The organism is Nocardia sp. NPDC087230 (genome assembly GCF_044744725.1).
GTDB classification, from domain to species: Bacteria; Actinomycetota; Actinomycetes; order Mycobacteriales; family Mycobacteriaceae; genus Nocardia; species Nocardia canadensis.
Window position 1 is genome coordinate 114800 of sequence record NZ_JBIUYV010000005.1, and the last position, 55791, is coordinate 170590.

58 protein-coding genes (2 of these 58 only partly in view) are annotated in these 55791 nt (G+C 69.6%); 26 read left to right on the forward strand and 32 right to left on the reverse strand.

Features of this window, described 5'->3' with window-relative positions:
- Nucleotides 1-1699: the 5' portion of a glycoside hydrolase domain-containing protein gene (locus tag ACIO52_RS18740; protein WP_402645311.1), read on the reverse strand. It extends 11 nt beyond the left edge of the window; 1699 of the gene's 1710 nt are visible here — the first part of the coding sequence; its start codon is at nucleotides 1697-1699; the stop codon falls past the left edge of the window.
- Between the two features lie 365 nt (nucleotides 1700-2064).
- Between ACIO52_RS18740 and ACIO52_RS18745 the strand changes: the two genes are divergently transcribed.
- The 8 genes from ACIO52_RS18745 (at nucleotide 2065) to ACIO52_RS18780 (ending at nucleotide 12758) form a co-directional block, all read left to right on the forward strand.
- A complete protein-coding gene (locus tag ACIO52_RS18745; RefSeq protein ID WP_402645314.1) occupies nucleotides 2065-3516 on the forward strand; it encodes a S8 family serine peptidase in 1452 nt (483 codons plus the stop codon).
- An 8-nt stretch (nucleotides 3517-3524) separates the two neighbouring features.
- The gene (locus ACIO52_RS18750) at nucleotides 3525-4151 is read left to right on the forward strand and encodes a maltokinase N-terminal cap-like domain-containing protein (RefSeq protein ID WP_218720133.1); all 627 of its coding nucleotides are present in this window, start codon (nucleotides 3525-3527) and stop codon (nucleotides 4149-4151) included.
- A 50-nt stretch (nucleotides 4152-4201) separates the two neighbouring features.
- Entirely contained in the window at nucleotides 4202-5407 is a 1206-nt protein-coding gene (locus ACIO52_RS18755) for a GNAT family N-acetyltransferase (protein WP_218720134.1), read from the forward strand.
- 43 nt (nucleotides 5408-5450) lie between these two features.
- Nucleotides 5451-7838, forward strand: coding sequence for an ATP-binding cassette domain-containing protein (locus tag ACIO52_RS18760; RefSeq protein WP_402645318.1), 2388 nt, complete (start codon nucleotides 5451-5453; stop codon nucleotides 7836-7838).
- A 73-nt stretch (nucleotides 7839-7911) separates the two neighbouring features.
- Entirely contained in the window at nucleotides 7912-8520 is a 609-nt protein-coding gene (locus ACIO52_RS18765) for a DUF308 domain-containing protein (RefSeq protein WP_316574781.1), read from the forward strand.
- Nucleotides 8521-8743: 223 nt separating this feature from the next.
- A complete protein-coding gene (locus tag ACIO52_RS18770; protein ID WP_402645321.1) occupies nucleotides 8744-10180 on the forward strand; it encodes a three-helix bundle dimerization domain-containing protein in 1437 nt (478 codons plus the stop codon).
- 275 nt (nucleotides 10181-10455) lie between these two features.
- A complete protein-coding gene (locus ACIO52_RS18775) occupies nucleotides 10456-11823 on the forward strand; it encodes an MFS transporter (RefSeq protein WP_402645324.1) in 1368 nt (455 codons plus the stop codon).
- Nucleotides 11824-11930: 107 nt separating this feature from the next.
- Nucleotides 11931-12758, forward strand: coding sequence for an alpha/beta fold hydrolase (locus ACIO52_RS18780; RefSeq protein ID WP_218720137.1), 828 nt, complete (start codon nucleotides 11931-11933; stop codon nucleotides 12756-12758).
- Between the two features lie 30 nt (nucleotides 12759-12788).
- On the opposite strand, the gene ACIO52_RS18785 is transcribed toward ACIO52_RS18780, so the two are convergent.
- Nucleotides 12789-13754, reverse strand: a complete 966-nt coding sequence (locus tag ACIO52_RS18785; protein WP_218720138.1) for a YafY family protein — start codon at nucleotides 13752-13754, stop codon at nucleotides 12789-12791.
- A 62-nt stretch (nucleotides 13755-13816) separates the two neighbouring features.
- On the opposite strand from ACIO52_RS18785, the gene ACIO52_RS18790 reads away from it, so the two are divergent.
- Both ACIO52_RS18790 and ACIO52_RS18795 read left to right on the forward strand, forming a co-directional pair.
- Nucleotides 13817-14953 carry an epoxide hydrolase family protein gene (locus tag ACIO52_RS18790; RefSeq protein WP_218720139.1) on the forward strand — a complete coding sequence of 379 codons (1137 nt, stop codon included), beginning with the start codon at nucleotides 13817-13819 and terminating at the stop codon, nucleotides 14951-14953.
- A 23-nt stretch (nucleotides 14954-14976) separates the two neighbouring features.
- A complete protein-coding gene (locus ACIO52_RS18795) occupies nucleotides 14977-15177 on the forward strand; it encodes a hypothetical protein (protein WP_402645328.1) in 201 nt (66 codons plus the stop codon).
- Nucleotides 15178-15183: 6 nt separating this feature from the next.
- Here ACIO52_RS18795 and ACIO52_RS18800 read toward each other — a convergent pair whose 3' ends face one another.
- The gene (locus tag ACIO52_RS18800) at nucleotides 15184-16185 is read right to left on the reverse strand and encodes a saccharopine dehydrogenase (RefSeq protein ID WP_402645331.1); all 1002 of its coding nucleotides are present in this window, start codon (nucleotides 16183-16185) and stop codon (nucleotides 15184-15186) included.
- Nucleotides 16186-16248: 63 nt separating this feature from the next.
- Between ACIO52_RS18800 and ACIO52_RS18805 the strand changes: the two genes are divergently transcribed.
- Nucleotides 16249-16842, forward strand: a complete 594-nt coding sequence (locus ACIO52_RS18805; protein WP_402645334.1) for a TetR/AcrR family transcriptional regulator — start codon at nucleotides 16249-16251, stop codon at nucleotides 16840-16842.
- Between the two features lie 160 nt (nucleotides 16843-17002).
- On the forward strand, nucleotides 17003-17224 hold the full coding sequence (locus ACIO52_RS18810; RefSeq protein ID WP_402645337.1) for a hypothetical protein: 222 nt from the start codon (nucleotides 17003-17005) through the stop codon (nucleotides 17222-17224).
- 370 nt (nucleotides 17225-17594) lie between these two features.
- Here the strand turns inward: ACIO52_RS18810 and ACIO52_RS18815 are convergent, their stop codons facing one another.
- From ACIO52_RS18815 to ACIO52_RS18840, 6 genes are all read right to left on the reverse strand, one after another.
- Nucleotides 17595-18005: an arsenate reductase ArsC gene (locus ACIO52_RS18815; RefSeq protein WP_402645340.1), complete on the reverse strand. Its 411-nt coding sequence runs from the start codon at nucleotides 18003-18005 to the stop codon at nucleotides 17595-17597.
- A gap of 15 nt (nucleotides 18006-18020) precedes the next feature.
- The gene (locus ACIO52_RS18820; protein WP_402645343.1) at nucleotides 18021-18689 is read right to left on the reverse strand and encodes an arsenate reductase ArsC; all 669 of its coding nucleotides are present in this window, start codon (nucleotides 18687-18689) and stop codon (nucleotides 18021-18023) included.
- Complete coding sequence (locus tag ACIO52_RS18825; RefSeq protein ID WP_402645346.1) at nucleotides 18686-19120, reverse strand: low molecular weight phosphatase family protein; 435 nt, start codon at nucleotides 19118-19120, stop codon at nucleotides 18686-18688. Before ACIO52_RS18825 ends, ACIO52_RS18820 begins: the two co-directional genes overlap by 4 nt.
- Nucleotides 19117-20205, reverse strand: coding sequence for an ACR3 family arsenite efflux transporter (gene arsB / locus ACIO52_RS18830; protein WP_402645349.1), 1089 nt, complete (start codon nucleotides 20203-20205; stop codon nucleotides 19117-19119). The genes ACIO52_RS18825 and arsB overlap by 4 nt, the downstream gene beginning before the upstream one ends.
- Complete coding sequence (locus tag ACIO52_RS18835; protein WP_218720145.1) at nucleotides 20202-20576, reverse strand: metalloregulator ArsR/SmtB family transcription factor; 375 nt, start codon at nucleotides 20574-20576, stop codon at nucleotides 20202-20204. Before ACIO52_RS18835 ends, arsB begins: the two co-directional genes overlap by 4 nt.
- A gap of 78 nt (nucleotides 20577-20654) precedes the next feature.
- Nucleotides 20655-21173 carry an ArsI/CadI family heavy metal resistance metalloenzyme gene (locus ACIO52_RS18840; protein ID WP_402645352.1) on the reverse strand — a complete coding sequence of 173 codons (519 nt, stop codon included), beginning with the start codon at nucleotides 21171-21173 and terminating at the stop codon, nucleotides 20655-20657.
- Nucleotides 21174-21271: 98 nt separating this feature from the next.
- Between ACIO52_RS18840 and ACIO52_RS18845 the strand changes: the two genes are divergently transcribed.
- Nucleotides 21272-21631: an Rv2640c family ArsR-like transcriptional regulator gene (locus ACIO52_RS18845; RefSeq protein WP_218720147.1), complete on the forward strand. Its 360-nt coding sequence runs from the start codon at nucleotides 21272-21274 to the stop codon at nucleotides 21629-21631.
- A gap of 273 nt (nucleotides 21632-21904) precedes the next feature.
- Here ACIO52_RS18845 and ACIO52_RS18850 read toward each other — a convergent pair whose 3' ends face one another.
- From ACIO52_RS18850 to ACIO52_RS18930, 17 genes are all read right to left on the reverse strand, one after another.
- Complete coding sequence (locus tag ACIO52_RS18850) at nucleotides 21905-22543, reverse strand: class I SAM-dependent methyltransferase (RefSeq protein ID WP_308248595.1); 639 nt, start codon at nucleotides 22541-22543, stop codon at nucleotides 21905-21907.
- A 2-nt stretch (nucleotides 22544-22545) separates the two neighbouring features.
- Nucleotides 22546-24168 (reverse strand): NADH-quinone oxidoreductase subunit NuoN, encoded by a 1623-nt coding sequence (gene nuoN, locus ACIO52_RS18855; RefSeq protein WP_218720148.1) that lies wholly within the window; start codon nucleotides 24166-24168, stop codon nucleotides 22546-22548.
- Complete coding sequence (locus tag ACIO52_RS18860) at nucleotides 24165-25787, reverse strand: NADH-quinone oxidoreductase subunit M (protein WP_402645357.1); 1623 nt, start codon at nucleotides 25785-25787, stop codon at nucleotides 24165-24167. Before ACIO52_RS18860 ends, nuoN begins: the two co-directional genes overlap by 4 nt.
- Complete coding sequence (gene nuoL, locus ACIO52_RS18865; protein ID WP_218720150.1) at nucleotides 25784-27670, reverse strand: NADH-quinone oxidoreductase subunit L; 1887 nt, start codon at nucleotides 27668-27670, stop codon at nucleotides 25784-25786. Before nuoL ends, ACIO52_RS18860 begins: the two co-directional genes overlap by 4 nt.
- A gap of 1 nt (nucleotide 27671) precedes the next feature.
- A complete protein-coding gene (nuoK, locus tag ACIO52_RS18870; RefSeq protein WP_218720151.1) occupies nucleotides 27672-27971 on the reverse strand; it encodes an NADH-quinone oxidoreductase subunit NuoK in 300 nt (99 codons plus the stop codon).
- Nucleotides 27968-28786, reverse strand: a complete 819-nt coding sequence (locus ACIO52_RS18875; protein WP_218720152.1) for an NADH-quinone oxidoreductase subunit J — start codon at nucleotides 28784-28786, stop codon at nucleotides 27968-27970. Before ACIO52_RS18875 ends, nuoK begins: the two co-directional genes overlap by 4 nt.
- Nucleotides 28783-30567, reverse strand: coding sequence for an NADH-quinone oxidoreductase subunit NuoH (nuoH, locus tag ACIO52_RS18880; RefSeq protein WP_402645361.1), 1785 nt, complete (start codon nucleotides 30565-30567; stop codon nucleotides 28783-28785). Before nuoH ends, ACIO52_RS18875 begins: the two co-directional genes overlap by 4 nt.
- The gene (locus tag ACIO52_RS18885) at nucleotides 30560-33019 is read right to left on the reverse strand and encodes an NADH-quinone oxidoreductase subunit G (protein WP_402645364.1); all 2460 of its coding nucleotides are present in this window, start codon (nucleotides 33017-33019) and stop codon (nucleotides 30560-30562) included. Before ACIO52_RS18885 ends, nuoH begins: the two co-directional genes overlap by 8 nt.
- A complete protein-coding gene (gene nuoF / locus ACIO52_RS18890) occupies nucleotides 33016-34341 on the reverse strand; it encodes an NADH-quinone oxidoreductase subunit NuoF (RefSeq protein ID WP_218720155.1) in 1326 nt (441 codons plus the stop codon). Before nuoF ends, ACIO52_RS18885 begins: the two co-directional genes overlap by 4 nt.
- A gap of 1 nt (nucleotide 34342) precedes the next feature.
- The gene (gene nuoE, locus ACIO52_RS18895) at nucleotides 34343-35044 is read right to left on the reverse strand and encodes an NADH-quinone oxidoreductase subunit NuoE (RefSeq protein WP_342799884.1); all 702 of its coding nucleotides are present in this window, start codon (nucleotides 35042-35044) and stop codon (nucleotides 34343-34345) included.
- Nucleotides 35041-36354, reverse strand: a complete 1314-nt coding sequence (gene nuoD, locus ACIO52_RS18900) for an NADH dehydrogenase (quinone) subunit D (RefSeq protein WP_402645369.1) — start codon at nucleotides 36352-36354, stop codon at nucleotides 35041-35043. The genes nuoE and nuoD overlap by 4 nt, the downstream gene beginning before the upstream one ends.
- A complete protein-coding gene (locus ACIO52_RS18905) occupies nucleotides 36354-37109 on the reverse strand; it encodes an NADH-quinone oxidoreductase subunit C (protein ID WP_255588259.1) in 756 nt (251 codons plus the stop codon). The genes nuoD and ACIO52_RS18905 overlap by 1 nt, the downstream gene beginning before the upstream one ends.
- The gene (locus tag ACIO52_RS18910; RefSeq protein WP_218720158.1) at nucleotides 37106-37660 is read right to left on the reverse strand and encodes an NADH-quinone oxidoreductase subunit B family protein; all 555 of its coding nucleotides are present in this window, start codon (nucleotides 37658-37660) and stop codon (nucleotides 37106-37108) included. The genes ACIO52_RS18905 and ACIO52_RS18910 overlap by 4 nt, the downstream gene beginning before the upstream one ends.
- A 10-nt stretch (nucleotides 37661-37670) precedes the next feature.
- The gene (locus ACIO52_RS18915) at nucleotides 37671-38051 is read right to left on the reverse strand and encodes an NADH-quinone oxidoreductase subunit A (protein WP_189028737.1); all 381 of its coding nucleotides are present in this window, start codon (nucleotides 38049-38051) and stop codon (nucleotides 37671-37673) included.
- A gap of 370 nt (nucleotides 38052-38421) precedes the next feature.
- Nucleotides 38422-38823, reverse strand: a complete 402-nt coding sequence (locus ACIO52_RS18920; protein ID WP_218720160.1) for a hypothetical protein — start codon at nucleotides 38821-38823, stop codon at nucleotides 38422-38424.
- Nucleotides 38824-38911: 88 nt separating this feature from the next.
- The gene (locus tag ACIO52_RS18925; RefSeq protein WP_402645375.1) at nucleotides 38912-39997 is read right to left on the reverse strand and encodes a hypothetical protein; all 1086 of its coding nucleotides are present in this window, start codon (nucleotides 39995-39997) and stop codon (nucleotides 38912-38914) included.
- A gap of 178 nt (nucleotides 39998-40175) precedes the next feature.
- The gene (locus ACIO52_RS18930) at nucleotides 40176-40484 is read right to left on the reverse strand and encodes a hypothetical protein (protein ID WP_402645378.1); all 309 of its coding nucleotides are present in this window, start codon (nucleotides 40482-40484) and stop codon (nucleotides 40176-40178) included.
- Between the two features lie 34 nt (nucleotides 40485-40518).
- On the opposite strand from ACIO52_RS18930, the gene ACIO52_RS18935 reads away from it, so the two are divergent.
- Nucleotides 40519-40695, forward strand: coding sequence for a hypothetical protein (locus tag ACIO52_RS18935; RefSeq protein ID WP_402645381.1), 177 nt, complete (start codon nucleotides 40519-40521; stop codon nucleotides 40693-40695).
- 17 nt (nucleotides 40696-40712) lie between these two features.
- Here ACIO52_RS18935 and ACIO52_RS18940 read toward each other — a convergent pair whose 3' ends face one another.
- On the reverse strand, nucleotides 40713-41594 hold the full coding sequence (locus ACIO52_RS18940) for a LysR family transcriptional regulator (protein ID WP_255588260.1): 882 nt from the start codon (nucleotides 41592-41594) through the stop codon (nucleotides 40713-40715).
- Between the two features lie 124 nt (nucleotides 41595-41718).
- Here ACIO52_RS18940 and ACIO52_RS18945 point away from each other — a divergent pair, with 124 nt between their 5' ends.
- Genes ACIO52_RS18945 through ACIO52_RS18965 form a run of 5 tightly spaced genes read left to right on the forward strand, consistent with a single transcriptional unit; the run spans nucleotide 41719 to nucleotide 46562 of the window.
- Complete coding sequence (locus ACIO52_RS18945; protein WP_218720165.1) at nucleotides 41719-43161, forward strand: form I ribulose bisphosphate carboxylase large subunit; 1443 nt, start codon at nucleotides 41719-41721, stop codon at nucleotides 43159-43161.
- 8 nt (nucleotides 43162-43169) lie between these two features.
- Nucleotides 43170-43592, forward strand: coding sequence for a ribulose bisphosphate carboxylase small subunit (locus ACIO52_RS18950; RefSeq protein ID WP_218720166.1), 423 nt, complete (start codon nucleotides 43170-43172; stop codon nucleotides 43590-43592).
- A complete protein-coding gene (locus tag ACIO52_RS18955) occupies nucleotides 43582-44601 on the forward strand; it encodes an AAA family ATPase (RefSeq protein WP_218720167.1) in 1020 nt (339 codons plus the stop codon). The genes ACIO52_RS18950 and ACIO52_RS18955 overlap by 11 nt, the downstream gene beginning before the upstream one ends.
- Nucleotides 44586-45674: a class 1 fructose-bisphosphatase gene (locus ACIO52_RS18960; protein ID WP_402645386.1), complete on the forward strand. Its 1089-nt coding sequence runs from the start codon at nucleotides 44586-44588 to the stop codon at nucleotides 45672-45674. Before ACIO52_RS18955 ends, ACIO52_RS18960 begins: the two co-directional genes overlap by 16 nt.
- Before the next feature lie 9 nt (nucleotides 45675-45683).
- Entirely contained in the window at nucleotides 45684-46562 is an 879-nt protein-coding gene (locus ACIO52_RS18965) for a phosphoribulokinase (RefSeq protein ID WP_218720169.1), read from the forward strand.
- A 12-nt stretch (nucleotides 46563-46574) separates the two neighbouring features.
- On the opposite strand, the gene ACIO52_RS18970 is transcribed toward ACIO52_RS18965, so the two are convergent.
- Nucleotides 46575-47465 carry a hypothetical protein gene (locus ACIO52_RS18970; protein WP_402645389.1) on the reverse strand — a complete coding sequence of 297 codons (891 nt, stop codon included), beginning with the start codon at nucleotides 47463-47465 and terminating at the stop codon, nucleotides 46575-46577.
- A gap of 75 nt (nucleotides 47466-47540) precedes the next feature.
- Between ACIO52_RS18970 and ACIO52_RS18975 the strand changes: the two genes are divergently transcribed.
- Nucleotides 47541-48029: a TetR-like C-terminal domain-containing protein gene (locus tag ACIO52_RS18975; protein ID WP_402645392.1), complete on the forward strand. Its 489-nt coding sequence runs from the start codon at nucleotides 47541-47543 to the stop codon at nucleotides 48027-48029.
- 6 nt (nucleotides 48030-48035) lie between these two features.
- Here the strand turns inward: ACIO52_RS18975 and dinB are convergent, their stop codons facing one another.
- Nucleotides 48036-49271, reverse strand: a complete 1236-nt coding sequence (dinB, locus tag ACIO52_RS18980) for a DNA polymerase IV (RefSeq protein WP_402645395.1) — start codon at nucleotides 49269-49271, stop codon at nucleotides 48036-48038.
- A gap of 118 nt (nucleotides 49272-49389) precedes the next feature.
- Here dinB and ACIO52_RS18985 point away from each other — a divergent pair, with 118 nt between their 5' ends.
- Genes ACIO52_RS18985 through ACIO52_RS19010 form a run of 6 tightly spaced genes read left to right on the forward strand, consistent with a single transcriptional unit; the run spans nucleotide 49390 to nucleotide 53384 of the window.
- Nucleotides 49390-49767 (forward strand): BlaI/MecI/CopY family transcriptional regulator, encoded by a 378-nt coding sequence (locus ACIO52_RS18985; RefSeq protein WP_308248596.1) that lies wholly within the window; start codon nucleotides 49390-49392, stop codon nucleotides 49765-49767.
- Nucleotides 49767-50846 carry a winged helix DNA-binding domain-containing protein gene (locus ACIO52_RS18990; RefSeq protein ID WP_218720172.1) on the forward strand — a complete coding sequence of 360 codons (1080 nt, stop codon included), beginning with the start codon at nucleotides 49767-49769 and terminating at the stop codon, nucleotides 50844-50846. The genes ACIO52_RS18985 and ACIO52_RS18990 overlap by 1 nt, the downstream gene beginning before the upstream one ends.
- A gap of 59 nt (nucleotides 50847-50905) precedes the next feature.
- A complete protein-coding gene (locus ACIO52_RS18995) occupies nucleotides 50906-51985 on the forward strand; it encodes a dihydrodipicolinate reductase (protein ID WP_402645399.1) in 1080 nt (359 codons plus the stop codon).
- A complete protein-coding gene (locus tag ACIO52_RS19000; RefSeq protein ID WP_218720174.1) occupies nucleotides 51982-52461 on the forward strand; it encodes a carboxymuconolactone decarboxylase family protein in 480 nt (159 codons plus the stop codon). Before ACIO52_RS18995 ends, ACIO52_RS19000 begins: the two co-directional genes overlap by 4 nt.
- 24 nt (nucleotides 52462-52485) lie before the next feature.
- On the forward strand, nucleotides 52486-52899 hold the full coding sequence (locus ACIO52_RS19005; RefSeq protein WP_218720175.1) for an NUDIX domain-containing protein: 414 nt from the start codon (nucleotides 52486-52488) through the stop codon (nucleotides 52897-52899).
- A complete protein-coding gene (locus ACIO52_RS19010) occupies nucleotides 52896-53384 on the forward strand; it encodes a hypothetical protein (protein WP_402645403.1) in 489 nt (162 codons plus the stop codon). The genes ACIO52_RS19005 and ACIO52_RS19010 overlap by 4 nt, the downstream gene beginning before the upstream one ends.
- 6 nt (nucleotides 53385-53390) lie before the next feature.
- Here the strand turns inward: ACIO52_RS19010 and ACIO52_RS19015 are convergent, their stop codons facing one another.
- The 3 genes from ACIO52_RS19015 to ACIO52_RS19025 form a co-directional block, all read right to left on the reverse strand.
- Nucleotides 53391-53573 (reverse strand): hypothetical protein, encoded by a 183-nt coding sequence (locus ACIO52_RS19015; RefSeq protein WP_316574806.1) that lies wholly within the window; start codon nucleotides 53571-53573, stop codon nucleotides 53391-53393.
- Between the two features lie 75 nt (nucleotides 53574-53648).
- Nucleotides 53649-55073 carry an MFS transporter gene (locus ACIO52_RS19020; RefSeq protein ID WP_402645407.1) on the reverse strand — a complete coding sequence of 475 codons (1425 nt, stop codon included), beginning with the start codon at nucleotides 55071-55073 and terminating at the stop codon, nucleotides 53649-53651.
- A gap of 14 nt (nucleotides 55074-55087) precedes the next feature.
- On the reverse strand, nucleotides 55088-55791 hold the 3' portion of the coding sequence (locus ACIO52_RS19025) for an acyl-CoA thioesterase (protein WP_402645410.1). The gene runs 100 nt beyond the window's last position; the window shows 704 of its 804 coding nt (coding positions 101-804); its start codon lies off the right edge, out of view; the stop codon is at nucleotides 55088-55090.

Sequence of the window (55791 nt, forward strand, 5' to 3'; positions counted from 1 at the left end):
GGGCGAGCGGCGTGTCGGGGTCGCCGGAGTTGCGCAGCGCGACGATCTGGTCGGGAACCCAGTAGATGCGGCCGAACTCGAACTCCTGGTACCTGCCGTCGTCGTGGGTGATCTCGTCGGAGGCCGGCCAGCCCAGCTGACCGTTCTCGAATCCGGACGCCGACCAGCGCGCGCCTATCGCGCCGTGCACGCGATAGGCGGGCTGACCGGCCCGCCGATAGACGGTGCCGCCCTGGAAGGCCTGGGCGAGGCCGGGGCCCGTGCCGCGCGGGTCGGGCAACTCGGCGTGCTCGGCGATCGGGTAGCCCAGGGGACCTGCCTCCCAGCCGAGTTCGGCGTACTTGGTCATGATCGCGGTGGGGATGGCGTGGGCGTCGGTGGCCGGGTGCCAGTAGACATAGCCGTGCTCGAACTCGGCGAAGCGGCCCACTCCATCCGGGGTGGCGATCTCGCCGATGGTGCGGCGCGCGCCCAGCCACGGCGACGCCGTGGCGCGGTCGTCGATGGCGTTCGGCGCGGTGCCGGCGAATTCGGCGACCTGCGCGGCGAAGACGTCCCACGGAAAGTTCGGGCCGACATCGGTGTGACTGCCGATGCCGAGCGCCCTGGTCACGTAGTTGTGGTCGGTGATGCCGTCGGCGACGTGATAGTCGGGGGCGATGACCTCGGTCGGGTACCCGTGTCGATGTGCGCTGCGGACCGCGACATAGGCGGCGATGCGCAAATCCTCGTCGATGGACAGCCAGTCCTGGCGTGACCAGGCGACCCGGCTGCCCGCGAAGCACAGATTGACGGTGAACGGGTTGGCCGACAGCACCGACCAGGAGGCGAGTTCTTCGGGCACGACCCGCACCAGCACCGCGTCGCGCAGCGTGTAGTGGTAGGAGACGCCGTTGGCCGGATTGTTCAGGTAGGCCGCCAACGATTCCGCGGTGCCGTTTCCCTCCTGGGTGTGCAGGATGAAGTTGGTGACCCGGGCGCCGTCGCGGGAGGAGTGCGAGGGACCGAGCCGGTCGAGTTCGGTGAACGCGGGGATCACCACGGAGCGGTCGATGCTCCACTGACCGAAGTCGGGGGCCAGGATGTCGTTCGCATCGACGTGCGTGCCGTCGATGACGGGCCCCGGGTTGCTCGGTGTGTCGATCACCCGCTGGTAGAGCACGGCGCGTGGTTCGCGCTCGGTGCCCGACCAGGCGCGGGTCTGCCAGACCCAGCTGAATCCGCCGCGACCACCGACCACACCATCCTCGATCGCCCAGGCGCACACCCGGGAATGCCCGTAGATGCCGGTCCATTCGGTGCCGAGGACGGCGTTCACGCCGCGGAAGAACTCGACTGCGGTGCTGTTCCACTGGGACAGGGAGATGTCCTCGTCGACGGCGAAGAAGATCGGTGCCCGGCGCGGTGCGCCGAGACTCAGATGGGCGGCCAGTGCCTGTTCGGCCATGCGCCTGCCGCCGTCGAACCCGGTGGTCCAATCCGATGGGGTGGGATCGCCGGGTTTGCCGAACTGCCAGATCGACACGATGTCCAGGCCGGCGGACTCCAGCGCGCGGGCATAGTCGACGGTGATCGGTTTGGCACCGAAGTTCGCGCCGGGCCTGCTGGGAGAGACATAGGCGAGAACCGCCGAGTGCCCGGCCGCGGCGATGGCGGCCGGATCGATGAGACGGGCGGCGAAATCGACAGCTGTGGACATGGTTGACCCCCTGCATGACTACATATCCGATGGCATGGCTCACGCTCGTACCCCGCGCGACGGCTGCAGGGTTACGCTGGTACCCGAGAATCGGTACCGGGGTGCCCGAGGATCTCACCCTGCACCCATTCTAAGCGAAACACTTAGCACCGCACCGGGATTCGCTGACGATCGGGACAGTACCCGACCGCGCCGACCGGCAAACGCGGGCGGAATCGGGCCGTACGCGGGGGCGGTGCGGAACAGCGGTTTTCGATGCGACTCGCGCGGGCTCGGCGCGTTGCGGCGCACCGGCGCGGCGTGTCGCGAATCGGGTTGCGGCGCAATGGTAGCGGCCCGGCGGCGCGGCCTGTTCACTGGTAGCCATGGCTTCCACCGCTCGACCCAGCAGGCAGCGCCGACCAGGGGTGCCCGGCCCCGCGGTGGCCCCTGCCGAACTGGTCGTTCTCACCACGGCCACCGGTACCGAGATCACGCCGATCGCGCTGCGGGAGAGCCGGTCCGTGCGGGCCCGGGTCGACGAACTGCTGCCCGCCGACACCCACCTGGTGCCGATCTTCGGACCGGATAATCGGCTGGCCGCGCGTTTGGCCGATACCTCGCAAGCATCGGTGGCGGGGGAGTACCTGCGCTACTACACGGTGCGCGGGCAGGTCGGCGACCTGGCCGCGCTCGCGGATCGACTGCGGCGAGACGACACCGTCGCCGCGGCCTACGTGAAACCGGCCGCCGAGCCGCCACTCGCACCGCTGGCGCACAACACCGTCGCGCCGGACGCGCCCGCGGTCACTCCCGACTTCCGGACCAGGCAAGGCTATCTCGACGCCGCGCCGGCCGGGATCGACGCGGCCTGGGCGCACACCCGGCCGGGTGGGCTCGGGACCGGCGTGCGGGTGATCGATGTGGAGGGCGCCTGGCGATTCACCCACGAGGACCTGCGGCAGAACCAGGGCGGAGTCATCGGCGGCACGTCCTCGGCCGAACTCGGGTGGCGCAATCACGGCACCGCCGTCGCCGGGGAGATCAGCGGCGATCTCAATGCCTACGGTGTCACCGGCATCGCGCCCGAGGCGCACATCCGGGCGATCTCGATCTTCGGGATCGGCTCGGCCGCCGCGATCCGGTCCGCGGCCGACGCGCTCGACCCCGGTGACGTCCTGCTCATCGAATTGCATCGTCCCGGACCTCGATTCGACTATCGCGGCCAGCCCGACCAGCGCGGCTACATCGCCGTCGAATGGTGGCCCGACGACTTCGCCGCCATCCGCTACGCCGTCGGGCGCGGCATCGTCGTGGTGGAAGCCGCGGGCAACGGCAACGAGAACCTCGACGACCCCGTCTACGACGCGCGCCCCGGCGACTTCCCCACCGGCTGGCACAACCCGTTCCGCGGTGGCGACGCCGATTCCGGCGCCGTTCTGGTCGGCGCGGGCGCGCCGCCGCCCGGGCTGCACGGCCGCGACCACGGCCCCGCCCGTTCCCGGCTCCCGTTCTCCAACTACGGCGTCCGCCTCGATGCCCAGGGCTGGGGCCGCGAGGTCACCACCACCGGCTACGGCGACCTCCAGGGTGGCGCCGACGAAGACTTCTGGTATACCGACGAATTCAGCGGCACCTCGAGCGCGTCCCCGATCGTCGTCGGCGCCGTCGCCGCGTACCAGGGCATGCGCGCCATCGGTCCGGGCCGGGCGACCCCGGATCAGGTCCGGGCACTGCTGCGTGCCACCGGCTCACCTCAAACAGCGGCGCCGGGCCGGCCGGTGAGCCAGCGCATCGGCGCCCTGCCGGACCTGCGCGCGATGACGGCACACGGGTAGCCTGCGGCATGGCCGTCATCCACCACACCACGCTGGTTCCCAGCAAGCTCGCGTTGATCGAGACGATGTTGCCCCGGCGACCGTGGTACCGGGGCCGGGTGCCGCGCCTGCGCAAGGTCGGTGGGTTTCGGATCGACGATCCCGCGGGGGCGGTCGGCATCGAATTCGTGCTGGTCGTCGACGATTCCGCCGCCCGTCCGGTGGTGTACAACGTGCCACTGACTTATCGCGGCGCCGCACTGGCCGATGCCGAGAGCGCGCTCTTGGGAACCGCCGAGCACGGGGTGCTCGGTCGACGGTGGATCTACGACGGCGCCGCCGATCCGATCGCCGTCGCCGCGATACTGGAACTGCTGAGCGGGCGAGTGGCGGCGCAGGCACAGAATCGCAGCGACACACCCGACCCGTCGGTGTCGGTCGTGCCGACCGGGACCATCACGGCGCAAGCCCACATCGGTACCGCTGTCGACGGCGACACGGCGACCGAGGTACCGATCGGGACCGCGGGCATCCTGCGATTTCACCGTTCACCCGCGGGGCGACCCTCCGGTGCGCCGGGAACCCTCGCCGCGCCCTACGAGCTGGACGGGCCAACTCGCCATCCGGTCGAACTGGTGAGCTTGCTTTCGCGGTAGCCCTGGAAAATGAGATGTGCGGTGCCGTGCCGCCGTGGGAGGGTACGGAGATGGCATCGGCGAAGAGCATCACCGTGCGGTCGGCTACCAGCGCGGACGCGGACGCGATCACCGGATTGCAGGAGACCGGATTCGGGATGCGGTACGGGTCCGACGAACTCCCGTACCGGTGGGAACTGTTTCCGGTCGAGCGGTCACTGGTCGCGGTCGACGGTGACCGGGTCGTCGGGCACACCGTCGACCGGACGATGACGGTGACCGTGCCGGGGGCACGGCAGGTCCAGGCCTGTGGTGTCTCGGGCGTCGCGGTCGCGCCGACGCATCGGCGGCGTGGCATCCTGCGTGAGCTGTACACCGCTCAGCACGAGCGCACCGAAGCCGACGGGCTGCCGCTGACGATCTTCACCGCCAGCGAGGCCACGATCTACGGCCGATTCGGCTACGACCCGGCGATCCTGTCGACCACGATCTCCATCGACCGCCGTCGAGCCGAGTTCCGCTCGACCACGCCCGATCCCGGCGGCGTGGAGCTGGCCACCCTGGCCGAGGCGGCGCCGCACATCCGGGCGATCTACGAGCGCTGGCAGCCGACGGTGCCGGGCGCGCAGGTGCGGCCCGACGCCAAATGGGATCTGTTCTTCGCCGACGTGGAACGCCACCGCGACGGCGCCACGACGCTGTTCGCCCTGGTCCACCCCGACGGTTACGCCCTGTATCGGCGGCGTTGGCGCGACGGACATTCCACCGCGTCGGTATGGGAGTACCGGGCGCTCACCCCGGACGCGCACGCCGCGCTGTGGCGGGTGCTGCTCGGGCTGGATCTGGTCGAGACGATCGACGTCGAGATCGCCGACGACGATCCGCTGCCGTACCTGCTCACCGATTCCCGGGCGGCCCGCGTGCTCGATCGCGGTGACTCGCTGTGGGCGCGGCTGATGGATGTGCCCACCGCGCTCACCGCCCGCGGCTACCGGCACGACCTCGACACGGTCCTGGCTGTGCACGACCCGTTCCGTTCCGCCGGTGGCACCTTCGCGCTGCGCGTGCGCGACGGCGTCGCCGAATGCGCACCCACCACCCGAACCGCCGCGCTCGGTCTGGATATCAATGTGCTGGGCGCGTTGTATTTCGGTGCGCACCGCGCCCGGGGCCTGGCCGCCGCGCACCGGATCCGGGTCGACGACGCGGCCGCGCTGCGCGATCTCGACGCGGCCTTCACCGCTGAGCGCGCGCCGGAGCTGGGCTGGTTCTTCTAGCGCATACCCGGATTCCCGGACCGGTCGCGTAGTCTGGGTAGCTGTGGATTCGCACGAGGTCGATCCTTCGGTTCGGGTGCGCGGCGCTCGGGTCCACAATCTGCGTGACGTCGACGCGGACATGCCACGAAACGCCCTGGTCGCGTTTACCGGGGTCTCGGGTTCGGGCAAGTCGTCGCTGGCCTTCGGCACGTTGTACGCGGAGTCGCAACGCCGCTACCTGGAGTCGGTGGCGCCGTATGCCAGACGATTGCTGCATCAGGTGGAGGCGCCCGACGTCGACGAGGTGACCGGTCTACCGCCGACGGTGGCGCTGGCGCAACGACGATCCTCGCCCTCGTCGCGGTCGACGGTCGGGACGGTCACCGCCATCTCGAACTCGCTGCGGCTGCTCATGTCGCGCGAAGGCGACTATCCGACGGGCCCGGCCCGCACGGGACCCGGTCACTATCCGGCGGGCACGAATCGGCTGTACTCGGACGCGTTCTCGCCCAACACCGTCGAGGGCGCGTGCCCCCGCTGCCACGGTCAGGGCGTCGTCCACGAGGCGACCGAGGCATCGATGGTGCCCGACCCGTCGCTGAGCATTCGCGACGGCGCGATCGCGTCCTGGCCCGGCGCGTGGCAGGGCAAGAACCTGCGCGACGTGCTGGCCGCGCTCGGCTACGACATCGATCGGCCGTGGCGGCAACTGTCGCCGCAGGCGCGCGAATGGATCCTGTTCACCGACGAGAAGCCGGTGGTCACCGTGGAACCCGAGCGCGAAGCCCACCGGATCCATCGCCCGTATCAGGGCACCTACACCAGCGCCGAACGGCTGCTGCTGCGCGCGCACGCCGAGTCCAAGAGCGAGGCCACCCGCAAGCGTGCGGCGGAGTACCTGCACACGGCGACCTGCCCGCTGTGCGACGGGCGCAGGCTCAAACCCGAAGCGCTGGCGGTGACGTTCGCGGGCCACAACATCACCGAACTGGCCGACATGCCGCTCAGCGACCTGGTCGCGGTGCTGCGCCCGCACACCGAGGGCACGGGTGCGGCCGCCGTGCTCACCCAGGACCTGATCTCCCGCATCGAGGTCCTCATCGAGCTCGGTCTCGGCTACCTCAGCGTCGACCGGGAGAGCCCGACCCTGTCCGGCGGCGAGTTGCAGCGGCTGCGGCTGGCGGGTCAGTTGCGCTCGGGACTGTTCGGCGTCGTCTACATTCTCGACGAGCCCTCGGCGGGGTTGCACCCGGCCGACACCGCCGCACTGACAACGGTGCTGGGCCGGCTCAAGCGATCCGGCAACAGTGTGTTCCTCGTCGAGCACGACCTCGACGTCGTGCGCCACGCCGACTGGTTGATCGATATCGGCCCCGGCGCCGGAGTACACGGCGGGCGCGTCCTCTACTGCGGTGAGATCGACGGGCTGCGAACCGTCACCGAGTCGGTCACCCGCCCCTACCTGTTCGACGAGGTCACTCGCGCGCCACGCGCCGACCGCACCCCCAACGGCACCCTCGACCTGCGCGCGATCACCAGCCACAACCTGCGCGAGCTCGACGCCGACATCCCGCGCGGGGTGTTCACCGCGATCACCGGCGTCTCCGGTTCGGGGAAATCGAGCCTGCTGCACGCGATCTCGACCACCGCCACCGCCGACCCGAAGATCGTGCGGGTGGTCGAGGTCGATCAGGCGCCGATCGGGCGGACGCCGCGCTCCAATCTGGCCACCTACACCGGCCTGTTCGACACCGTCCGCAAGCTGTTCGCCGACACCGACGACGCGCGGGCCCGCGGCTACGGCGTCGGCCGCTTCTCGTTCAATGTCGCCGAAGGCCGGTGTCCCGCCTGCCAGGGCGAGGGGTACATCACGGTGGAGCTGCTGTTCTTGCCCAGCACCTACACCCCGTGCCCGGATTGCCATGGTGCCCGCTACAACCCGCGCACCCTCGAGATCCGCTACCGCGACGCCACCATCGCCGAGGTGCTGGAGATGTCGGTGGATCGGGCCGCACGATTCCTCGCTGACGTCCCGGTGGTCGCGCGGGCGCTGCGGGCCCTGACCGAGGTGGGGCTCGGTTACCTGCGGTTGGGTCAGCCCGCCACCGAACTGTCCGGCGGCGAGGCACAACGGGTGAAGCTGGCCACCGAACTGCAACGGGCCCGGCGCGCGGGCACCGTCTACCTGCTCGACGAGCCCACGACCGGGCTGCACCCCGCCGACACCGACATCCTGCTGACCCAGCTGAATTCACTCGTCGACTCCGGCGCCGGGGTGATCGTGGTCGAGCACGACATGACCGTGGTCGCGCAGGCCGATCACGTCATCGACATGGGGCCGGGCGGCGGGGCACAAGGGGGACGGATCGTGGCGCAGGGGACACCGGAGCAGGTCGCGGCAGACCCGGTCAGCCGGACCGCGCCCTACCTGCGGGAGCGGTTGGCATGACCGCGGCGACGACGATCGCGGCGCGCCCGGGCAAATCTACGGCTATCGGTCGGCGAGGGCCTATCGTGGGGCAATGCCCGTGACTGACGGGGAGGGGAATCCGGCGCAGGACCGAACCCGGCAGGCGATGCTGATCGCCGGCGGGTGCTCGTTCGTTCTCGGCGTCGCGACACTGGTGTGGCCCGGCCGCAGCGACGCCACGCTGGCTCTGCTGTTCGGCGTCGCGCTGCTGCTGAGTGCCGGAATCCAGGCCTATCTCGCGGTGGCGGCGCACATGGCGTTTCCGCTGCGGGTGCTGGTGCTGGTGAGCGCGGTGCTGACCGTCATCCTGGCGGCGCTGGCCTTCAGCGGCGGCAATATCGAGCTGCTGGCCCTGTGGATCGGGATCGGGTGGTCGGTGCGCGGCATCGTGCAGGCGCTGGTCGCGGCCTGGGACGACGGCGTCGTCGACGGCTGGCTGCACGAGATCTGCGGTCTGTGCACCACCGCGATGGGGATCACCGTCATCGCGATGAAATTCGAGACCGTCACGGGGCTGGCGACGGTCGCCGGCAGTGCGCTGGTGGTGATCGGCGTGCTGGAACAGCTCGCGGGTGGGATGCTGCGTACGGTACTGCGCGGTGCGCGGCGCTCGCAGCCGGACCCCACCACCGTCCGCGGATCGGCCGCCGCCGGGCAATAGTAGTGAATCCCACACTCGCAGAGCGTGTTTCGATGTTTACGCGAACACCCGGACAACGCGACATTGCGGGCAGCGGAGCGAGTGCTGAACACTGCGTGCCCGGCCGCTCACCGCTGGGGTAACTGTGCTGCGCGCCGGTAGCGTGGCCCGCGGCGTGCGCACGGGAGGGCCCGGTCGACGCGCGCCGTCGTCCGCAGCCCGATGTGAGCCCAGGAGAAATGTGGTGTCGCGCGTAACCCCCGGCGAAGCCGCCGATACCGTCCAGCGTGAAGAGCTGGCCATGCGGCGCATGACCGAGAGTCTGGTCGAAGACCTGTCCGAGAACGTCCCCGCAGACCAGGTGACCTCGGCGGTGGGCGCCGCGCACCATCGTTTCGCGGGCAAGCCGATCCGGGAGTTCGTGCCCATTCTGGTCGAGCGGATCGTGCGCACCGAACTGGCCGACCCCGACCCGACCGTGCGGGTGCCCGCTCCGGCGGCCGCCGGCCGTGCCGTCGCCCCCGAACCGGTTCGCGCCGCCGAGGACGAGAGTTCGACCGCCGAACGGGCCCGGCACCTGGTGAGCAGGCGCGGCGTATTGCCCCTGTCGATCGGTGCGGTCACCGTCGTCGCCGCCGTCGCGGCCGCGGTGATCCTGCTCCCCGGCGGCGGCGAGACCCCGGCCGCGGCACCGACCGGGGCGCCGGTGACCGTCGTGCGTGGTGTCGTCGGGTCCGAGAAGGTGTCGTTCTTCCAGGACGAGCAGGTCGTGCGGGTGCTCGCCGACAACGGAATCCGGGTGGAGGTCGAGCCGGCCGGGTCACGGCAGATCGCGACCACCGTCGACCTGGACCGCTACGACTTCGCGTTCCCGTCCAGCAGTCCCGCCGCCGAACGGATCCAGCGCCAGCGCAATGTCACCGCGAAATACACACCGTTCGCCTCGCCGATCGCCATCGCCACCTATCGGCCGATCGCGGATCTGCTCACCACGGCGGGCGTGATCAAGCCGGGCCCGGTCGCGACCTTCGACATGAACCGGTACCTGGAGCTGGCCGGTACCGGCGTCCAATGGGACGACCTACCCGACAACACCACCTACCCCGTCGAGAAGAACATCTTGGTCTCGACCACCGATCCGCGCAGCTCCAACTCCGCGGCCATGTACCTGTCGATCGCGAGCTACGTCGCCAACGACCACACCATCGTGCGCGGCGCCACCGCCGAACAGCACGTGCTGCCCGCGCTGTCGAAACTGTTCCTCGCCCAGGGCTACACCGACAACAGCAGCGAAGGCCCGTTCACGCAGTACCTGACCAACGGCATGGGCCCGACCCCGCTGGTGTGCATCTACGAGGCGCAGTTCGTCGAGGCGGCGGGCAAGGGCAAGATCAAGCCGGACATGGTGCTGACCTACCCGACCCCGACCGTCCTGTCCAGCCACACCCTGGTCCCGCTGACCGGCACCGGCGACAAGGTCGGCAAGCTGCTCACCGAGAACCCGGAACTGCGTCGCCTCGCGGCCCTGCACGGGTTCCGCACCGGCGACAACGCCCAGTTCACCGCCGTCGCCGCCGAGCGTGATGTGCCGGTGCCCGCCGACCTGATCGATGTCGTCGACGCCCCCGCCTACGACACCCTCGAGCACCTGCTCGACGGTGTCGCGAAGTCCTACAACTGACCTCGTCATCACCGCGAGTGCCGTGCAGCCGGGCGCTGCGCGGCACACGCGCGCTGTGATCGGGCCGAACGCGTCGAGCCGAGCACCGCGTTCCGCCCCGAACGCACCTGCCTGAATGCGTCGCCGGTTCGCCGGGATCGAATGGCGGTGGGCGAAGGTGCGGTGGTCGAGGTCGCAGCATCGTCCGACGGTCGGATTTGCCGTTCCAGCAAGGAATCTGGTCATCCTCTCGCCGTGGTGGTGATACTCGGGCGCTGCACCGAGGAGGCTGATTCATGCTGGACAATCCCATCCGCACCCACGTCACGGCCGGTGTCGTCCGCCCATGGACCGTACTGGCCGTGTGTTCGCTGAGCCTGTTCGTCGTCGGGCTCGATGCCACCATCGTCACCGTGGCACTGCCGTCGATCGGGGCCGGTGTACAGGTCGGCACGCAGGGGCTGGAGTGGATCGTCGACGCCTACACGCTGGCGTTGGCGAGCTTCCTCATCACCTCCGGCGCGCTCGCCGACCGGTTCGGCAGGCGGCGGGTGTTCCGGCTCGGGCTCGTCGTTTTCGGAGTCGCGTCGGCGGTGTGCGCGGTCGCGCCCACGGTCGAGGTGCTGATTCTCGCGCGGGTCGCGCAGGGGATCGGCGGGTCGATGCTCAGTCCGGTGGCGTTGGCGATCGTGGTCGCCGCGATCACCGATGTCCGGCAGCGGGCCAGGGCGATCGGAGTGTGGGCGGCGGTATTCGGGCTGAGCATGGCGGTCGGGCCGACGCTCGGTGGCGCGCTGGTGGATTGGTTCGGGTGGCGGTCGGTGTTCTGGATCGCGGTGCCGGTGGTGGTCGTGGCGCTGGGGTTGACAGGGCTGTTCGTGCCGGAGTCGCAGGGGCGGCCGCGTCGGATCGACCTCGTGGGTCAGGTGCTGCTGGTCGTCGTGGTCGGTGGGGTGATCGCGGTGTTGATCGAGGGCCAGCGGATCGGGTGGACCTCGCCCCTCGCGGTCTCGGCTTACCTCGGAATCACGCTCGCCGTCGTCGGATTCGTCCGGGTCGAGGGCCGGGTGGCCGCGCCGCTGATGGACCTGCGACTGTTCCGGCGGCCGCCGTTCACCGCCGCCGTCGCCGGGGCTGTCGTGGTGTTCGTCGCCTTGACGACGACGCTGCTTCTCAGTACCTGGCATCTGCAACACGAACGGGGGATGAGCGCGGTCACCGCCGGTGCGTTCACACTGCCACTGGCTGTCGGCGCGACATTGTGCGCGCCGCTGTCGGGGGTGCTGGTCGGGCGGATCGGGGCCAGGGCGCCGCTGCTGTTGGCCGGTGGCTTCCTCGCCGTCGGCGGCCTGGCCCTCGTGGTCGCCGGTGCCGAGGCGGAGACCACGGTGCTGCTGATCGCGTTCGCGTCGATCGGCATCGGGTTCGGTTTCGCCAACGCGCCGATCACGAATACCGCGGTGAGCGGGCTGCCCGCCGACCGCGCCGGTGTCGCGGGCGGTATCGCCTCCACCGCCCGGCAGGTGGGCGCGGCGGTCGGGATCGCCGTCGCCGGTGGGCTGATCGCCGGTGACCATCCGGCGCGGATCGGGTGGTCGGTGGTGTGCGGCTGCGGCCTGCTGGTGTTGGCCTCGGCCCGGTTCGCGCCGACGAAACCATCCTGACCTGCGGGAGGATCTGGCGCGAAAAAGATTTCGGGCGCAGCGATGAGTTCGCCGGCTCGGCCCCGTCTCAACGAGTGCTACCTGTAGCCGAGATCCGGGAGGGTCGTATGACCGCCAGTTCCGCCGTCACCACCGGCACCCTTGTGGTGCCCGACGCCCGCCTGTACTACGAGGTCCGCGGGTCGGGGCCACTGCTCGTGCTCGTCGGCGCGCCGATGAACGCCGCCTCGTTCGCGCCCGCGGCCGAACAGCTCGCCGCCACCAATACCGTGCTCACCACCGACCCACGCGGCCATTTCGCCAGCCCCCTCGACGATCCGCACCAGGACTCGACCGTCTCGGCCCGCGCCGACGACCTCGCCCGGCTGATCGCCCACCTCGACGCCGGTCCCGCCGTGGTCTTCGGCTCCAGCGGCGGCGCGGTCAGTGCGTTGGCCCTCGCTCAGACCAATCCCGATCGGGTCACCACTGTCGTCGCCCACGAACCGCCCCTGCGGGAACTGCTGCCCGACGCCGCCGAGCAGCGGGCCGTCACCGAGGAGATCATCGCCACCTACGATCGCGGTGACGTGGTCGGCGCGTGGCGGAAGTTCTTCGCCCAGGCCGCTCTGCCGATCCCGGACGAGATGGTCGAGCACCTGTTCGGCGGCGAGCGCGACCCCCAGCAGGTCGCCAGTGAACGCCACTGGTTCGACCACGAACTGCGCGCCACCACCGGGTGGGTTCCCGACCCGCCCTTGCTGCGCGCCGTGCCCACCCGGGTGATGGTCGGCATCGGCGCCGACTCGGCAGGCCAGTTCTGCGACCGGACCGCGCGCGTCCTGGCCGCCGAGCTGCGGACGGAGCCGGTGCTGTTCCCCGGCGATCACACCGGATTCGTCGGCGATCCCGCGGCTTTCGCGCTCCGGCTGCAGGAAGTCATCGACGAGCCGTGACCCGAGCCATCGATTCGGCAGTCGATGCAACTACGCATCAGGTGCGGCGGGAAGGGCGTCGCGGCAGCGCGCGCTCACACGCTCCAACGCAGCGAGGAGCTCGGGTGGGCCGGTGACGGTGAAATCGGTGTCGAGGCCGGTGATCATCCACGCCAGTGAAGCGGGGGAGTCGGCGCCCAGGTGTAGCAGACAGCTGACGTCGTCGACCGCTTCGAGAACCCCGGTGCCCGGCCAGAGCCGCTCGGCGACCACGGTGGCCGAACAGTGCAGGGTGACCACCGTGCGCCATGGCCATGAGGCCACCGACAGCCTGCGCGAGAGGTATGCGGCCGCGTCACCGTCGGGCGGCGGGCGCGGAGTGAAGCGCGGACCGGTCGGGACGCGCGGAACCAGCCGGTCGACCCGGAACGAGCGCCAATCCGCGCGATCGACATCCCAGGCCACCAGATACCAATGCCTGCTGACATTGACCAGCGAATCGGGTTCGGCAGCACGGCGCGAGACACGACCCGCGTGATCGGTGTAGTCGAAGCGCAGACGCTCGTGCCGGCGGCACGCCTCCGCGATCGCCAGCAGCGTCGCGGGACTCACCCGGGGCGCCTCGGCGGCGACCCGCACCATCGCCTGTTGCAAGGTGGTCAGCCGGTGCCGCAGCCGGGAGGGCAGCACCTGGTCCAGCTTGGCCAGCGCGCGCAGCGACGCGTCCTCGATCCCGGTGACCGTGCCACCCGAGGTGGTCCGCAGACCGACCGCCACAGCGACCGCCTCCTCGTCGTCGAGCAGCAGGGGCGGCATCGATGCGCCCGCACCCAGCCGGTATCCCGCCGCCCCCTGCAGCGCCTGCACCGGATAGCCCAGGCCGCGCAGTCGCTCGATGTCGCGCCGTACCGTGCGCGCGGTGACGTCGAGCTCGGCGGCGAGTTCGGCACCGGACCACGAGCGATGGGTCTGCAACAGCGACAGCAGCCGGAGCAAGCGGGCAGAGGTCTCGGACATGCCTCCAGAATGCCCGCGACTTAGGACCGATTTCGACCTAAGCGCTTCGTAGCGTGGTGGACATGAACGACATCCACCCCTTCCGGATCGACATTCCGCAGTCCGACCTCGACGATCTGCACGAGCGTCTCGCCCGCACCCGCTGGACCGACGATCTACCAGGCACCGGCTGGACCTATGGCCTGCCCACCGCCTACCTGCACGGTCTGGCCGACTATTGGCGCACCGGCTTCGACTGGCGCGCCGCCGAAGCCGCACGCAACGCACGACCGCAGTTCGTCACCGAACTCGACGGTCAACGCCTGCATTTCACGCACGTGCGTTCGCCGGAACCCGGCGCGCTGCCGCTGGTGCTGGTCCACGGGTGGCCGTTCACCGACTTCGGTGCCACCCTCGGACCCCTGACGGATCCCGCCGCCCACGGCGGCGACCCGCGCGACGCATTCGACGTGGTGGTCCCGAGCCTGCCCGGCTTCGGCTTCTCCGGTCCCACCCGGGAGGCCGGCCAGGCCGCGACCGAACAGTCCGCCGTCCTGATCGCCGAACTGATGCGCCGCCTCGGCTACCAGCGCTACGGCGCCCAAGGGGGTGACGCGGGCTCGTTCATCGCCCCGCACCTGGGCCGGATCGACACCGAGCGGGTCGCCGGCGTCCACCTCAACGCCGCCATCACCATTCCCGCCTGGGACGACGACGGCGCGGGCTACTCCGCGCGGGACCAGGAGAAGCTGGCCGCTCTGCAGGACTGGAACAGCAACCAGACCTCCTCGTACGCGAGTGTGCACAGCACTCGCCCGCAGAGCTTGGCCCACGCGCTCACCGACTCACCCGCGGGTCTGCTCGGCTGGGTCGTCGACGTCGTCAACACCTACAAGGATCCCGCCGCCGCGCTGCCCGAGGACTCCCTCGACCGCGACGCGCTGCTCGCCGAGATCGCCGTCCTCTGGTTCACCCGCACCGCGGGCTCCTCGATGCGCCTGTACAAGGAGTCCCAGCAGTGGGGCGCCGAGTTGCCCAGCTCCGGGGTCCCGACCGGTATCGCGGTCTTCCCCGGCGACACCACGATTCGCGGCATCGCCGAGAAGCAGAACAACCTCGTGCGCTGGACCGAATTCGACCGGGGCGGGCACTTCGCGGCGATGGAGACACCCGACCTGCTCGTCGACGATCTCCGGGAGTTCTTCCGGCCGCTGCGCTGACGGCGGCCCGGATCGCGGACCGTGTGTCGCCCGACGTGGTGCGCAGCAGGCCGGCCCGGGACGAGTCCCTCTGCACGATCGGTGGCGCGCTGCACTGCGGCGTGCTGATGTCGCTGGCCGACGCCACCGGCGCGGCCTGCGCCTTCCTCGATGTGGAGACCGAGATCCACGACGACGCGGGCGAACTCGTCGGCAAGACCACCCGGACGCAGGCCGTGCTGTAGGCCGGTCTACGCGTCGACGAACACGGCGCCGACCTCGGTCATCCGCTGTGCGGCGTAGCCGGGGTCGATCAAGGCCTCCGGGGTGTAGGTGCCCGGGCCGACCGGCTCGCCGCGCAGGCCCAGCAGCCGCTCGACGCCGAGGACGATTCCGAGGGCGGTGAGCGGTCGCTGACCCGCGGGATGGACCAGGTGGCGGTTGCGGCGCAACGTCGCGCCCGCAACGTCGACACCGTCGAGGTCGATGCCGATCTCGATCGAGGCCGCCGCACCCCGGCGCCGGCCAGGCGACTCGCCGACCGCGAGATCCACCCGCACATCCGGTGCTCCGGTCGCCAGCGCCAGGCTCGCCACGTCGAGGATGGGAATGCTCTGCCCAGGCAGCCGGGTGCCGTCGACGGCGCGCACCTCGGCCTGCGCGTTCTCGGCGGCCACCCAGGTGAAGACGCCGTCGCGTCGCACCAGACCCGCCGAGGTCACCGCCGACCACCGTTCCAGATCGGCGATCCCGGCGGGGCCACCGGTGTCCGTCTCGTCCAGGATCGCCCCGAGCCGGACGCTGTCGACCCGGGCGAACTCGCGCGCGGTCGCCAGCGCCGCGAGCGTGGCGAGTCCGGCCAGGAAATGACTCGCCACCAGAATCGGTGCGGCGCTGGCCCGTCGGGCGCCCGCGACGACCTCGGGCCCGATATCGAGCAGGCCGCTCGAGATGCTCAGATACGGCACCGCGTGATCCTGGGCGTAGTGGAGTCCGTGGAGCCGGTCGTCCCAGAGGGTGGCGACCACCGCCGAGAAGACGACGCCGTCGGGCAGGCCGAGATCGCGGCGGCGCAGGTCGATCGTGATCGCGGTGGCCGTGCCGAGGCTGTCGGCGACTCGCTGCGCTCGGTCGAGGTCGCGGCCCGCGATCGTCAGCGGCAGGGTCGGATACCAGCGGCGCAGCAGGGCCGCCGTGTCGGAGCCTGCCTGGCCGGAACCGCCCAGGATCAGGACGGATGGTGCGTGGGCCATGGTCGTTCCTCTCGCCAGCTAAGCTACATTTTGTAACCTACTCTTTGTAGCTAAACTGGTGACATGACGCAAGGCAGGACGGCCCGCATGCCCAAGGCGGCCCGGCGCGAGCAGCTGCTCGACACCGCGCTGGCGATGGTGCGTGACCACGGCACGGACGGGCTCACGCTCGTCACTCTCGCCGAGGCCGCGGGCGTGAGCAGGCCGATCGTCTACGACCATTTCGGCACGCGCCCCGATCTGCTGCTGGCCCTGTACCGGCGCCTCGACGAACGGCATCGGCTCGCCGCCGAGCAGGCCGTCCGTGCGGCCGCGCCGACCGCGACGGAGATCGCGCACGTGATGAGTGCCGCCTACTTCGCCTGCGCCACCGACATGCCCGAATTCGACGCGATCTCGGCCGCGCTGAAGGGCAATCCCGAGGTCCTGGCGATCCAGCAGCGGATGCTCGACAGCTATCGCGACTGGATGGCCGCCACCCTGCTACCGTTCTCCGATCTCGGAGCGGCCGCGCTGCGGCTGCGCTGCGTCGCCGTCCTCGGCGCCGCGGAAACCCTGGGTGCCGAACTGAATCGAGGAACCATCGACGCGGGGGAGGCGGTCGAGGCACTCGCCGATCTCATCGTCGGCAGCATCGGTGCCGAGCGTCGGCGGTGACCGTGGGGCGGCCGTTGGCGCCGCGCCGCTCGGTAGGATGCGGCGCGTGCCAGATACTTCCGACATAGCTCGCCTCTTCGACCGGCGACCGCGCCAGTGGGGTTCACCCGCGGATCCGATCGTGTGGGACGCAGTGCGGGACAAGGTATGTGCGGCCACGGTGCCGGCCACCGCGACGGACTTCGCGGCGTTGCTGCGGCGCGAGTTCGCCCTCGTGACCGGCGTCGACATCGACGATGCCGACGCGACCGCCCAGCCGTCCTTCGTCGTCGAGGGCCGTGCCGAGGCGGTGCACCTGCCGACCTGGCGCACCATCCTGCTGCCCCTGCTGACCACCCGTGCCCGCCAGCTCTACGGCGAGATACCCACCGAACGCCCCTGATCGGGGGTCGGGGAACATCGGCGGGTTCGGCAGGCGAGACGGGTCGGGATGCTGCCGCGGCCGGTCACCGGCGTGCGGAACGAGTGCCGTGGCATCTGCTCGACGAATCCTCCACTCGCGCCGAGGAAGTGCTGCTGCTCGACGTTCCCGACCTCGTCACCACCGACCGGTGCGCGGCGGTGACCCGCAGGGGCGGTGCCCGCGAGCTCATCGCATGGCAGACCGGCACGGCCCGGTTGCCGTCCAGGGTACTGGCCGGCCGCAAGTCCGGACCGGTGCTCGTTCCCTACACCACCGGTAGTGGAATGGACTTCCGCCTCGGCGACCGGCCGCCGTGCACGGCCGCGCGGCCCCCGGGGCGGGGCACGTCTCAGGCGTGGGTCGGCAGGAGTTCGGCGAGCAGTGCTTGCACGCGGATCTTGATCTCGTCGCGGATCGGGCGGACGGACTCGACGCCCTTGCCCGCCGGGTCTTCCAGCACCCAGTCGCGGTAGCTGACACCGGGGAACGACGGGCAGGTGTCGCCACAGCCCATCGTGATGACCACGTCGGAGGTTTCCACGGCGTCGTAGGTGAGGATCTTCGGGGTCTGATCGGAGATGTCGATGCCGAGCTCGGCCATCGCCGCGACCGCGGCGGGGTTGATCTGATCGGCCGGAGCGCTGCCCGCGGAGCGGACCTCGATCGCGTCGCCGGCGAAATGGGTGAGGAATCCGGCGGCCATCTGGGAACGTCCGGCGTTGTGGACGCAGACGAACAGCACGCTGGGCTTGGAAGTCATGGGGCGTAGTGCCTTTCAGTGGGCGGGCAGGTCGAGTTCGGCGAGCAGGTGGCGAACGCGGGTTTCGATCTCGTCGCGGATCGGTCGGATCGCGGCCACGTCGAGGTGAGCGGGGTCGTCGAGGTCCCATTCTTCGTAGCGGCGCCCCGGATAGAGCGGGCAGGCGTCGCCGCAGCCCATGGTGATGACCACGTCGGCGGCCTGGATGATCTCCTCGGTCCAGGGCTTGGGGAACTCGGCGGTGATGTCGATACCGACCTCGGCCATCGCCGCGATCGTGGCGGGGTTGATCGCGTCGCCGGGTTCGCTGCCACCGGACCACGCCACCGCGCGGTCACCGGCGAGGTGGTTGAAGAACCCGAGCGCCATCTGGGAGCGACCTGCGTTGTGGGTGCACAGGAACAGCACGGTCGGAGTGCCGGTGTGGGCCTTGCCCTCGACGCGGGCCAACGCGTGCAGCCGTTGGCGGGCGAAGCGTTCGGCCAGCAGCGGCAGGAAGTTGATCACTGTCGCGCGGCCGGCGAACCGGTCGTAGGAGGAGTGCAGGAACCGTTCGATCGTCTCGACTCCGAAGGCGCCGTCGAACTCGCGCTGCAAATGCGTCGCCGCGGCCGCGAGCGCGAGTTGCTGGTCGATGGTCAGGTCGTGGCGGGTGTAAGTGGGCGCGAGGGGGCTGTCGCTCATGAGAGTTTCCGTTGCTCGGCGGGTGTGGTGAGCTCGGTGAGCAGGTCGTTCACACGGGCGGCGATGTCGTCGCGGACCAGGCGCATGCGCTCGATGCCGTCGATGCCGCGCTCGGAAGGTTCGTCGGTGTCCCAGTTGATGATTCGCATCCCGGCGACGGGCTCGATGTAGGCTTCACGGCCGAGGGTGACGACCAGGCCGACGTCGCTGAGCAGGGCGGGGTCGATCGGCTTCGGGGTCTCGGCGCTGATGTCGATGCCGAGTTCGCGCAGCGATTCGGCAGACAGGGCGTTGATCGCGGTACCCGGCCGGGTGCCTGCGGAGTGGACCTGCACGCGGTCGCCGGCGGCGGCGCGCATCAGACCGGCCGCCAGCTGGGATTTGCCGCCGTTCCTCACGCATACGAACAGCACCGATGGCGTCGTGCTCACCGCGCTGCCACCCCTTCGGAGGCCGTGGCCGCGGTGAACCGCTTGCGCAGGGCCAGCGATACGTACACCAGCGCGACCAGGACGGGGACCTCGATCAGCGGGCCGACGACACCGGCCAGTGCCTGGCCGGAGGTGGCGCCATAGGTGGCGATGGCCACGGCGATGGCGAGTTCGAAGTTGTTGCCCGCCGCGGTGAACGCCAGCGTGGTCGTACGCTCATAGCCCAGGCCGAGCAGCGCACCGAGGGCGTAACCGCCACCCCACATGATCGCGAAGTAGGCCAGCAGCGGGATCGCGATCCGGACCACGTCGAGCGGGTGAGAAGTGATCTGCTCGCCTTGCAGAGCGAACAGGATCACGATGGTGAACAGCAGCCCGTAGAGCGCCCACGGCCCGATCCGGGGCAGGAACGTCGTCTCGTACCAGTCGCGGCCTTTGGCACGTTCACCGAAGCGGCGGGTGAGGAACCCCGCGAGGAGGGGAATGCCGAGGAAGATCAGTACCGACTTGGCGATCTGCCACGGCGAGGTATCGATGGTGGTCTGTTCCAGGCCGAGCCAGCCGGGCAGGACCGAGAGGTAGAACCAGCCCAGGACGGCGAACATGATCACCTGGAACACCGAGTTCAGGGCGACCAGCACGGCGGCGGCTTCGCGGTCGCCGCAGGCAAGGTCGTTCCAGATGATGACCATCGCGATGCAGCGGGCCAGGCCCACGATGATCAGCCCGGTCCGGTACTCGGGCAGGTCCGGCAGTAGCAGCCACGCCAGCGCGAACATCAACGCGGGCCCCAGGACCCAGTTCAGGACCAGGGAGCTGAGAAGGAGTTTGCGGTCGCCGGTGACGGTGTCGAGTCGGTCGTAGCGGACCTTGGCCAGCACCGGGTACATCATGATCAGCAGCCCGATCGCGATCGGCAGCGAGATGCCGTCGATCTCCACGGCCGACAATGCGTCGCCGAGGCCGGGGATCATGCGCCCGAGTAGCAGTCCCGCGGCCATCGCCACGCCGATCCAGACCGGCAGGAACCGGTCCAGCGTCGAAAGCTTGCCCACCACCGCCGGGGCTTCGGTCGTGGCGCTCACGCGGTCACCACCGCTCCGGCCTCGATCGCGAGAACATCCGACAGGCGCGCCAGCGCCTGCGGGACGACTCGGTAGTACACCCAGGACGCCCGGCGTTCGCTGGTCAGCAACCCGGCCTCACGCAGCACCTTGAGATGGTGGGAGATGGTCGGCTGGGTGACCTCGATACCGGTCGACAGGTCGCACACGCACGCCTCGCCGTCGGCGCGTGAGGCGATCGTCGAGAGCAGCCGCAACCGGACCGGGTCGGCCAAGGCCTTGAACAGCACGGCCAACTCCGCCGCGCTCTCGGCGTTCATCGGCGGGCGCGTGCGCGGCGTGGCCTCACACGAGGGTGCGGCCACGCTCAACGGCAACTCTTGATTCGACATATGTCGATATTGACCGATGTCTAATCAAGAAGGCAAGCGAACAACGGGTGAACTCGTCCGCAACCGGGTCGGGCCGGTTCAGCCGCAGCAGCTCGCCCCGGAGGCGACGGCCTTCTCCTTGGCCTCGGCGCCACAGCACGCACCCTCGGCCTCAGCTTCGGCGGCCGTGCCGCAGCACACGCTGGTGCCCTCGGCGTTCGCGAGCCCGAGGTCCGGTGCGGTACCGAAGGTCTCGCTGTCGGCCAGCACGGTGTAAACCTCCCACCGCTCGCCGCCGGGACCGGTCACCCACACCTTGTCCTGGGTGGCGAAGCAACACGTGGTCGCGATCTGTTCCTCGGTGAACAGACCCGCCTCCGACAGGCGCGCGATTTCGCCGTGGACCTGGTCGGAGGACTCGACCTCGACACCGAGGTGGTTGATCGAGCCGCCCTGGCCGGCGTTCTCGATCAGCACCAGCTTCAGCGGCGGCTGGGTGATCGCGAAGTTGGCGTAGCCGGGCTTGCGCTTGGCCGGCTCGGTGTTGAACAGGGTTGAGTAGAACGCCACGGCGGTGTCGAGGTCGTCGACATTGAGGGCAAGCTGGACGCGGGACATGATGAACCTCCACTTGTGAGACATATATCGAAGATGTGCTGTCGCTGAGTCTGCTCACCTTTTCGACATATGTCAATATCGCGCGTAGAGTCGGTGCCATGCCCAAGGCGCTACCCGTGATCGACATGTCCGCCCCCGTCTGCTGCGCGCCCGTCGCGGCAGGTCCGGTCGACGACGACGCCGCACTCGAGGTGGCCTTGCGACTCAAGGCCATCGCCGACCCGGTCCGGGTGAAACTGATGTCGCTGCTGCTGACCACCCCGCTCGGCGAACAGAACGGCGGTGAACTCGCCGCCGCGGTCGGCCTCAGCGAGTCCACGGTCTCCCATCACCTCGGCCAGCTGCGCAACGCCGGTCTGGTCGAGTCGCAGCGGCGCGGGATGAACACCTTCCACAGCGCCCGCCGTGACGCGCTCTCGGCTCTGTGTACGGTCCTGGACCCCAACTGCTGCACCTGAAACCGAAAGCCCGTCCGCGTCCGAGCAGGTCGGTGGGCGAAATCGGTGGCCGCCCGGCGCGCGACGGTCCATCGGCTCGGCGCGACATCGACGGCTTCCATCGACAGCGAGACATCCAGGACGAACACCGCCATCGCGGGACAGATCTCACCGGCCACCGGCTGTGGGTTTCCCTGGAACGGAGCGCCCGCAGGTCGCGGCGAGGACACCGACGCCGATCAGCAAGGCGGCCAAGGCGATTCGAATCGTGGGGCGTCGCGGCGCGCCGTCACGCTACCTGCGATGGACGGTGGCCAGCCAAGCGGGAATCGACTCGCTGAAGCGGGTGCGCAGACTCTCCTGGTCGATGGCGGCGATGTCCCACTCGACCGGATCGAAGGCCGCGGTCAGTGCCGCTCGGCTGACCGGGTGCGGACCGGGATCGTCGCCGAAGTCACCGAAGCACAGGATGTACAGGGTTCCACCCTGGGCGACGACCGCGCCCAGACTCACCGCGTAGACGGCCTGTTCGGCGCGGTCGAAGGTGTGGAACAGGCCGCTGTCGAGCACCGTCCGGAACCGGCGCTCCAGCCGTTCGAGGTGCAGGGCGTCGGCGACCCCGAAAGTGGCTGTCAGACCACGGTTCTCGGCACGCTCGCGCGCTGTGGCCACGGCTGTCTCGGCCACGTCCACACCGTGCACCGGGAACCCGAGCGAGGCCAGATACAGCGCGTTGTCGCCGGTGCCGCACCCCGCGTCGAGGACGTCGCCGACGAAACCGCCCGCCTCGGCCAGCCGCACCACGGCCGGTTGCGGCTGGCCGATGTCCCACGGGGCGGGGCCGTCGCGGTAGGACGCGTCCCACGGCTGGCCGGACCGCTGCTCGTGGCTGGTGGGTGGCCGATCGCGGAGCGGCTCGTCGGCGGGCGGCACGGTCAGCGGATGAACGTGGCCGCGCGCTCGGCCAGGTCGAGGAGCGGCTGGGGGAAGACACCGAGGATGAGGGTGGCGCCCGCGCTGAACGCCACCACCAGGGTCGTCGCGAACGGGGCGGTGACGGTCGGAGCGTCGGCGGGCGGGTCGGTGAAGAACATCAGCACGATCACCCGGATGTAGAAGAACGCCGCGATCGCGCTGCAGATCACGCCGACGATGACCAGGAACGTGTAACCCGCGCCCGAGGCTGCGGCGAACACCGCGAACTTGCTGACGAAACCACTGGTCAGCGGCAGGCCGGCGAACGAGAGCAGCAGCAGCGCGAAAACCGAGGCCAGCCACGGGGATCGGCGGCCCAACCCCGCCCACTGCGGCAGCGCGGTCGCCTCGTCACCGGAGGAATCCCGCACCAGGCTGACGACCGCGAACGCGCCGACCGTCCCGAGTCCGTAGGCCAGCAGATAGAACAGGACCGCGGCCACACCGGCATCATCGGCGGCGACGAGCCCGACCAGCAGGAAACCGGCGTGCGCGATCGAGGAGTACGCCAGCATTCGCTTCACATCGGTCTGGGTGATCGCCATGACCGCGCCGACGACCATCGTCGCGACCGCGATCGCGGCCAGGACCGGACGCCAATCGTCGCGCAGCGCACCGACGGCCACCATCAGCACCCGCATGGTCGCGCCGACCGCGGCGATCTTGGTGGCCGCGGCCATGAACGCGGTGATCGGCGTCGGGGCGCCCTGATAGACATCGGGCACCCAGGCCTGGAACGGCACCGCGCCGACCTTGAACAGCAGGCCGACGGCCAGCATCCCGATACCGAGCAGGGCCAGCGTCGCGTTCTCGGGCTGCTTGTCCAGCGCCGCACCGATTCCTGGCAGCGACACGGTCCCGGTCTGCCCGTACAGCAGGGCGACGCCGTAGAGGAAGAACGCGGAGGAGAACGCACCGAGCAGGAAGTACTTGAGCGCCGCCTCCTGCGAGAGCAGGCGCCTGCGTCGCGCCAGCCCGCACAGCAGATACAGCGGCAGCGACAGCACTTCCAGCGCGACGAACATCGTCAGCAGATCGTTGGACGCGGGGAACAGCAGCAGACCACCGAGCGCGAGCATGGTCAGCGGGAACACCTCGGTGGTCGACACCCCGGACCGCACGGCGGCGAGCTCGTGTGCACTGCCCGGCACCGCGGAGGCCTGCGGGGTGAACGCGTCGACGCCGCGATCGAGCACCGCGGCCGCCCGGCTCCAGGTGCCCGGTCCGCTGCGGGCCCGCGGCACCGCGCCCCGTTCGGCGATCAGCAGCAGACCCAGCAGCGCGACCGACAGGATCGTGCCCTGCAGGAACAGCGTCACCCCGTCGACGGCCACCGCGCCGACCACGGCCGTGCCCGTCGTGCCCGCGAGCCCGACGACCGCGACCAGCGCGCCGACCACGCCGCCGATCCCGAGAATCAGCTGCGTGAGGTACCGATACGGCCGTGGCACGAACGCCTCGACCAGCACCCCGACGACGCCGACCGCGAACACGATCAGCATCGGTGCGAGCAGGTGGTATTCGATGCTCGGTGCGGGCAGGGTGGCCGCGAGCTCGTTGATGGTCACGGAGTCCGTCCTCATTTGTGTCCGCCGGCGGGCGGGGTGGCCGAACCTGCTTCGGGAGCGGGAACCGTCGGAGCGGGGTCGTGCTTACCGATCGTCGAGAGGGTGTGCCCGACGGCGGGATCCACCAGATCGAGGATCGGTTTCGGATAGAAGCCGAGCACCAGCAGCGCGGCCAGCAGCGGGACCACCACCGCGAGCTCACGCGGCACCAGGTCGCGCAGGTGCTCGTTGCCCTGCTTCACCGGACCGGTCATCATCCGCTGGTACAGCCACAGCACATAGAGCGCGGCCAGCACGAGCGCACCGGTCGCGACGACCGCCGCCACCTTGTACTTGCCGAAAGTGCCGACGAGGACGAGGAATTCGCTGACGAATGGCGCGAGGCCGGGCAGCGACAGCGTGGCCAGACCGGCGATGAAGAAGGTACCGGCCAGGATCGGCGCGACCTTCTGCACGCCGCCGAACTCCGCGATCATCCTGGTGCCGCGCCGCGAGACGAGGAATCCGGCGATGAGGAACAGCGCGGCCGTGGACAGTCCGTGATTGACCATGTAGAGCGTCGCCCCGGATTGCGCCTGGGTGGTCATCGCGAAGATGCCGAGGATGATGAACCCGAAGTGCGAGATCGAGGTGTAGGCGATCAGCCGCATCACATCGGTTTGACCGATGGCGAGTAGCGCACCGTAGAGGATGCCGATCACCGCGAGGGTGATCACCAACGGCGCGAACGTGTCGGAAGCCAGCGGGAACAGCAGCAGGCAGTATCGGAGCATGCCGAACGTGCCGACCTTGTCGACCACCGCCATCATCAGCACCGCGCTCGAGGGGGTGGCCGAGACCGCGGCGTCGGGCAGCCAGGTGTGCAGCGGCCACAGCGGCGCCTTCACCGCGAAGGCGAACATGAACCCGAGGAACAGCGCGTTGACGACCGCGGTGCTGCCGCCGAGCTGCCCGTTGTTGGCCGCGGCGACGACGGTCCGCAGATCGAAGGTGCCCGCGGTGCCCTCGCCCAGCCCCGCCTGCGCGGTGAGCACGTACAGCCCGATGACCGCCGCCAGCATGATCAGGCCGCCGAACAGGTTGTACAGCAGGAACTTCACCGCCGCCCGCGAGCGCTGGGCGCGTATGGCGGCGTCGCTGGTGCGTGGTCCGAAGCCGCCGATGAGGAAGTACATCGGAATGAGCATGGCCTCGAAGAACACGTAGAACAGCAGGATGTCGAGGGCGAGGAAGGAGATCAGCACCATCGACTCGACCAACAGCATCAACGCCATGTAGATGTGCGCGGTCTTGCGGCCGTCACCGGCCGCGGAGTCGTCGTGCCAGCCGGCCAGGATCAGCAGCGGCATCAGCAGCGCGGTCAACAGCACGAGCACGGTGGCGATGCCGTCGAGGCCGAGGGTGTAGCCGACGCCGAACGCCGGAATCCACTCGTGCGCTTCGACGAACTGGTACTGGTCCCCGCTGGGACGGAACCGCAGCGCCAGGCTCACCGCCAGCGCGAGCACACCGATCGACACCGCGAACGCCAGTGCGCGTGCCACATTCCGGCGCGCGGCGGGCACGGCGAGCACCACCGCCGCGCCGACCGCGGGGGCGAGCCAGAGCGTCGTCAGCCAGGGAAACGAGTTCACCAGTACCTCACCGCCAGCAGGGCAGCGGCCACCAGGGCCGCGCCGGTGAACATGGACAGGGCGTAGGAGCGCACGAAGCCGGTCTGGATCCGCCGGACCCGCGCCGAGAGACCGCCGATCCCGGCCGCCGTGCCGTTGACGATCCCGTCGACACCACGCGCGTCGAGGAACACCAGCGCGCGGGTGAGGTGACGACCTGGCCGCTCGAAGGCGGCCTCGTTGATCGCGTCGCCGTAGAGGTCCTTGCGCGCGGCTGTCGTGAACACCGTGACCGGCTCGGGCGCGGTCTCGGGGACCGGACTCTCGGCGTACTTGCGGTAGGCGATCGCGACACCGATGGCGACCGAGGTCAGGGCCAGTCCGGTGACCACGCCCGCGGGCACGACGGGTTCGCCGTGATGGGAGCCGACGACCGGGGCGAGCCAGTTCTGCAGCGCCGAACCCCACACGAACAGGCCGCCCGCGAACACCGAGCCGAACGCGAGCAGGATCATCGGCCCGGTCATCACCGCGGGAGCTTCGTGCGGGTGGGTGTCGGGCTTCCAGCGGCGTTCACCGAAGAACGTCATCAGCATGACGCGGGTCATGTAGAACGCGGTGAGTCCGGCACCGACCAGAGTGACCACCCCGAGCAGGATTCCCGTCGTCCCCCCGTGGTCGAACGCCGCCTCGATGATCTTGTCCTTGGAGAAGAACCCCGAGAACGGTGGCACCCCGATGATGGCGAGATAGCCGAGACCGAAGGTGGCGAAGGTGATCGGCAGCAGGGTGCGCAGACCGCCGTAGCGGCGCATGTCGGTCTCGTCGTCCATCGCGTGCATCACCGAACCGGCGCCGAGGAACAGCCCGGCCTTGAAGAACCCGTGGGTGAGCAGGTGCATGATCGCGATCGCGTAGCCGGCCGGCCCGAGCCCGACGGCCAGGATCATGTAGCCGATCTGGCTCATCGTCGAGGCGGCGAGCGCCTTCTTGATGTCGTCCTTGGCACAGCCGACGATCGCGCCGAACAGCAGTGTCACCGCGCCGACAGCGATCACCGCGGTTCGCGCGTCGGGGGCGAGATCGTAGATGGGGTTGGAGCGGGCGATCAGGTAGACGCCCGCGGTGACCATGGTGGCCGCGTGGATCAGTGCCGAGACCGGGGTGGGGCCCTCCATCGCGTCACCGAGCCAGGACTGCAGCGGTACCTGGGCCGACTTGCCGCACGCGGCCAGCAACAACAGCAGGCCGATCGCGGTGAGCGTGCCCTCGCTCGCACCCGGCGTCGCCGCGAACACCGTGCGGAAATCGAAGGAGCCGAAGGCGGCGAACATCGTCATCATGGCGATGGCCAGGCCCATGTCACCGACCCGGTTGACGAGGAATGCCTTCTTGGCCGCCGTTGCGGCCGAGGGCTTCTCGTACCAGAACCCGATCAGCAGGTAGGACGCCAGGCCGACGCCTTCCCAACCGAGGTAGAGCACCAGGTAGTTGTCGGCCAGGACCAGCACCAGCATGGCGGCCAGAAACAGGTTGAGGTAGCCGAAGAATCGGCGTTTGCCCGGATCGTGGCTCATGTAGCCGATCGAGTAGACGTGGATCAGCGAGCCGACGCCGGTGATGAGCAGCGCGAAGCACACCGAGAGCTGATCGAGTTGCAGCCCGAACCCGACCCGCAGGTCACCCACCGCCACCCACTCGAACAGCTGCTCGTGGATGGCGCGGTCGGCGTCGGAGCGGCCGAGCATGCCGAAGAAGGCGACCACGGCGACGACGAACGAGGCCACCGCGGCGCCGGTGCCCAGGTAGATACCCCACCGGTCGGCGAACCGGCCGAGCAGGAGCAGCAGGATCGCGCCGGCGAGCGGGAAGGCGGGCAGCAGCCACAACGTTGCGGTGCCCATGTCAGAACTTCAGCAGGTTGGCGGCGTCGACCGAGGTCGACCGGCGGGCACGGAAGATCGTCATGATGATGGCCAGACCGACGACGACCTCGGCGGCGGCCACGACCATGGTGAAGAACGCGATCACCTGGCCGTCGAGATTGCCGTGCAGGCGGGCGAAGGTGACGAAGGCCAGGTTCACCGCGTTGAGCATCAGTTCGATGCACATGAACACCACGATGGCATTGCGGCGCAACAGCACTCCCGCGGCGCCGATGGTGAACAGCAGGGCGGACAGGAACAGGTAGTTCTGGGGGTTCACCGGTTGCCTTCCTCGTCGGCCGTCGGGGTGACGTCGCTGCCGGCGCCGACCGAGAGCGCGGCGGCCTCGGTGTGCGCGCGGGTGCGGCGGTGACGCAGGATCGTGCTCACCGAGAGTTCGGCGAAGCTGCCATCGGGGAGTTGGGCCGGGCTGTCCACGGCGTTGTGCCTGGCGTAGACGCCTGGAGTCGGGAGCGGAGTGGCGCGTTCGCCCGCGGTGCGGAAGCGGTCGCGCGACATCTCACGCTGCCCCCGCCGTGGCGTGAAGTGTTCGCGATGCGCGAGCACCATCGCGCCGATGGTCGCCGTGATCAGCAGCGCGCCGGTCAGCTCGAACGCCCACACGTAGCGCAGGAAGATCAGCTCGGCCAGTTCGGCGATCACGTCGCGACCACCGAAACCGCGGCCGGGGAAGGTGATTCCGCTGCCGCGCAGCGCCGCGCCGATCCCGCCGATCAGCAGGAACCCGAACCCGACGCCGACGACGGCGGCCGCGATCCGCTGGCCGCGCAAGGTCTCCCGCAGGGACTCGGCCGAGTCGACGCCGACGAGCATGAGCACGAACAGGAACAGCATCATCACCGCGCCGGTGTAGACCACGATCTGCACGACGCCGAGGAACAGCGCGCCCTGGGCGATGTAGAACACCGCCAGCGCGATCATGGTGGCGGCCAGGCACAGTGCCGAGTGCACGGCCTTGGCCGCGGTCACCATGCCGAGCGCGCCGAGCACCGCGATCGGGGCGAGCACCCAGAACAGCACCGCCTCCCCGGTGGAGGTGGACGCGACTTCGGCGGCCAGGAGTGCGGTGGTCATCGCAGTACCTCTTCCGACGTGGTGGGACGGACCCGGCCCAGGTAGTAGTCGGCCTCGTCGGTGCCGGGCGCCATGGCGTGCGGCGGGGCGACCATGCCGTCCTGCAGCGGCGCCAGCAGGCGGTCCTTCTCGTAGATGAGGTCGGCGCGATTGTCGTCGGTGAGTTCGTACTCGTTGGTCATCGTCAAGGCGCGGGTCGGGCACGCCTCGATGCACAGTCCGCAGCCGATGCAGCGCAGGTAGTTGATCTGGTAGACGCGGCCGTAGCGTTCCCCGGGGGAGAAGCGTTCGTCCTCGGTGTTGTCGGCGCCTTCGACGTAGATGGCGTCGGCGGGGCAGGCCCAGGCGCACAGTTCGCAGCCGATGCACTTCTCCAGGCCGTCGTCGTACCGGTTGAGCTGGTGGCGGCCGTGGTAGCGCGGCGCGGTCGGCACCTTCTGCTCGGGATAGGACTCGGTATTGGGCTTCTTGAACATCGTCGCCGCGGTGACCGCGAACCCGGCGAGCGGCTCGAACAGGCCGATCTCGGGCTGATCACCGGCGGGACGCGGTGGCATCGGCGGAACCGGGAAGCCGAGGAACACCGGCGATTTCGCGGGCTCCGCGGGCAGCGGCGGCAGGCCTTCGGCGCGGCCGGCCCGCAGGAACATCGCGATCATCGCGGCGGTGATGACGAGGCCGACAGTCACCAGGATCGGGGTCTGACCGGTGACGCCCTCGAGGTCGAGGACCCGGGCGGTCGCCACGATCATCACCCACACCAGCGAGGTCGGGATGAGCAGCTTCCAGCCGAGGTTCATGAACTGGTCGTAGCGCAGACGCGGCAGGGTGCCTCGCAGCCAGACGAAGACGAACAGGAACGTCCACACCTTGAGGGTGAACCACAGCAGCGGCCACCAGCCGGAGTTCGCGCCCTCCCAGAGGCTGATCGGGAACGGAGCCCGCCAGCCACCGAGGAACAGCGTGGTCGCCAGCGCCGACACCGTGGCCATGTTGACGTACTCGGCGAGCATGAACATGGCGAACTTGAGCGAGGAGTACTCGGTGTGGAAGCCACCGACGAGCTCGCCTTCGGCTTCGGGCAGGTCGAACGGCGCGCGGTTGGTCTCGCCGACCATGGATACGCAGTAGATGAGGAACGAGGGCAGCAGCAGGAAGACGTACCAGGTGCCCTTCTGCGCGGTGACGATCCCGGAGGTGGCCATGGTGCCCGAGAGCAGGAACACCGTCGCGAAGGTCAGCGCCATCGCGATCTCGTAGGAGATCACCTGCGCGGTCGAGCGCAGGCCGCCGAGCAGCGGATACGTCGAGCCCGACGACCAGCCGGCGAGCACGATGCCGTACACGCCGATGGAGGTGATGGCCAGGATGTAGAGAACACCGACGGGCATATCGGTCAGCTGCAGGGCGGTGCGCTGGCCGAAGATCGACACCTCGGGGCCGAACGGGATCACGGCGAACGCCATGAACGCCGGGATGACCGAGATGATCGGGGCGAGCACGAAGATCGGCTTGTCCACGATGGCCGGGATGATGTCTTCCTTGAGCGCCATCTTCACGCCGTCGGCGATGGACTGGAACATGCCGCCGGGACCGATCCGGTTGGGGCCGACGCGCATCTGCATCCACGCGACGACTTTGCGTTCGGCGTAGACCGCGATGAGCGGCACCAGCATCAGGTAGACGAACACACCCAGTGCCTTGACGAGCACCAGCCAGAGCGGGTCGGTGCCGAAGACAGGTGCGGCGTCTGCTGCCAGGTGCAGCACGGGATCACTCATGACGGTGTTCCTTCATCCTGTCGTCGGCGCGGCGCAGGCGCACCACGGCGCCGGGTGTCACGCCGAGCGTGGCGGCGACCGTCGAGCCGGGGGAGTGCAGCGGCAGCCACACCACCCGGTCGGGCAGGTCGGTGATCATCAGCGGCACGGTGATCTCACCGCGATCGGTGTAGACGATGACGTGATCGGCCTCGGCCGCTTCGATCTCGGCGGCCGTCGCCGCCGAGAGCCGCGCGACCGGCGGGCGGGCGACGCCGGCGAGGTTCGCTTCCCCGTCCTGCATCCGGCCCGCGTCGAGCAGCATCCGCCAGCCGGCCAGGACCGCGGTGCCGACGCCGGGCGCCGGGCGGGTCTGGCTGGTCAGCTCCGGCGCGGAGATCGGTGTTCCGTTCCAGGTGCCCAGGACGTCGAGTTCGCGACGCGCGGAAGCGATGTCGGGCAGGTTGATCGGCGTGCCCATCTCGGCGGCGAGCGAGTGCAGCACCCGCAGGTCCGACAGCGGTGCGGCGACGCGACGGGTGGTGTCCAGCGGCGCGGCGGCGAACGGGCGCGGCCTGCCCTCCCAAGTGCGGAAGGTGCCGGACTTTTCCATGACGGGCGCGATCGGGAAGACCACGTCGGCGCGCTCGGTGACGGCGCTGTGCCGCAACTCCAGGCTGACGACGAACCGCGCGGCATCGATGGCGGCCAGCGCGGCCGCCGGGTCGGGCAGGTCGTCGGGGTCCACACCACCGACGACCAGCGCACCGAGCTGCGCCGCGCTCGCCAGGATGCCAGCGGTGTCGCGGCCGAGCGTGACGGGCAATTCCTCGGCCTGCCAGCGGTGTCGAACCTGTTGCCGCGCGGCGGGATCGACCACCGGTCTGCCGCCCGGCAGCAAGCTGGGCAGGGCGCCCGCTTCGAGCGCACCGCGTTCCCCGGCCCGGCGCGGCACCCAGGCGAGTCCGGCGCCGGTGGCATCGACGAGGCGGACCACGGCCGAGAGCGCGCCGGGGCTGCCCGCCAGCCGTTCACCCGCCAGCACGACCGCGCCCGGGCTGCGCAGCAGCGCCATCAGCTCGGCCGCGTCCGCCGACGTCTCGGCGGCGATCGCGTCGAGGACATCGGCTTCACCGCACGGCGGGGTCTGGATCAGTGCACCCGACATCCGTTCGAGCCCGCGCGAGGCGAACGGCGCCAGCGACACCACGCGCAGCCCACGGGTCCTGGCGGCCTTGCGCAGCCGCAGGTAGACGATCGGGGATTCCTCTTCGGGTTCGAATCCCACCAGCAGCACGACCGGTGCGGCGGCCAGCGCCGCGTAGTCGACAGTCACGCCGTGCCCGGCGACGCGGGCGGCGAGGAAGCGCTCCTCCTCCTCGGAATGCACGCGGCTACGGAAGTCGATGTCGTTGGTGGCGAGCACCATCCGCGCGAACTTGCTGTAGGCGTAGGCGTCCTCCTCGGTGACCCGGCCGCCGACGAGCACGCCCGCGTTGCCGATCGCCGCTCGCAGCCCCGTGGCCGCGGCGGCCAGCGCCTCGGACCAGGAGGCCGGGGCCAGCACACCGTCCCAGCCACGAACCAACGGCGTGGTGAGGCGGTCGCGTTCGGTCGCGTAGGTGAAGGCCCAGCGGCCCTTGTCGCAGTTCCATTCCTCGTTGACCTGCGGATCGTCACCGGCCAAGCGGCGCAGCACCTTTCCGCGGCGGTGGTCGGTGCGCTGGGCACACCCGGAGGCACAGTGCTCGCACACGCTCGGGGTGGACACCAAGTCGAACGGGCGGGCCCGGAAGCGGTAGGAGGTGCCGGTGAGCGCGCCCACCGGGCAGATCTGCACCGTGTTGCCGGAGAAATAGGAGTCCAGCGGTTCGGCCTGGGCGATGCCGACCTGTTGCAGGGCACCGCGATCCATCAGTTCGATGAACGGGTCGCCGGCGACCTGCTGGGAGAATCGCGTGCACCGCGCGCACAGGACGCAGCGTTCGCGGTCCAGCAGCACCGCCGCGGACAGCGGGATCGGCTTGGGATAGGTGCGCTTGTCGCCGTCGAAGCGGGATTCGGCGCTGCCGGTGGACATCGCCTGGTTCTGTAGCGGGCACTCGCCGCCCTTGTCGCAGACCGGGCAGTCCAGGGGATGGTTGATCAGCAGCAGTTCCATCACCCCGCGCTGTGCCTTCTCGGCGACCGGCGAGCTGAGCTGGGTGCGCACGATCATGCCGTCGGTGACCGGAATCGTGCAGGAAGCCACGGGCTTACGCTGCCCCTCCACCTCGACCAGGCACTGCCGGCACGCGCCGACCGGGTCGAGGAGCGGGTGATCGCAGAAGCGGGGGATCTGCACGCCGATGAGTTCGGCGGCGCGGATCAGCAGTGTGCCCGCGGGTACCTGGACGGTGGTGTCGTCGATGGTGACGCTCACCAGATCCGCGGGGACCAGGCCACTGCTGTTGCCTGGTGCGATGGCTGTCATCGGTCCTCATTCCCTGCCGAGGCCCACACCGTGGCGCGGGCCGGATCGAACGGGCAGCCGCCGCGGCGCTGATGCTCGAGGTACTCGTCGCGGAAGTACTTCAGCGAGGAGAAGATCGGGCTGGCCGCGCCGTCACCGAGCGCGCAGAACGATTTGCCGTTGATGTTGTCGGCGATGTCGGCGAGTTTGTCCAGGTCGGCTTCGGTGCCCTGGCCCGCTTCGAGTCTGCGCAACAACTGCACGAGCCAGTAGGTGCCCTCGCGGCACGGTGTGCACTTGCCGCAGGACTCGTGGGCGTAGAACTCGGTCCAGCGCAGGACCGCCCGTACGACGCAGGTCGTGTCGTCGAAGATCTGCAAGGCCTTGGTGCCCAACATGGACCCGGCGGCGGCGACGCCCTCGTAGTCCAGGGGGACGTCGAGGTGCTCGGCGGTGAACAGCGGCGTCGAGGACCCGCCCGGAGTCCAGAATTTCAGCGTGTGGCCTGCGCGCACGCCGCCGGCGTAGCCGAGCAGCTCCCGCAGCGTGATGCCCAGTGGCGCCTCGTACTGGCCGGGCCTGGCGACATGTCCCGACAGCGAGTACAGGGTGAACCCGGGCGACTTCTCGCTGCCCATCGACCGGAACCATTCGGTGCCCTTGCGCAGGATCGACGGCACGCTGGCGATGGATTCGACATTGTTGACGACTGTCGGGCACGCGTAGAGCCCGGCCACGGCCGGGAACGGCGGCCGCAATCGCGGCTGACCCCGCCGGCCTTCGAGCGAATCGAGTAGCGCGGTTTCCTCGCCGCAGATGTAGGCGCCCGCACCGGCGTGCACGATCAGTTCCAGGTCGAAGCCGGAGCCCAGGATGTCGCGGCCGAGATAGCCCGCGGCGTAGGCCTCCGCGACGGCGGCCTGGAGTCTGCGCAGGACCGGCACCACTTCGCCGCGCACGTAGATGAAGGCGGTGGCCGCGCGGATCGCGTAGGCGGCGATCACGACCCCTTCGATCAGGGTGTGCGGGGTGGCCAGCATCAGCGGGATGTCTTTGCAGGTGCCGGGTTCGGACTCGTCGGCGTTGACGACGAGATAGTGCGGCTTGGTCGTGCCGTCGGGACCGGGGCCCTGCGGGATGAACGACCATTTCATGCCGGTCGGGAAGCCCGCGCCGCCGCGTCCGCGCAGGCCGGCGTCCTTGACCGTCAGGATCACGTCGTCGGGTGCCATCCGCAGGGCGGCACGCAGTCCCTCGTAACCGCCGGTGGCCTGATAGCTGTCGAGGGTCCAGGACCGCGGACGGTCCCAGTGTTCGCTGAGAACCGGGGTGAGAGTCGTCATCTCATTCCCCTTGTCCGACGGAATCAACCTCTGCGGCACCGGTTTCCGCGGCCCGCAAGCCTGCCAGCGTGGCGGCGCCCGGAGCGCCGTCGAGCGCGCCGGGACGTTCGTCGGGGAATCCGGCCAGGATGCGGGCGGTCTCCCGGAAGGTGCACAGCGGCGCGCCCCGGGTGGGACGCACCTGGTGCCCCGCGCGCAGCGCGTCGGTGATCGCGCGCGCCGATTCGGGGGTCTGGTTGTCGAAGAACTCCCAGTTCACCATCATCACCGGGGCGTAGTCGCAGGCGGCGTTGCACTCGACGTGCTCGAGGGTGATGGCGCCGTCGGCGGTGGTCTCGCCGTGGCCGACACCCAGATGCTGTTGCAGCGCTTCGTAGATGGCATCCCCACCGAGGACCGCGCACAGCGTGTTGGTGCACACGCCGACGTGGTAGTCCCCGGTCGGGGTACGCCGGTACATGGAGTAGAAGGTGGCCACCGCCGTCACTTCGGCGCCGGTGAGACCGAGATGGTCGGCGCAGAAGTCGATCCCGGTGCCGGTCACGTAACCCTCCTCGGCCTGCACCAGGTGCAGCAGCGGCAGCAGCGCCGAGCGGGGATGCGGGTACCGGGCGATGATCTCCTTGGCGTCTACTTCGAGTCGCTGCCGCACATGCGGCGGATACGGTTCCGGCCTGGTGGTGAGGTTCAGTTCGATCTTCATCGGTCCACTCCGCCCATGACAGGGTCGATGCTGGCGACCGAGGCGATGACGTCGGCGACCATGCCGCCCTCGCACATCGCGGCCACCGCTTGCAGATTGGTGAACGAGGGATCGCGGTAGTGCACCCGGTACGGACGGGTGCTGCCGTCGCTGACCATGTGCACTCCGAGCTCGCCGCGCGGGGACTCCACCGCCGTGTACACCTGGCCCGCGGGCACCCGCATGCCCTCGGTGACGAGCTTGAAGTGGTGGATCAGCGACTCCATCGAGGTGCCCATGATCTTGCCGATGTGCTGGGGCGAGTTGCCCAGTCCGTCGGGACCCAGTTGCAGATCGGCGGGCCAGGCGATCTTCTTGTCGTCGACCATGACCGGGCCGGGCCGCAGCCGGTCCAGACACTGTTCGACGATCTTGAGCGACTCGCGCATCTCGGCGACGCGGATCAGGTAGCGGCCGTAGCAGTCGCAGCCGGTGGTCGTCGGGATATCGAATTCGTAGTTCTCGTAGCCACAGTACGGTGCCGATTTGCGCAGGTCGTGGGGCAGACCGGTGGCGCGCAGGACCGGGCCGGTGATGCCGAGGGCCATGCAGCCGGTCAGGTCTAGGTAGCCGATGTCCTGGGTGCGCTTCTTCCAGATCGGGTTGGCGCTGAGCAGATGCTCCATGTCGCGCAAACGTCCCGGCATGATCTCCAGGAGTTCGCGCACCTTGGTGACGCCGTCGTCGGGCAGGTCCTGGGCCAGGCCGCCGGGCCGGATGAACGCGTGGTTCATCCGCAGGCCGGTGATGGTCTCGAACACGTCCAGGATCAGTTCGCGTTCGCGGAAGCCGAACAGCATCGGGGTGAGCGCGCCCAGTTCCATGCCGCCGGTCGCCAGAGCGACCAGATGCGAGGAGATCCGGTTGAGCTCCATCAGCAAAACGCGCACGACGGTGGCGCGTTCGGGGATCTGCTCGGTGATGTCGAGCAGCTTCTCCACGCCGAGGCAGTAGGCGGTCTCGTTGAAGAACGGAGACAGGTAGTCCATCCGGGTGACGAAGGTGACGCCCTGGGTCCAGGTGCGGAACTCCAGGTTCTTCTCGATGCCGGTGTGCAGGTAGCCGATGCCGCAGCGGGCTTCGGTGACGGTCTCGCCTTCGATCTCGAGGATCAGGCGCAGCACCCCGTGTGTGGACGGGTGCTGCGGCCCCATGTTGACGACGATGCGTTCCTCGCCGCCGCCCTCGATCACTTCGCTGACCTGGTCCCAGTCCTGGCCTGCGACGGTGACGACCTGCGGCTCGTCGCGGCGGAAATCGGTGTCGGTCATCAGCTGTAGGTCCTCCGCTCGTCGGGCGGCGGTATCCGCGCGCCCTTGTACTCCACCGGGATCCCGCCGAGCGGGTAGTCCTTGCGCTGCGGATGGCCGCGCCAGTCGTCGGGCATGGTGATGCGGGTGAGGGAGGGGTGCCCGTCGAAGAGGATGCCGAAGAAGTCGTAGGTCTCGCGTTCGTGCCAGTCGGTGGTCGGGTAGACCGCGAACAGCGAGGGGACGTGCGGATCGGCGTCGGGGACAGAGACTTCCAGCCGGATCCGCCGGTTGTGTGTGATCGACATCAGGTGATAGACCGCGTGTAGTTCCCGACCCTCGTCGTCGGGGTAGTGCACGCCGTTGACGCCCAGGCACAATTCGAAGCGCAGCGAGGTGTCGTCGCGCAGCGCGCTCGCGACGGCGACCAGGTGTTCGCGCCGCACGTGCAGGGTGATCTCGTCGCGGAAGACGACGATCTTCTCGATCGCGGTATCGAACGCGATCACCCGGTGGGTCAGCGCGGCGCGCAGGGTGCCGACGAACGCGTCGAACCAGCCACCGTAGGGCGGTGGAGTGCCCGCGGGCAGGGCGACGGGGGTGACCAGGCCGCCGTAGCCGGAGGTGTCGCCGGTGCCCGTGACACCGAACATGCCGCGACGGGTGCCGATCACCTCGTCCTCGGGTGCCGCGGGCGGGCGCGGGGCGGCCGGGGTCTCGTCCGGAATATCCTGTCCCGCTGTGCTGTCGGCGTTGTCGGGAGCGTCGAAGGTCATCGCAGCAGGCCCTCCATTCGGATGGTCGGCGTGCTGGCCAGCGCGGCCTGTTCGGCAGCGCGGATCGCTTCCTCGCGGTTGACACCCATCGGTGTCTCGGCGATCTTCGCGTGCAGCGCGAGGATCGCGTTGAGCAGCATCTCCGGGCGCGGCGGACAGCCCGGCAGGTAGATGTCGACCGGCACGATGTGGTCGACGCCCTGCACGATCGCGTAGTTGTTGAACATGCCGCCCGAGGAGGCGCACACGCCCATGGCGAGCACCCATTTCGGCTCGGTCATCTGGTCGTAGACCTGGCGCAGGACCGGGGCCATCTTCTGGCTCACCCGGCCCGCCACGATCATCAGATCGGCCTGGCGCGGAGAGGCGCGGAACGCCTCCATACCGAAGCGGGCGATGTCGAATCGCCCCGCGCCGGTGGCCATCATCTCGATCGCGCAGCAGGCCAGGCCGAACGTCGCGGGCCAGACCGAGCCCTTACGCAGGTAGCCGGCGAAATCTTCGACGGTGCTCAGCAGGAACCCGCTGGGCAGTTTCTCTTCGAGACCCATTATTTCCCACTCATTCCCAGCTGAGGCCGCCGCGCCGCCACTCGTAGGCGTAGGCGACCGACACATTGACGATGAACAGCGCCATCGCGGCGAGCCCGAACAGACCCAGCGCATCGAAGTGCACGGCCCACGGGTAGAGGAACACGATCTCGATGTCGAAGATGATGAACAACATCGCGGTGAGGTAGTACTTCACCGGAAAGCGCTGTCCCGTGGCGTTTCCGGGGCCGCCCGCGATGGCGTGCGGGGTCGGCTCGATGCCGCATTCGTAGGGTTCCAGCTTGGCCCTGTTGTATCGCTTCGGGCCGATCAGCGCCGCCATGATGACGGAGAACACCGCGAACGCGGCGGCGATGGCGCCGAGAACGAGCGCGGGCACCTCGATATTCACGACTGCTTCCCCTCCTCGCTGGAGCAGGTCGAGCCGTGTGGCCCGGCCGCGGACGGCAGCTTTGGCGAGACGGGGCCGACAACGTTGTCCGCCGATACGGGGCTCGCGCAAGGCTGTGCAGCGATGGCGGAGCGTTATACAGGAGCCCGCGCTCGTGTGAGCTAGAGCACAGAGTACCGCCGTTCCGAGGGTGCGCCGCGCGTTTCCGGGACGGGGTTTGATCGATTTCGATACACGGATTCATGAGCGATCCGGGGGTAATCCCGGATCGGCGCACGCCACGGAACCACTGGTGTTACCAGTGGTGATAGGCAGAACTGTGGGGCACGGGACTATCCGAAGGGGCGGGACGATGTCCGGCCGTCGCCGATCAGCGGGCGAGCAGGATGCTGGTCACCGCGTGCGTGAGCTGCATGGGGTCGATCGGGTGCGAGACCGCGGCCTCGGCGCGCGACCAGTTCGCCAGCCAGGCGTCGTCGGGCCTGCCGGTCAGCACGACCACCGGCGGGCACTCGTCGATCTCGTCCTTGAGCTGCTTGGCGATGCCGAGCCCACCCGCTGGCGCGGACTCCCCGTCCAGGATCGCCAGATCGATCCCGCCGGCATCCATCTGCTCGATGACCACGGGCGCCGTGGCGACCTCGAAGAAATCGAGCTCGGGCAGATCGGGGCGCGGCCTACGGCCCAGCGCCAGGATCACCTGTTGCCTGGTGTCGGCGTCGTTGCTGTAGACCAGCACACGCAGCGGGGTGGAACCATTCGATTCGGCCACGCTCGGATCGTACGTCCGCGCGGGCGCGCGGCGTGGCAGGTTCGCCGGATCGGCCGGTTGGCCTGCGGGGCAAGCGAGTCCGGCGCGGCTACCAGTCCCCGTCCTGGACCTTCTTGCCGCCCAGCGGGATCACCGGAAGTGGTTGTTCGATAGGCGGATTGGGCTGCTCGTCGGCCAGCCAGTCGCCGGTGGGCTTCACCTCGGCGAGCTCGGAGGACGGTGCCAGGTCGTCGGCGTCGGCCGCGTAGTAGTCGAACCACGGCAGATTGTGCTGGGCGTAGGCCTGGGCGGTGATCGGTGTCGGCGGCGCCGGTTCGCCGGTGATCTGCTGCCACTCGGCGGCGGAGGCGAGGTGGACGAAGACGCGACCGTCGGCCTCGGTGCGATAGTCCGCGATCGGCCTGCGGTCGGCGAAGATCTCCTGCCGCATGGTGCCGCCCGCGCCGAGTCCCATCTTCCGCGCCGCGCCACGCATCCGGGCGGCGCTGGTGGGGGCCGCGGGCGGGGCCGAGCCCGGTGCCGGTCCGGAGTACATCGCGCCGGGCGGCGGCGCACTGACCGGCATCGGCGCGCCGTAGACCGGCCCCCCGGACTGCCAGGGCGGGGTGGGCATCGCGCGCAGCGCACGCTGTCGCGCCTCCGCGGCGGCGAGCCAGGCGGCGTGCGCGGTGTCGGTGAGCCCGTGGACGGCGAGCTGGACGCCACCCCACTGCTCGACGCCGGTCACCTGACCTTCGACGGTCGCGCCGAGCCCGAGCGGTACGGCGACGAACTGCCGGACGGTGCCGTCGCCGGAGTTGATGCCGTCCATCCACGGCTGTTCGGGCAGCGCGAGATAGTTCTGCGGGTCCTGGCCGAGGGCGTCGCTCCACGGCTTCCCGGAGACCGCGCAGACCTTGCCGACGCCGACCTTCAGCGCCGCGGGCACGGTCGCGGAGAACCGCAACCACATCGCCTCACGCTGGTACACCGGCAGCATCACCCCGCCGCGTCGGCGCCACTCCTCGGGCACGGTATCGGGGTAGTCGGCGACTCGGCGCAGTGGAAAGCTGCCGAGGCCCGGTGGCAACGGATAGGTGCCGGTCTCCGGCAGCCGCAAGGTGCGCACGAACGTCACCCGCACCCCGCCCGGCAGTTCGAGCGCGTCTCCCGACAGCGTCACTTCCGTTGCCATGTCCCACCCCTTCGTTCGTGGGTGCGTACCCGATGACCCGCCCCTGACGACGACCGTACCCGCGGTGACCGGGACCGTCCACGATGTCGTCCTCAGCGCCGGGGCGGTAGCCCGAACTCGGCGCGGATGCCCGCGAACAGGACCTGGACCCGGTCGCCGAAGGTAATGGCGGCTTCGTTCAGCGCCGCGAGCGCGCCCTGGAGCGGATCGGCCAGGCGCGCGTGGAACAGGGTGTTGACGGCGAAGTGCGGGCACCGGAGCGCAGGGCGGCGAGCGCGGGCCGGGCCCACGGACGGTCGGGGAGTCCGGCGTACTCGTAAGCTCGCTCGGCGCAGTACACGCTCAACGCACGGAGCTGGTCGACCTCCAGTGCGGCGATCGACTCGGCCAGGGTCCGGTCGTATCGGGCGAGTTCGCGGGCGCAGTAGATGTCGGCCAGCGCGGCGATCGGTTCGCCGCCCCATTCCTCGTGCTCCCGCTGGCGCACCTGTTCGGCCGACGTGGAGTCGTCGGAGGTGCCGGTGATCCGCGACGATCGGGGCGAGCTGGCCGAGCTCTTTCCGGTCACCTTCCTGACCTCGCCCGCGCCCAATGCCGGCGAACTGGCGCGCCGGGCCGATACCGTCGACCTGCCGGTGCTGCCGGCCGAGCGGGCCGATCGCGCGGCCTTCGAAGCGCGCTTCGGGGTCACGCGCTAGCGACCGAGAATGGCCGGCTACGGCCCGATCGCGGCGTGAAAGGCGTCGGTTCCGGTCTCGAGCGGGTCGATCAGGTGCGCCAGGAACAAGCGGGTCGCGGGGGTGGGCGTCGGTGTCGTGACCGCGTGCCAGGCCCGATCCAGCGGGGTGCCCGGCACGTCGATCGTGTGCAGCGCACCGGATTCCAGGTGCTCGCCGACGGCATCGGAATGGATGAGGGTGATGCCGAGGCCTTCGCGGGCGGCGGCGATCACCGCGCCGTGCGACCCCAGCGTCAGGGTGGGCGGGTCGATCTGGAGACGGTCGATCAGCGCGAGAGTCGCTTCGCGGGTGCCGGAACCGTTGCCGCGCAGTAGCCAGGTGTCGTGGCGCGGGTCGTGAGCGTCGTTCGCGCCGACGACGACGAGGGTGCTCGGCCGCCGCGCCTGGATGACCAGGTTGGCCTCGTGCGGGGGCCGACCGGCGATGACGAGATCGGTCTCGTGGTGCTGCAATTCGAGAAACAGCACGTCACGGGGCTGGATCGACAGACTCAGTTCCACATCGGGGTAGCGGTGCCGAAACGACGCCAGCGGACGCAGCACCACCGATTCGCCCGCCGTGGCGACGACGCCGATCCGGAGCCGGCCCGCCTCGGCCTGGCGGACCGCGGCGTGGGCTTCCTTCATCAAGCCCAGGATCCCGCGGCAGTACTCGGCGTAGACCCGCCCCGCCTCGGTGAGCGCTATCCCGCGCCCCGCGCGGGTGATGAGTTTGGCGCCGAGCTGCTTCTCGACATGGGCGACCGCGGCGGAGACTGCCGCTTCGGTGACGTGCAGCTGGGCGGCCGCGCGGCGGATGCTGCCCAGCCGGGCGACCGCGAGGAAGGTTTCCATCCGCCCCGCGCTCACCCTGCCCATTACCCGACGGTAGCAAACTCAACGTTTCGGTTGAGCGTTCCCTGAAACATTCACATTGTTTGCCGCCCGGCCGGGCCTCATCCTGGAATTCGCAAGGCGTACACCGGATTCCACAGGAGGAACGATGGCGGAAGAAACCGAACGGGATCGTTGGGATCCGGGCGTACAGTCCTACGCGTCGATGGGATATTACGCGCCGGACTACGTGCCCGCCGATACCGATGTGCTCGCGGTGTTCCGGGTGACTCCGCAGCGGGGCGTCGATCCGATCGAGGCGGCGGCCGCTGTCGCCGGTGAATCCTCCACTGCGACTTGGACTGTCGTGTGGACCGACCGGCTCACCGCCCACTCGAAGTATCAGGCGAAGTGTTACCGGATCGACGAGGTGCCGGGCAGGCCCGGCGAGTACTTCGCCTACATCGCCTACGATCTGGATCTTTTCGAGGAAGGGTCGATCACCAACCTCACCTCCTCGATCATCGGTAATGTGTTCGGATTCAAACCGCTGCTCGCGCTGCGGCTCGAGGACATGCGTATTCCGGTGGCCTATGTCAAGACCTTCCAGGGTCCGCCGCACGGCACGGTGATGGAGCGCGAATATCTCAACAAATACGGCAGGCCGCTGCTGGGCGCGACGGTGAAACCGAAACTCGGTTTGTCCGCCCGGAATTACGGCCGGGTGATCTACGAGGCCTGCAAGGGGGGTCTCGACTTCACCAAGGACGACGAGAACATCAACTCCCAGCCGTTCATGCGCTGGCGCGACCGGTACCTGTTCGCGATGGAGGGCGTGAACCGGGCGATGGCCGAGACCGGCGAGATCAAGGGCCACTACCTCAATGTCACCGCTGCCTCCATGGAGGACATGTACGAGCGGGCCGAGTTCGCCAAGGAACTCGGGTCGGTGGTCATCATGATGGACCTCACCGTCGGCTACACCGCCATGCAGTCGATGTCGAAGTGGGCGCGGCGCAACGGGGTGCTGCTGCACCTGCACCGGGCGGGACACTCGACGTTCACCCGGCAGAAGACGCACGGCGTGAGCTTCCGCGTGCTGGCGAAGTGGTGCCGGCTGATCGGTGTGGACCATGTGCACGCCGGCACCGTGGTGGGCAAATTGGAAGGCGATCCGGCGACCACCCGCGGTTTCTACGACACGTTGCGGGAGAACCACATTCCGACCGACCTCGGCAACGGCATCTTCTTCGATCAGGACTGGGCGAGCCTGCCCGGTGTGATGCCGGTGGCCTCGGGTGGTATCCACGCCGGCCAGATGCATCAGCTGCTCGATCTGTTCGGTGACGACGTCATCCTGCAGTTCGGTGGCGGCACCATCGGCCATCCGCTCGGCATCGCGGCGGGCGCCGAGGCCAACCGGGTGGCGTTGGAAGCGGTCGTCAAGGCCCGCAACGAGGGTCGCGATCTGCTCAAGGAAGGCCCCGACGTGCTGCGCACGGCGGCCTCGACCTGTCGTCCGCTGGAGGTCGCGCTGTCGACCTGGGGTGATGTCACCTTCGATTACACGTCCACCGACGCACCCGACGCGGTGCCGACGCCGAGTCTCTAGGGAGCACCATGTATCTGCGACACGGGACGTTCTCGTATCTGCCCGAGCTCACCGACGCCGAGATCGCGGCCCAGGTGCGCTACGCGCTGCTCAACAACTGGCCGGTCTCGATCGAGTACACCGACGACCCGCACCCACGCAACACCTATTGGGAGATGTGGGGGCTGCCACTGTTCGACCTCGACGAACCCGATGGGGTCATGGCCGAGATCAACGCCTGCCGGGCCACGTTCCCCCGGCACTACGTGCGGGTCACCGCCTACGACGCGACCTACACGAAACAGACGACGGCGCTGAGCTTTCTGGTGCAGCGCCCCGCGGAGGAGCCCGGTTTCGAGCTGGCGCGCACCGAGGGGCCGGATCGGCGCCAGATCTACAGCGTGCGGTCCTACGCCACCGGTCGTCCGCAGGGACAGCGGTATGGCGGCTGACGGGTCCGCTTCGGGATTCCGGTTGCCGCGGCCGGGCGTCGGTGACGCCCGGCCGTCGCGCCCGCCCGCCGAGGGCGCCACCGCGACCGAGGAACTGCTGAGCGAGGACGCGCTGTTGGATCTTTCCCTCGACCTGGCCGGGCACGACGTGGCCGAAACACTGGCCGCGCTCGACGCCGAGCTGATCGGCCTGGCGAATGTGAAGGAGCGGGTGCGCGAGATCGCCGCACTGCTGATGATCGACCGGGCGCGGCGGCGCTTCGGGCTCGAATCCTCGCGCCCGACCATGCACATGAGCTTCACCGGCGGGCCCGGCACCGGCAAGACGACGGTGGCGTTGCGGATGGCCCAGATGCTGCACGCGCTGGGCTACATCCGCAAACCCAAGGTGCACACGGTGACCCGCGACGACCTGGTCGGCCAGTTCATCGGCCACACCGCGCCCAAGACCAAGGAGGCGATCGCCAAGGCCGCGGGTGGGGTGCTGTTCATCGACGAGGCCTACTACCTGTTCCGGCCGGAGAACGAGCGCGACTACGGGCAGGAGGTCATCGAGATCCTGCTGCAGGAAATGGAGAGCGAGCGGGCGAACCTGGTCGTCATCTTCGCCGGCTACCCGGACCGGATGGACCGGTTCTTCTCCGCCAACCCGGGCCTGTCTTCGCGGGTGGCCCACCACCTGGAGTTCGCCGACTACACCCACGGTGAACTGATGGGCATCGCCGAACTGATGGTGGCGGGGGAGAACTTCCGGTTCGACGCGGCGGCCCACGTCGCGTTCGCGGAGTACCTGACCGTGCGGATGACCAAACCACGATTCTCCAACGCGCGCAGCGTGCGCAACGCGATCGACCGGTGCCGGCTGCGGCAGGCCAAGCGGCTGGTCGAGGCGGCGCGACCGCTGTCGAGGACCGACCTGATCACACTGTGCGACCGGGACGTCTATGGCAGCAGCGTGTTCGACGAGACGGTGCAGGAGGTGGCCACGACGCCATGCCCAACGGATTGAAGACCCTCACCCGCTACACGATCGAGGAGGAACACCGTCATCCCGGTTCGTCGGGGGAGTTCTCGGCGCTGGTCAACGTGGTGGCCACGGCGACGAAGATCATCGCCAATCAGGTGACGCGCGGCGCGATCATCGGCTCGACCAGCGACGCGGAACCGTTGTCGGTCAGTGCCCGCCTCGACGTGCTGACCGATGAGATCATGGTGGCGCAGACCCAGTGGACGGGGCATCTGTCGGGGTTGCTGTCCGAGCAGCGCGCCACCGCGCTGCCGGTGCCGGCGACACAGCGGCGCGGGAAGTATCTGCTGGCCTACGACGCGCTGGACGGGTCGAGCAATATCGACGTGAATCTGCCGGTCGGTTCGATCTTCAGCATTCTGCGCGCGCCGCAGGCGGTGCTCGACGGGACGGCCGAACCGGTCGACGCCGATTTCCTGCAGCCGGGGGTGCGGCAGGTCTGTGCGGGGTTCACCCTGTACGGGCCCGCGACGATGCTGGTGCTCACCACCGGCAGCGGCGTGGACGGGTTCACCCTGGACCGCGAGATCGGCGCGTTCGTGCTGACCCATCCGCGCATGCGGATTCCCGAGGACACTTCGGGTTTCGCGATCAACGCCGCCAACGAGCGGTTCTGGGAGCGGCCGGTGCGCCGCTACGTGCAGGAGTGCCTGCAGGGGCTGGACGGGCCGCGGGGGCGTGATTTCAATATGCGCTGGGTCGCGTCGCTGGTGGCCGACACCTTCCACATCCTGACCAGGGGCGGGGTGTACCTCTATCCGCGCGACACCCGCAATCCGGCGCGGCCGGGGCGGGTGTCACTGCTGTACGGGGCGAATCCGATCGCCTTCATCGTCGAGCAGGCGGGCGGGGCGGCGACCACCGGGCACGACCGGGTGATGCTCGTGCCGCCGGCGGAGGTGCATCAGCGGGTGCCGTTCATCTTCGGCTCCCGCACCGAGGTTCTGCGCATCGAGCGCTATCACTCCGAGCCGGACGCGGGCCCGAGCTTCGACAGTTCGCTGTTCGGCACGCGGTCACTGTTCCGTCCGGCCAAGCACGACCAGCGCACATAGGAGTCGCCCATGTCGGTCAAGCATCCCGTTGTCGCGATCACCGGGTCCTCCGGCGCGGGAACGACGAGTGTCACCCGTACGTTCGAGGAGATCTTCCGCCGCGAGGGGATCAGCGCGGTGGTGGTGGAAGGTGATTCGTTCCACCGGTTCGACCGCGCGGAAATGAAGATCGCGATGGCCGAGGCCGAGCAGCAACGCAATACGACGTTCTCCCATTTCGGCGAGGACGCCAATCTGCTGCCCGAATTGGAAGCGCTGTTCCGGGAATACGGCGAATCCGGCGTCGGGCAGGTCCGCAAATATCTGCACGACGACGAGGAGGCGAAACCGTACGGGCAGCCCGCGGGTACCTTCACCCCGTGGGAGGATCTGGCGCCCGGCAGTGACCTGCTGTTCTACGAGGGATTGCACGGAGCGGCGGTCACCGACGCCGTCGACGTCGCCCAATACACCGATCTGCTGGTGGGGGTGGTGCCGATCATCAATCTCGAGTGGATTCAGAAGGTGTACCGGGACAAGACCCATCGCGGGTATTCCAGTGAGGCGGTGATCGACACGATCTTGCGGCGGATGCCCGATTACGTGAAATACATCTGTCCGCAGTTCTCGCGGACCTATGTGAACTTCCAGCGGGTGCCGACCGTCGACACGTCGAATCCGTTCATCGCGCGCAGTATTCCGACTGCCGACGAGAGTTTCGTGGTGATCCGGTTCGCCGATCCGAAGGTGATCGACTTCCCGTATCTGCTGTCGATGCTGCACGATTCGTTCATGTCGCGGCCGAATTGCATCGTGGTGCCCGGCGGCAAGATGGAACTGGCCATGCAGCTGATCTTCACCCCGCTGATCCTGCGGCTGATGGACAAACGGCCCAAACGGCTCGTGTGAGGGCGGCCGCCGTCACCGGATGGCTACCGGGCTGTGGCGGTGGTACTCGGCGACAGCGGTGAAGGCGGCTTTGGGCTCCCAGTGCAGGTTCGGGTAGGTCCGGCCCGGGTGGTCGAGGACGGCGACGATGCCATAGCTGGCGAGGTCGAGGTCGTCGCGGGGGTCGCCGTCCGCGCGGTGCGGCATGTCGTAGAGGGCGAAGAGGAACACGAACGTCGTGTCGATGCCGCTGTCGTCGAACAACTCCAGCAGCTCGGCGAGATAGGCGGCCTGGCCTGCTTCGTCGCGGTCGACATCGGCGGTGAGGCGGATCGGGCCGGGGTTGTACTCGACGATGTCGAGGCCGTTGGCGCCGACATCGCCGGCGCCGCGGAAGGTAGCGGCGCCGAATTCGGTGACGGCCACCGGCTTTCCCTGGGCGACGATGTCGCGGATGCCGTCGGCGAAGCGATCGGCCACCTCGGCGGAGCGATAGAGGTCCAGGGAGACCATATCGAACAGGTCCCAATCGACGCGCTCGAGCGGGATCGCGGCATAGGTCAGCGTGCCGCCGAACCGCTGGCGGATCAGCGGCACCGCGGTGTGGAAGAAGTCGTTGAGCCGGGTGCCGACCTGCAGTACCACCTTCGGGAGCGCGTCGGACGCGGTGAGGCCGGCGACTCGCTCGCGCACGGTGGCGCCGGCGAGGAAGCCGATGTTCATGATGCTGATCTCGGCGCCGGTGACGAAGACGACCTCGGCTCCGCGACGCCGGAGTCGCTCCGCGCGGTCGGCGCAGTCGAGCAGGAGCGCCACCATCTCCTCGGCGGTCTGTTCCAGCGGATAGGGCGAGAACCACACCTCCAGACCGAGGTCGGCGGCCAAGCCCGCAGCGACCTCGAGGCGGTCGGCGTCGCCGCCCACGAGCCGGACCGCGAGGACGCGATCCTGCGTGCCGCGGCGGCGGAGCTGAGCGAGGGCGGCTACGCCCGGCTGACCATGGACAAGGTCGCCCAGCGCGCGGGGACCAACAAGAACGCCCTCTACCGCCGCTGGCCGAATCGGCTCGCCCTCGGCATCGCGGCCTACCGGCTCCTGACCACCACCGTCGACATCCCCGACACCGGCGACCTGCGCGCCGACGCGCTGGAACTGCTGCGCCGAGCCAATCGGCACTGGAGTTCGGCACTCGGTGCGATCATGCGCGAACTACTCGCGGCGGCGGGCGGCGCCGCCGAACTGCTCGCCCAGCTGCCCGAACAGTCGGTCGACGCGACGGCGGCCACCTGGCTGACCGTGCTGGGCCGCGCGGTGGCGCGCGGTGAGGCGGCCCCGGAATGTCTGCATCCGCGAGTCGCCACCGTGGCGATCGTGCTGCTGCGCAACGAGTTCGTGCTGCGAGGCGTGCCGACCGCGCCCGACGACGTCCTCGTCGAGATCATCGACGAGGTGTATCTGCCGCTGGTCCGCCGGCGCGGTCGCGGGTGAGCGCGGTCAGTCGGGGAGCAGTGGAACCGACAGGCCTTCCCCGGTGGTGAGCAGTGTGGCGCGGGTGACGGCGGCCGAGCCGAACCGGCGGCGCAGATCGTCGAGGGTCGCGTCGAGCGTGTTCTCGGCGCGGGGTTCCAGCGGGAGGGTCAACTGCATGGTGTCGGCGTCGTCGAGATTGGTCAGCGACAATCCGATGAGTGTGATTCCGAGTTCGGCGATCAGCGGCTGCGCGGTGTCGAGCAGCAGGCGGGCGGCGTGGCGCAGCGACACGGTGGCGTCGGTGGCCTCGACCAGGGTGTGTGAGCGGGTCGCGCGGGTGAAGTCGTCGAAGCGCAGTCGCAGGATGACGGTGCGGCACACGCGATCCGCGGCGCGCAGCCGTCGGCCCAGCCGGTCGGTGAGACCGTCGAGGTAGGCCGCGATCTCCTCCGGGGTGCGGTGGCGGCGGCCCAGCGCGCGCTGCGCACCGATCGAGCGCCTGCGCTTGCCGGTCTCCACCCGTCGCGGATCGCGGCCCCACGACAGCGCGAACAGATGCCGTGCCGCGCCCGGCCCGAGGATGGCGCGCAGATGCGGTTCCCCGAGTTCGGCGAGCTGCCCGACCCGGGTGATGTTGTTCTCGTGCAGGGTCGCGGCGGTCACCGCGCCGACGCCCCAGAGTCGTTCCACCGGCAGCGGGTGCAGGAAGTCGAGCTCGCGGCCCGGCTCCACCAGCCGCAGCCCGTCGGGTTTGGCCACCGCGGAGGCGACTTTGGCGAGGAACTTGTTGCGGGCGATGCCGACGGAGATCGGCAGCCCGACCTCGCTGCTGATCCGGGCGCGCAGAGCACGGGCGATCTCGATCGGCTCGCCGCTGATCCGCCGCAACCCGCCCACGTCGAGGAAGGCTTCGTCGATCGAGATGCCCTCCACGATCGGGGTGGTGTCGTGGAAGACCGCGAACACCGCCTTGCTCGCCGCGGCATAGGCCGACATCCGCGGCGGCACCACCACCGCGTGCGGACACAGGCGCAGTGCCTGTCCGGCGTTCATCGGTGTCCGGATGCCGAACGCCTTGGCCTCGTAGCTCGCGGCGAGCACCACCCCGCCGCCCACGATGACGGGCTTGCCCCGCAACCACGGCTGATCGCGTTGCTCGACCGAGGCGTAGAACGAATCCAGATCGGCGTGCAGGATCGACGCCTCGGCGCGGGTCTGGATGCGCTGGCGGCGGGGCGTAGCGGAGTCGGACACGAACATATGTTCGCATCGGGGTCCGACAGGTGGGGTTGCCGCGCGATAGCGGTCTCACCGAGCCCCACCCGGTAATGTGAAGCCGGTTTCGGCGAGTCGGCGATGATGAGGGAGACGGTAGGCGGTGCGTGGTTTCGGTGATCTCGAGGCGGTGCTGATGGACCGCCTCTGGGATCGCGATGTGGACTCGACCACCGTGCGCGAACTGTTCGACGAACTCGCCGCCGAACGCGATATCGCCTACACCACGGTCATGTCGACCATGGACAACCTGCATCGCAAGGGATGGCTGGCCAGGGAACGCGACGGTCGCGCCTACCGGTACTGGCCGACGATGACCCGCGAGGAACACAGCGCCCAGCTCATGCACGAGGCGCTCGGGATCGGCGGCCGGTCCGATCTCGTGCTGAGTCATTTCGTCGACCGGATCAGTGACGACGAATTCGCCGGATTGCGGGCCGCGTTACGCCGGGTCGCCACCCGGCGCGCGGAGGAGAACTAATGCTCGAAGTCGGGTGGGACCAGGTTTTCGCCTGGCGGTTGCGCAGGCAGTTCGTCGCCGAGCCCAGCACAAGCGGGGTCGAGACGATCGCTGCCCGGCTGGCCGGGGTGCAGGCGCAGGTCGCCTCGGCGGCGGAGACGGCCGTCGCGATCCGCAGCGGTGACGCGGCGCCGACCGCGGTGGCCGACGCGCTCGGCGCGGGCACGCTCGTCAAGACCTGGGCGATGCGCGGCACCCTGCACGCGATGGTCCCCGACCAGGCCGCGGCAGCGCTGTCGCTGATCGGCGCGGCGCGCACGTGGGAGAAGCCCTCGTGGCAGAAGACCTTCGGCGCCACCCCCGAGCAGGTGGCGGCGCTGGTGGAGGTGGTCTCCGCGGTCCTGGCCGACCGGGTCCTCACCCGCGAGGAACTCGTCGATGCCGTGCTCGCCGAGCCCGGCTTCGCCCACCTCGGCGAGCAGCTGCGCTCCGGCTGGGGCGCGGTGCTCAAGCCGCTGGCCTGGCAGGGTGCGCTGTGCCATGGTCCCGCGCGCGGTACGAAGATCACCTTCACCAGTCCCGGGCACCTGGTCCCCGGTTGGACCGGCGTTCCCGACCCCGAACTCGCCGCGCCGACCCTGATCAGTGCCTACCTCGGCGCGTACGGTCCGGCGACGCCGGAGGTCTTCGACGCCTGGCTCAGCCGCAACAGCCTGCGCAAGACCGTGGTCCGCGGTTGGTTCGCCGCGCTGGGCGACGCGCTGACAGAGGTCGACGTCGAGGGCCGCCGCGGCTGGATCCCGACCGAACTCGCCGACGAACTGGCCGATGCGCGCCTCGACGGCGCCGTTCACCTGCTCGGGCCTTTCGATCAGTACGTCCTGGGTCCCGGCACCGCCGATACCGCGCTGCTGCCGGCCGAGCATCGGGCGAAGGTCAGTCGCACGGCCGGTTGGATCTCGCCGCTGGTCGTGGTCGACGGGCGGATCGCGGGGACCTGGGATCGCGTCGACGGCGAGGTCGTGGTGTCGATGTTCGACGGTGGACAGCTGCCCGCGCGGGCGCTGTCGTCGGCGGTGGCGGCGGTGCGAGAGGGCTGATCAGAGGCCGGATTTCGGATAATCCGGACACCGAACCAAGCGCTTGCTACGCTCGCGCGATGATCCCCACGATCGTCTGGGGCACCGGCAACGTAGGCCGAGCGGCCCTGCGTGCCGTGGCTGCCCACCCGGCGCTGGAACTCACGGGGGTGCTGGTGCACAACCCCGACAAGGTCGGGCGTGACGCCGGTACGCTCGCCGGACTCGACTACGGGCTGGGGGTGGCGGCCACCGACGACATCGACGCGCTGCTGGCCACCGGGCCGCGCGCGGTCGTCTACGCCGCCTCCGGCGATATCCGTCCCGACGAGGCCCTCGCCGACATCGTGCACGCGATCCGCGCCGGTGCCGTCGTCGTCACGCCGGCCCTCTATGCCCTCTACGACCCGCGCAACGCACCCGCCGAGCTGCGTGACCCGGTGCTGGCCGCGATCGCCGAGGGTGGCGGTTCGCTGTTCGTCTCCGGCGTCGATCCCGGCTGGGGCAACGATGTGCTGCCGCTGTTGATCAGTGGGCTCTCGAGCACCGTCGAGGTGGTGCGCTGCCAGGAGATCTTCGACTACTCCACCTACGACCAGCCCGACTCGGTGCGTTATCTGGTCGGCATGGGACAGCCGATGGACTACCAGCCGCCGATGCTGCTGCCCTCGGTGCCCACCATGGTCTGGGGCGGGCAGGTCCGGCTCATGGCCAGGGCGCTGGGCGTGGAACTCGACGAGATCCGCGAGACGCTGGACCGGCGTGCACTCGATGCGACGGTGCAGACCGTGCAGATGGGCGACTTCGATGCGGGCACCCAGGGCGCGGTGCGCTTCGAAGTGCAGGGCATCGTCGACGGGGAGCCACGCATCGTCATCGAGCACGTCACCCGGATCCATCCCAGCTGCGCACCGGATTGGCCCACACCGCCCGACGGCGTCGGCGCGCACCGCGTGATCATCGAGGGCACGCCCCGCATCGAGGTCAGCGTCGAAGCCGCCGACGAGGGCGGCAACCGATCGGCGGGCGGTAACGCCACGGCGGTGGGCCGCTTGGTGAACGCCATCGACTGGCTGGTCGAGGCCGAACCCGGCCTCTACGACGCACTCGATGTGCCGCTGCGGGCAGCGGTCGGCAAACTCGGAAGGAAAACACCATGATCATCGACATTCCCGAAGGCAAGGACCCGATCGGCTACGTCTGGGGCGAGATGGTTCCCGGGATCGGTGTCGCCGCCGCCGCGTTCTCGCTGTCGGTCTACGAGCACTCGACGCTGGGGCTGCGCGAGTTCGAGGCGGCCAGGCTGCGGATCGCGCAGATCAACGGGTGCCTGTTCTGTCAGGACTGGCGCACCGAACGCGACGGGCAGAAGGTCGAGGCCGAGTTCGCCGACGCCGTCACGAACTGGCGCACCACCGAACTGTTCGACGAGCGCGCTCGGCTCGCCGCCGAATACGCCGAGCGCTACGCCACCGACCACCATAGCCTCGACGACGAGTTCTGGGCCAGGATGTTCGAGCACTACACCCAGACCGAGGTGGTCGAGCTCAGCATGAGCATCGGGTCGTGGCTGGCCTTCGGCCGACTCAACCGGGTTCTCGGCCTGGACACCGTCTGCGTGCTGCCCGGCCACTGACCGAGGCGCAGTAGGCTGCGGGCCGTGGTGGACTCTCCGGTACAGCAGCTGATCGACACCGTGGCCTGGGTACTGATCGAGGACGGGCGCATCCTGTGCGCGCGCCCCCGGGGCAAGGACGTCTTCTTCATCCCCGGTGGGAAACGCGAGGGCGCCGAAACCGATGTGGAGACGCTGGTGCGTGAGGTCGCCGAGGAGCTGAGCGTGGATCTGGCGCCGGAGAGCGCGGCCCATGTCGGCACCTACGAGGCCGCGATCTCCGATGGTCATCCCACCGTCGTGCGGATGGCTTGTTACACCGCCGACTATCGCGGTGTTCTCACCGCCAGCAGCGAGATCGAGGCACTGGCGTGGTTCGGCTATCGCGATCGTGACCTGGTGCCGCCGGTCGACCAATTGCTCTTCGACGACTTGGCGGCAGCGGGTTCGCTACGGTGAGCGCGCTCGGGCGGACGATCATCTACGCGCTGCTCGCGCTGCCCCTGGCCGTGTCACCGGTGCGGACCCGGCTCCGGGTGCCGCGCCTGCTCCTGCACGAACCCGTTTCCGCCCGGCGGGTCTCAGCGCTGCGCTGTGTGGTCCACTCCGTCCTGTCTGCAGGGGCCGGCGTGGTCGCATGGTTTCTCACCCTGCTCGCCGGTCTGGTCCTGGTCCGCGGCCTCGCCTACCCGCTGGTCGCCGCGAACGCCTACGAAACCTCGTGGGGCGGGCCCACACTCGCCGGAGCCTGGCTCGTGCACGCCGCACTCGGCCTGCTGCTGGCTCCGGCCTTCCTCGGTGTCGTGGCTCTGCTCGGCCGCCTCGAATTACGGCTGACCCGCACCGTCCTCGGCCGCGACGGAACCTGGTGGACCATCCCGATCAGCCTCGCCCTCACCGCCGCGGGCGCGGTGTTCTTCGTCGCCTGGACCCACCAGATCTGATCGCGCTCAGGCGAATTCGCGGTCTCGTGGTGCGTCCTCGGGCATCATCACCGGATAGCGCACCAGCCGAAACCCGGTGACCGTGAGCCGCATCGGCCGCACCCGGCGGCGCACCTCGCCCAGTTCGTCGGCGGTCGCCGGGCGCCTGGCGCCGCCGATCGCGAGGTTGCCGCGTCTCGGTGCGGGCACCAGGATCAGGTATCGCGCCGCTGCGCGGAGCCGCGACCCCGTTCTCGGTTCGACCTCGACCGGGAGCCGGTCCGCCTATCCGTGCGGTGCCGGTTCCAGCTCGGTGTCCTGCTTGGTCTCGGTCGGGTTCGTGGTGGGGCGGATGCCGAGGCCGATCAGGCCGGCCAGGACCGCGACTGCCGCGGTCACGTACCAGGCGCGGTGGAAGGCGTCGAGTGTGGCGGCGGGTGTCTCGGGAGCGCCGAGCAAGGCGACCAGGAGGGCGACGCCGACCGCGAGGCCGAGCTGGCGGGACATGCTCAGGACGGCCGACCCCGTCGCGAAGCGATGCGGGGCGAGGGTTCCCGCGCCCGCGGCGAAGGCGGTGGGCAGGGTGAGGCCGACGCCCAGGCCGGTCAGCAGCATTCCGCCGAGCAGTCCGGACGGGTAGTCCGGTGTCAGCTCGGCTGCCCGCGCCCACCACAGCAGTCCGCCGCCGAAGGCCAGCCCGCCGGCGGCGATCACCGGGCCCGCACCGACGCGGCCGATGATCCGGCCCGCCGCGATCGCGACGAACGGGACGAGCAGCGGCCCCGGCGCGATCGCGAGCCCGGTCCGCAGTGCCGACCAGCCCCACACGTTCTGCGCCCACAGTGTCACCGACAGCAACATGCCCGCGAACGCGATCTGGAACACGAGTGAATTGGCGCTCGCCAGCGTGAAATTCGGAGCGTGCAGCAGTGCCGGGTCCACCACCGGACTGTGGTGCCGCGCCGAGGACACGGCGAATACCCCACCGAGGACGATCGCCACCGCGAACGCGGCGAGCACTCCCGTCGACGTCCACCCCCACTCCGGGCCCTGCACCACGGCCAGGATGAACGACCCGACGGCGCCGATCAGCGTCACCGCGCCCAGCAGATCGGGCAGCGGGCCGCGCTCGGCGGCCGGGCGCGGCAGCGTGCGCGCACCGACCGCCAGGGCGGCCAGCCCGATCGGCACGTTCACCAGAAACACCCAGCGCCAATCGAGTTCGACGAGCAACCCACCGATCACCGGCCCCAGCGCGGCACCGAGACCACCGAACGCGACCCACAACCGCACCGCGCCCGCGCGCCGCTCGGGTGGTGTCGCGGCCAGCACCAGGGCCAGCGAAGACGGTGTCAGCAGCGCGCACCCGACGGCCTGGACGACGCGGAACCCGACGAGCGAGCCCACATCCCAGGCCACCGCGCACAGCGCCGAACCCGCGACGAAGACCGCGAGGCCGATCAGGAAGGTCGCGCGATTGCCGTTGCGGTCGCCGAGGCGGCCTGCGGGCACGAGCAGCGCGGCGAAGACGATCGCGTAGAGGTTGAGCACCCAGGACAGCCCGGTGAGCCCGGCGCCGAAATCGGTGGCCATGGCGGGCAGGGCGACATTGACGATGAACAGGTCCAGGCTCGACAGCAGGACGCCGGTGGAGACGACGGCGAGCACCACCCGGGGATCGGTGGGGCGCGCGGTGGCAACGGAATTCATGCGGAAGCTCTCGATCAGCCGAGGACGCGGCGGGTTTGGCGGGCGGTGGCGAGCAGGACTCCGTCGCGGTCCCAGATGTCGGTGTCGTCGACCGTCCAGCCGTCGCCGGCGCTGACCGCGGCGGCACGCACCAGTACGGGAGCCTCGGCGCGGCGGGCGGTGTCGGTGTGCAGTTGCAGCGACAGGGTGACGGTGGGCACCGCCACCGGGGCGGTGAGCAGTGGGAACAGTCCGGGCGGGAGCGCGTCGGCGAGCACGGCCAGGCTCGGCGCGTCCAGCGGCAGGGCGGGATCGAGCGCGATCCAGGCGCACATCATCGCCTCGTCGGCGCCGCTGAGCGGTAGCGGGCCCGCGGCGGGCCGGATGACGAAATGCGCACCGACCGGGACGATCTGCGGCGGCAACGGGAACAGCGCGCACTCCTGCGGGGCCGCGACGGTGGGTGCGGGCCGGGCGCAGTGGGCGGCGATCGCGGTCGTGCTCGCCGCGCCGAGGGTGATCGAGGCCGCGGCGACGGCCACGCCGTTCTGCTCGGCGACCACGTCGAGGATCGTCGTGCTGCGCCCGACGACGTGCTCGGTCGTGCGCAGGGTGAACGCGCCGGTCGCGGGCCTGCCGAGGAAGCGGATCTCGGCGGCGCGCACGGGCTGGTCGCGGGTGCTCGCGCGCTGGGCGGTCTCGATCAGCAGTCCGGCGAGCGCGCCACCGTGCGGGCCGG

Coding starts and splice junctions, on each gene's coding strand:
- ACIO52_RS18745 (WP_402645314.1), top strand. CDS start 2,065: ATGGCTTCCACCGCTCGACCCAGCAGGCAGCGCCGACCAGGGGTGCCC.
- ACIO52_RS18750 (WP_218720133.1), top strand. CDS start 3,525: ATGGCCGTCATCCACCACACCACGCTGGTTCCCAGCAAGCTCGCGTTG.
- ACIO52_RS18755 (WP_218720134.1), top strand. CDS start 4,202: ATGGCATCGGCGAAGAGCATCACCGTGCGGTCGGCTACCAGCGCGGAC.
- ACIO52_RS18765 (WP_316574781.1), top strand. CDS start 7,912: ATGCCCGTGACTGACGGGGAGGGGAATCCGGCGCAGGACCGAACCCGG.
- ACIO52_RS18775 (WP_402645324.1), top strand. CDS start 10,456: ATGCTGGACAATCCCATCCGCACCCACGTCACGGCCGGTGTCGTCCGC.
- ACIO52_RS18780 (WP_218720137.1), top strand. CDS start 11,931: ATGACCGCCAGTTCCGCCGTCACCACCGGCACCCTTGTGGTGCCCGAC.
- ACIO52_RS18785 (WP_218720138.1), bottom strand. CDS start 13,754: ATGTCCGAGACCTCTGCCCGCTTGCTCCGGCTGCTGTCGCTGTTGCAG.
- ACIO52_RS18790 (WP_218720139.1), top strand. CDS start 13,817: ATGAACGACATCCACCCCTTCCGGATCGACATTCCGCAGTCCGACCTC.
- ACIO52_RS18800 (WP_402645331.1), bottom strand. CDS start 16,185: ATGGCCCACGCACCATCCGTCCTGATCCTGGGCGGTTCCGGCCAGGCA.
- ACIO52_RS18805 (WP_402645334.1), top strand. CDS start 16,249: ATGACGCAAGGCAGGACGGCCCGCATGCCCAAGGCGGCCCGGCGCGAG.
- ACIO52_RS18815 (WP_402645340.1), bottom strand. CDS start 18,005: ATGACTTCCAAGCCCAGCGTGCTGTTCGTCTGCGTCCACAACGCCGGA.
- ACIO52_RS18820 (WP_402645343.1), bottom strand. CDS start 18,689: ATGAGCGACAGCCCCCTCGCGCCCACTTACACCCGCCACGACCTGACC.
- ACIO52_RS18835 (WP_218720145.1), bottom strand. CDS start 20,576: ATGTCGAATCAAGAGTTGCCGTTGAGCGTGGCCGCACCCTCGTGTGAG.
- ACIO52_RS18840 (WP_402645352.1), bottom strand. CDS start 21,173: ATGTCCCGCGTCCAGCTTGCCCTCAATGTCGACGACCTCGACACCGCC.
- ACIO52_RS18845 (WP_218720147.1), top strand. CDS start 21,272: ATGCCCAAGGCGCTACCCGTGATCGACATGTCCGCCCCCGTCTGCTGC.
- nuoN (WP_218720148.1), bottom strand. CDS start 24,168: ATGAGGACGGACTCCGTGACCATCAACGAGCTCGCGGCCACCCTGCCC.
- nuoL (WP_218720150.1), bottom strand. CDS start 27,670: ATGGGCACCGCAACGTTGTGGCTGCTGCCCGCCTTCCCGCTCGCCGGC.
- ACIO52_RS18875 (WP_218720152.1), bottom strand. CDS start 28,786: ATGACCACCGCACTCCTGGCCGCCGAAGTCGCGTCCACCTCCACCGGG.
- nuoH (WP_402645361.1), bottom strand. CDS start 30,567: ATGAGTGATCCCGTGCTGCACCTGGCAGCAGACGCCGCACCTGTCTTC.
- ACIO52_RS18885 (WP_402645364.1), bottom strand. CDS start 33,019: ATGACAGCCATCGCACCAGGCAACAGCAGTGGCCTGGTCCCCGCGGAT.
- nuoF (WP_218720155.1), bottom strand. CDS start 34,341: ATGACGACTCTCACCCCGGTTCTCAGCGAACACTGGGACCGTCCGCGG.
- nuoE (WP_342799884.1), bottom strand. CDS start 35,044: ATGAAGATCGAACTGAACCTCACCACCAGGCCGGAACCGTATCCGCCG.
- nuoD (WP_402645369.1), bottom strand. CDS start 36,354: ATGACCGACACCGATTTCCGCCGCGACGAGCCGCAGGTCGTCACCGTC.
- ACIO52_RS18905 (WP_255588259.1), bottom strand. CDS start 37,109: ATGACCTTCGACGCTCCCGACAACGCCGACAGCACAGCGGGACAGGAT.
- ACIO52_RS18910 (WP_218720158.1), bottom strand. CDS start 37,660: ATGGGTCTCGAAGAGAAACTGCCCAGCGGGTTCCTGCTGAGCACCGTC.
- ACIO52_RS18925 (WP_402645375.1), bottom strand. CDS start 39,997: ATGGCAACGGAAGTGACGCTGTCGGGAGACGCGCTCGAACTGCCGGGC.
- ACIO52_RS18940 (WP_255588260.1), bottom strand. CDS start 41,594: ATGGGCAGGGTGAGCGCGGGGCGGATGGAAACCTTCCTCGCGGTCGCC.
- ACIO52_RS18945 (WP_218720165.1), top strand. CDS start 41,719: ATGGCGGAAGAAACCGAACGGGATCGTTGGGATCCGGGCGTACAGTCC.
- ACIO52_RS18950 (WP_218720166.1), top strand. CDS start 43,170: ATGTATCTGCGACACGGGACGTTCTCGTATCTGCCCGAGCTCACCGAC.
- ACIO52_RS18955 (WP_218720167.1), top strand. CDS start 43,582: ATGGCGGCTGACGGGTCCGCTTCGGGATTCCGGTTGCCGCGGCCGGGC.
- ACIO52_RS18960 (WP_402645386.1), top strand. CDS start 44,586: ATGCCCAACGGATTGAAGACCCTCACCCGCTACACGATCGAGGAGGAA.
- ACIO52_RS18965 (WP_218720169.1), top strand. CDS start 45,684: ATGTCGGTCAAGCATCCCGTTGTCGCGATCACCGGGTCCTCCGGCGCG.
- ACIO52_RS18975 (WP_402645392.1), top strand. CDS start 47,541: ATGGACAAGGTCGCCCAGCGCGCGGGGACCAACAAGAACGCCCTCTAC.
- dinB (WP_402645395.1), bottom strand. CDS start 49,271: ATGTTCGTGTCCGACTCCGCTACGCCCCGCCGCCAGCGCATCCAGACC.
- ACIO52_RS18990 (WP_218720172.1), top strand. CDS start 49,767: ATGCTCGAAGTCGGGTGGGACCAGGTTTTCGCCTGGCGGTTGCGCAGG.
- ACIO52_RS18995 (WP_402645399.1), top strand. CDS start 50,906: ATGATCCCCACGATCGTCTGGGGCACCGGCAACGTAGGCCGAGCGGCC.
- ACIO52_RS19000 (WP_218720174.1), top strand. CDS start 51,982: ATGATCATCGACATTCCCGAAGGCAAGGACCCGATCGGCTACGTCTGG.
- ACIO52_RS19020 (WP_402645407.1), bottom strand. CDS start 55,073: ATGAATTCCGTTGCCACCGCGCGCCCCACCGATCCCCGGGTGGTGCTC.